The organism is Streptomyces sp. KM273126, assembly GCF_004337435.2.
Taxonomy (GTDB): Bacteria; Actinomycetota; Actinomycetes; order Streptomycetales; family Streptomycetaceae; genus Streptomyces; species Streptomyces acidicola.
In genome coordinates this window covers 2,699,366-2,755,133 of record NZ_SJXB02000001.1, presented here as the reverse complement: position 1 = coordinate 2,755,133, position 55,768 = coordinate 2,699,366, and the positions used below count along the sequence as shown (strand labels likewise).

At 71.2% G+C, this 55,768-nt stretch carries 53 protein-coding genes and 1 pseudogene (1 of these 54 only partly in view); 22 read left to right on the top strand and 32 right to left on the bottom strand.

Annotated features, from left to right (window positions below):
• Window positions 1–176: 176 nt before the first annotated feature.
• Window positions 177–380 (bottom strand): hypothetical protein, encoded by a 204-nt coding sequence (locus tag E0500_RS11865; RefSeq protein ID WP_131564140.1) that lies wholly within the window; start codon window positions 378–380, stop codon window positions 177–179.
• Window positions 381–620: 240 nt separating this feature from the next.
• Here E0500_RS11865 and E0500_RS11860 point away from each other — a divergent pair, with 240 nt between their 5' ends.
• A complete protein-coding gene (locus E0500_RS11860) occupies window positions 621–1,745 on the top strand; it encodes a DUF5937 family protein (RefSeq protein WP_131564141.1) in 1,125 nt (374 codons plus the stop codon).
• Between the two features lie 118 nt (window positions 1,746–1,863).
• Here E0500_RS11860 and E0500_RS11855 read toward each other — a convergent pair whose 3' ends face one another.
• From E0500_RS11855 to E0500_RS11845, 3 genes are all read right to left on the bottom strand, one after another.
• Window positions 1,864–2,496, bottom strand: coding sequence for an AAA family ATPase (locus E0500_RS11855; protein WP_131564142.1), 633 nt, complete (start codon window positions 2,494–2,496; stop codon window positions 1,864–1,866).
• Between the two features lie 83 nt (window positions 2,497–2,579).
• The gene (locus tag E0500_RS11850; protein ID WP_131564143.1) at window positions 2,580–3,251 is read right to left on the bottom strand and encodes a response regulator transcription factor; all 672 of its coding nucleotides are present in this window, start codon (window positions 3,249–3,251) and stop codon (window positions 2,580–2,582) included.
• Between the two features lie 186 nt (window positions 3,252–3,437).
• Window positions 3,438–4,637, bottom strand: a complete 1,200-nt coding sequence (locus E0500_RS11845; protein ID WP_131564144.1) for a sensor histidine kinase — start codon at window positions 4,635–4,637, stop codon at window positions 3,438–3,440.
• A 118-nt stretch (window positions 4,638–4,755) separates the two neighbouring features.
• Between E0500_RS11845 and E0500_RS11840 the strand changes: the two genes are divergently transcribed.
• Complete coding sequence (locus tag E0500_RS11840; RefSeq protein WP_131564146.1) at window positions 4,756–5,757, top strand: SAM-dependent methyltransferase; 1,002 nt, start codon at window positions 4,756–4,758, stop codon at window positions 5,755–5,757.
• Window positions 5,758–5,833: 76 nt separating this feature from the next.
• On the opposite strand, the gene E0500_RS11835 is transcribed toward E0500_RS11840, so the two are convergent.
• Window positions 5,834–6,985 carry an NADH-quinone oxidoreductase subunit D gene (locus E0500_RS11835; RefSeq protein ID WP_131564147.1) on the bottom strand — a complete coding sequence of 384 codons (1,152 nt, stop codon included), beginning with the start codon at window positions 6,983–6,985 and terminating at the stop codon, window positions 5,834–5,836.
• A 31-nt stretch (window positions 6,986–7,016) separates the two neighbouring features.
• Between E0500_RS11835 and E0500_RS11830 the strand changes: the two genes are divergently transcribed.
• Window positions 7,017–7,562: a PH domain-containing protein gene (locus E0500_RS11830; RefSeq protein WP_399119004.1), complete on the top strand. Its 546-nt coding sequence runs from the start codon at window positions 7,017–7,019 to the stop codon at window positions 7,560–7,562.
• 104 nt (window positions 7,563–7,666) lie between these two features.
• Window positions 7,667–8,950, top strand: coding sequence for a PH domain-containing protein (locus E0500_RS11825; protein WP_309505218.1), 1,284 nt, complete (start codon window positions 7,667–7,669; stop codon window positions 8,948–8,950).
• A gap of 182 nt (window positions 8,951–9,132) precedes the next feature.
• Here the strand turns inward: E0500_RS11825 and E0500_RS11820 are convergent, their stop codons facing one another.
• Entirely contained in the window at window positions 9,133–10,632 is a 1,500-nt protein-coding gene (locus E0500_RS11820; RefSeq protein ID WP_131564149.1) for a hypothetical protein, read from the bottom strand.
• 224 nt (window positions 10,633–10,856) lie between these two features.
• Window positions 10,857–11,981, bottom strand: a complete 1,125-nt coding sequence (locus tag E0500_RS11815; protein WP_131564150.1) for an esterase family protein — start codon at window positions 11,979–11,981, stop codon at window positions 10,857–10,859.
• 275 nt (window positions 11,982–12,256) lie between these two features.
• On the opposite strand from E0500_RS11815, the gene E0500_RS11810 reads away from it, so the two are divergent.
• Window positions 12,257–14,071 carry a phosphatidylglycerol lysyltransferase domain-containing protein gene (locus E0500_RS11810; protein WP_131564151.1) on the top strand — a complete coding sequence of 605 codons (1,815 nt, stop codon included), beginning with the start codon at window positions 12,257–12,259 and terminating at the stop codon, window positions 14,069–14,071.
• Window positions 14,072–14,189: 118 nt separating this feature from the next.
• On the opposite strand, the gene E0500_RS11805 is transcribed toward E0500_RS11810, so the two are convergent.
• The 11 genes from E0500_RS11805 to dacB form a co-directional block, all read right to left on the bottom strand.
• Window positions 14,190–14,681, bottom strand: a complete 492-nt coding sequence (locus E0500_RS11805; RefSeq protein WP_131564152.1) for a DUF3180 domain-containing protein — start codon at window positions 14,679–14,681, stop codon at window positions 14,190–14,192.
• Window positions 14,682–14,751: 70 nt separating this feature from the next.
• Window positions 14,752–15,363 carry a 2-amino-4-hydroxy-6-hydroxymethyldihydropteridine diphosphokinase gene (gene folK / locus E0500_RS11800; RefSeq protein WP_131564153.1) on the bottom strand — a complete coding sequence of 204 codons (612 nt, stop codon included), beginning with the start codon at window positions 15,361–15,363 and terminating at the stop codon, window positions 14,752–14,754.
• Window positions 15,360–15,719, bottom strand: a complete 360-nt coding sequence (gene folB, locus E0500_RS11795; protein WP_131564154.1) for a dihydroneopterin aldolase — start codon at window positions 15,717–15,719, stop codon at window positions 15,360–15,362. The genes folK and folB overlap by 4 nt, the downstream gene beginning before the upstream one ends.
• A 246-nt stretch (window positions 15,720–15,965) precedes the next feature.
• Window positions 15,966–16,469, bottom strand: coding sequence for a nuclear transport factor 2 family protein (locus E0500_RS11790; protein WP_131564155.1), 504 nt, complete (start codon window positions 16,467–16,469; stop codon window positions 15,966–15,968).
• The gene (gene folP, locus E0500_RS11785) at window positions 16,466–17,332 is read right to left on the bottom strand and encodes a dihydropteroate synthase (RefSeq protein ID WP_131564156.1); all 867 of its coding nucleotides are present in this window, start codon (window positions 17,330–17,332) and stop codon (window positions 16,466–16,468) included. Before folP ends, E0500_RS11790 begins: the two co-directional genes overlap by 4 nt.
• Window positions 17,333–17,414: 82 nt before the next feature.
• Window positions 17,415–18,020 carry a GTP cyclohydrolase I FolE gene (gene folE, locus E0500_RS11780; protein WP_131564157.1) on the bottom strand — a complete coding sequence of 202 codons (606 nt, stop codon included), beginning with the start codon at window positions 18,018–18,020 and terminating at the stop codon, window positions 17,415–17,417.
• A gap of 142 nt (window positions 18,021–18,162) precedes the next feature.
• On the bottom strand, window positions 18,163–20,190 hold the full coding sequence (gene ftsH / locus E0500_RS11775; RefSeq protein WP_131564163.1) for an ATP-dependent zinc metalloprotease FtsH: 2,028 nt from the start codon (window positions 20,188–20,190) through the stop codon (window positions 18,163–18,165).
• Window positions 20,191–20,389: 199 nt separating this feature from the next.
• Complete coding sequence (hpt, locus tag E0500_RS11770) at window positions 20,390–20,950, bottom strand: hypoxanthine phosphoribosyltransferase (protein WP_131564164.1); 561 nt, start codon at window positions 20,948–20,950, stop codon at window positions 20,390–20,392.
• 76 nt (window positions 20,951–21,026) lie between these two features.
• The gene (gene tilS, locus E0500_RS11765; RefSeq protein WP_131564158.1) at window positions 21,027–22,205 is read right to left on the bottom strand and encodes a tRNA lysidine(34) synthetase TilS; all 1,179 of its coding nucleotides are present in this window, start codon (window positions 22,203–22,205) and stop codon (window positions 21,027–21,029) included.
• A gap of 192 nt (window positions 22,206–22,397) precedes the next feature.
• The gene (locus E0500_RS11760; RefSeq protein WP_131564159.1) at window positions 22,398–23,522 is read right to left on the bottom strand and encodes a zinc-dependent metalloprotease; all 1,125 of its coding nucleotides are present in this window, start codon (window positions 23,520–23,522) and stop codon (window positions 22,398–22,400) included.
• Between the two features lie 299 nt (window positions 23,523–23,821).
• On the bottom strand, window positions 23,822–25,381 hold the full coding sequence (dacB, locus tag E0500_RS11755; protein ID WP_181586959.1) for a D-alanyl-D-alanine carboxypeptidase/D-alanyl-D-alanine-endopeptidase: 1,560 nt from the start codon (window positions 25,379–25,381) through the stop codon (window positions 23,822–23,824).
• Window positions 25,382–25,460: 79 nt separating this feature from the next.
• Between dacB and E0500_RS11750 the strand changes: the two genes are divergently transcribed.
• Together E0500_RS11750 and E0500_RS11745 are read left to right on the top strand one after the other, a co-directional pair.
• The gene (locus E0500_RS11750; RefSeq protein WP_131565071.1) at window positions 25,461–25,952 is read left to right on the top strand and encodes an inorganic diphosphatase; all 492 of its coding nucleotides are present in this window, start codon (window positions 25,461–25,463) and stop codon (window positions 25,950–25,952) included.
• Window positions 25,953–26,108: 156 nt separating this feature from the next.
• On the top strand, window positions 26,109–27,743 hold the full coding sequence (locus E0500_RS11745) for a threonine/serine exporter ThrE family protein (protein WP_131565079.1): 1,635 nt from the start codon (window positions 26,109–26,111) through the stop codon (window positions 27,741–27,743).
• A 116-nt stretch (window positions 27,744–27,859) separates the two neighbouring features.
• On the opposite strand, the gene E0500_RS11740 is transcribed toward E0500_RS11745, so the two are convergent.
• A complete protein-coding gene (locus E0500_RS11740) occupies window positions 27,860–28,813 on the bottom strand; it encodes a VTT domain-containing protein (RefSeq protein ID WP_131565069.1) in 954 nt (317 codons plus the stop codon).
• 145 nt (window positions 28,814–28,958) lie between these two features.
• Here E0500_RS11740 and E0500_RS11735 point away from each other — a divergent pair, with 145 nt between their 5' ends.
• A complete protein-coding gene (locus E0500_RS11735) occupies window positions 28,959–29,324 on the top strand; it encodes a YbjQ family protein (RefSeq protein WP_131565067.1) in 366 nt (121 codons plus the stop codon).
• A gap of 75 nt (window positions 29,325–29,399) precedes the next feature.
• Here the strand turns inward: E0500_RS11735 and E0500_RS11730 are convergent, their stop codons facing one another.
• Window positions 29,400–30,161 (bottom strand): MerR family transcriptional regulator, encoded by a 762-nt coding sequence (locus E0500_RS11730; RefSeq protein WP_131565065.1) that lies wholly within the window; start codon window positions 30,159–30,161, stop codon window positions 29,400–29,402.
• Between the two features lie 95 nt (window positions 30,162–30,256).
• On the opposite strand from E0500_RS11730, the gene E0500_RS11725 reads away from it, so the two are divergent.
• Window positions 30,257–31,681 carry a glutamate decarboxylase gene (locus tag E0500_RS11725; protein WP_131565063.1) on the top strand — a complete coding sequence of 475 codons (1,425 nt, stop codon included), beginning with the start codon at window positions 30,257–30,259 and terminating at the stop codon, window positions 31,679–31,681.
• Between the two features lie 67 nt (window positions 31,682–31,748).
• Here the strand turns inward: E0500_RS11725 and E0500_RS11720 are convergent, their stop codons facing one another.
• The 3 genes from E0500_RS11720 to E0500_RS11710 form a co-directional block, all read right to left on the bottom strand.
• Complete coding sequence (locus tag E0500_RS11720; RefSeq protein WP_131565061.1) at window positions 31,749–32,390, bottom strand: PadR family transcriptional regulator; 642 nt, start codon at window positions 32,388–32,390, stop codon at window positions 31,749–31,751.
• A 373-nt stretch (window positions 32,391–32,763) separates the two neighbouring features.
• The gene (locus tag E0500_RS11715; protein WP_131565059.1) at window positions 32,764–34,224 is read right to left on the bottom strand and encodes an aldehyde dehydrogenase family protein; all 1,461 of its coding nucleotides are present in this window, start codon (window positions 34,222–34,224) and stop codon (window positions 32,764–32,766) included.
• A gap of 156 nt (window positions 34,225–34,380) precedes the next feature.
• Window positions 34,381–35,205, bottom strand: coding sequence for a helix-turn-helix transcriptional regulator (locus tag E0500_RS11710; RefSeq protein ID WP_131565057.1), 825 nt, complete (start codon window positions 35,203–35,205; stop codon window positions 34,381–34,383).
• Between the two features lie 367 nt (window positions 35,206–35,572).
• On the opposite strand from E0500_RS11710, the gene E0500_RS11705 reads away from it, so the two are divergent.
• Complete coding sequence (locus E0500_RS11705; RefSeq protein WP_258572749.1) at window positions 35,573–36,142, top strand: ATP-binding protein; 570 nt, start codon at window positions 35,573–35,575, stop codon at window positions 36,140–36,142.
• A gap of 76 nt (window positions 36,143–36,218) precedes the next feature.
• Here E0500_RS11705 and E0500_RS11700 read toward each other — a convergent pair whose 3' ends face one another.
• Window positions 36,219–36,479 carry a DUF397 domain-containing protein gene (locus E0500_RS11700; RefSeq protein ID WP_131565054.1) on the bottom strand — a complete coding sequence of 87 codons (261 nt, stop codon included), beginning with the start codon at window positions 36,477–36,479 and terminating at the stop codon, window positions 36,219–36,221.
• Window positions 36,480–36,928: 449 nt separating this feature from the next.
• On the opposite strand from E0500_RS11700, the gene E0500_RS11695 reads away from it, so the two are divergent.
• The gene (locus E0500_RS11695; protein WP_131565052.1) at window positions 36,929–37,489 is read left to right on the top strand and encodes a hypothetical protein; all 561 of its coding nucleotides are present in this window, start codon (window positions 36,929–36,931) and stop codon (window positions 37,487–37,489) included.
• A gap of 216 nt (window positions 37,490–37,705) precedes the next feature.
• The gene (locus E0500_RS11690; RefSeq protein WP_131565050.1) at window positions 37,706–38,266 is read left to right on the top strand and encodes a DUF4232 domain-containing protein; all 561 of its coding nucleotides are present in this window, start codon (window positions 37,706–37,708) and stop codon (window positions 38,264–38,266) included.
• A gap of 53 nt (window positions 38,267–38,319) precedes the next feature.
• Here the strand turns inward: E0500_RS11690 and E0500_RS11685 are convergent, their stop codons facing one another.
• Window positions 38,320–39,465, bottom strand: coding sequence for a DUF2786 domain-containing protein (locus E0500_RS11685; RefSeq protein WP_309505031.1), 1,146 nt, complete (start codon window positions 39,463–39,465; stop codon window positions 38,320–38,322).
• Window positions 39,466–39,577: 112 nt separating this feature from the next.
• Here E0500_RS11685 and E0500_RS11680 point away from each other — a divergent pair, with 112 nt between their 5' ends.
• From E0500_RS11680 to E0500_RS11665, 4 genes and pseudogenes are all read left to right on the top strand, one after another.
• The gene (locus E0500_RS11680) at window positions 39,578–40,408 is read left to right on the top strand and encodes an ABC transporter ATP-binding protein (RefSeq protein ID WP_131565046.1); all 831 of its coding nucleotides are present in this window, start codon (window positions 39,578–39,580) and stop codon (window positions 40,406–40,408) included.
• Window positions 40,402–42,647, top strand: a pseudogene (locus E0500_RS44940) (FtsX-like permease family protein). Before E0500_RS11680 ends, E0500_RS44940 begins: the two are co-directional and overlap by 7 nt.
• Before the next feature lie 146 nt (window positions 42,648–42,793).
• Window positions 42,794–43,426 (top strand): LysE family translocator, encoded by a 633-nt coding sequence (locus E0500_RS11670; RefSeq protein ID WP_131565044.1) that lies wholly within the window; start codon window positions 42,794–42,796, stop codon window positions 43,424–43,426.
• A gap of 49 nt (window positions 43,427–43,475) precedes the next feature.
• Entirely contained in the window at window positions 43,476–44,213 is a 738-nt protein-coding gene (locus E0500_RS11665) for a Clp protease N-terminal domain-containing protein (protein WP_131565042.1), read from the top strand.
• A 198-nt stretch (window positions 44,214–44,411) separates the two neighbouring features.
• Here E0500_RS11665 and E0500_RS11660 read toward each other — a convergent pair whose 3' ends face one another.
• Window positions 44,412–44,735 carry a hypothetical protein gene (locus E0500_RS11660; RefSeq protein ID WP_131565040.1) on the bottom strand — a complete coding sequence of 108 codons (324 nt, stop codon included), beginning with the start codon at window positions 44,733–44,735 and terminating at the stop codon, window positions 44,412–44,414.
• Complete coding sequence (locus E0500_RS11655) at window positions 44,735–45,049, bottom strand: hypothetical protein (RefSeq protein WP_220140495.1); 315 nt, start codon at window positions 45,047–45,049, stop codon at window positions 44,735–44,737. The genes E0500_RS11660 and E0500_RS11655 overlap by 1 nt, the downstream gene beginning before the upstream one ends.
• A 142-nt stretch (window positions 45,050–45,191) precedes the next feature.
• On the opposite strand from E0500_RS11655, the gene E0500_RS11650 reads away from it, so the two are divergent.
• From E0500_RS11650 to E0500_RS11635, 4 genes are all read left to right on the top strand, one after another.
• On the top strand, window positions 45,192–45,458 hold the full coding sequence (locus tag E0500_RS11650) for a GntR family transcriptional regulator (protein WP_131565036.1): 267 nt from the start codon (window positions 45,192–45,194) through the stop codon (window positions 45,456–45,458).
• Between the two features lie 77 nt (window positions 45,459–45,535).
• Window positions 45,536–46,606: a MerR family transcriptional regulator gene (locus E0500_RS11645; RefSeq protein WP_131565034.1), complete on the top strand. Its 1,071-nt coding sequence runs from the start codon at window positions 45,536–45,538 to the stop codon at window positions 46,604–46,606.
• Window positions 46,607–46,644: 38 nt separating this feature from the next.
• Window positions 46,645–47,157, top strand: coding sequence for a hypothetical protein (locus tag E0500_RS11640; RefSeq protein WP_131565032.1), 513 nt, complete (start codon window positions 46,645–46,647; stop codon window positions 47,155–47,157).
• A gap of 64 nt (window positions 47,158–47,221) precedes the next feature.
• A complete protein-coding gene (locus tag E0500_RS11635; RefSeq protein WP_131565030.1) occupies window positions 47,222–48,913 on the top strand; it encodes a bifunctional 3'-5' exonuclease/DNA polymerase in 1,692 nt (563 codons plus the stop codon).
• Window positions 48,914–48,968: 55 nt separating this feature from the next.
• Here the strand turns inward: E0500_RS11635 and E0500_RS11630 are convergent, their stop codons facing one another.
• The 3 genes from E0500_RS11630 to E0500_RS11625 all read right to left on the bottom strand — a co-directional run bounded on the left by E0500_RS11630 (window position 48,969) and on the right by E0500_RS11625 (window position 53,525).
• Entirely contained in the window at window positions 48,969–51,605 is a 2,637-nt protein-coding gene (locus E0500_RS11630) for a BTAD domain-containing putative transcriptional regulator (RefSeq protein ID WP_309505030.1), read from the bottom strand.
• A 54-nt stretch (window positions 51,606–51,659) separates the two neighbouring features.
• On the bottom strand, window positions 51,660–52,235 hold the full coding sequence (locus E0500_RS44935) for a BTAD domain-containing putative transcriptional regulator (RefSeq protein WP_309505029.1): 576 nt from the start codon (window positions 52,233–52,235) through the stop codon (window positions 51,660–51,662).
• 396 nt (window positions 52,236–52,631) lie between these two features.
• Window positions 52,632–53,525 (bottom strand): glycosyltransferase family 2 protein, encoded by an 894-nt coding sequence (locus E0500_RS11625; RefSeq protein WP_131558713.1) that lies wholly within the window; start codon window positions 53,523–53,525, stop codon window positions 52,632–52,634.
• A gap of 406 nt (window positions 53,526–53,931) precedes the next feature.
• Between E0500_RS11625 and E0500_RS11620 the strand changes: the two genes are divergently transcribed.
• Entirely contained in the window at window positions 53,932–54,270 is a 339-nt protein-coding gene (locus E0500_RS11620) for a WXG100 family type VII secretion target (protein WP_165934843.1), read from the top strand.
• A 68-nt stretch (window positions 54,271–54,338) separates the two neighbouring features.
• On the top strand, window positions 54,339–55,079 hold the full coding sequence (locus E0500_RS11615) for a DUF418 domain-containing protein (RefSeq protein ID WP_131558699.1): 741 nt from the start codon (window positions 54,339–54,341) through the stop codon (window positions 55,077–55,079).
• On the opposite strand, the gene E0500_RS11610 is transcribed toward E0500_RS11615, so the two are convergent.
• Together E0500_RS11610 and E0500_RS11605 are read right to left on the bottom strand one after the other, a co-directional pair.
• Entirely contained in the window at window positions 55,051–55,362 is a 312-nt protein-coding gene (locus E0500_RS11610) for a hypothetical protein (RefSeq protein ID WP_131558697.1), read from the bottom strand. The two genes, E0500_RS11615 and E0500_RS11610, sit on opposite strands and share 29 nt — an antisense overlap.
• Window positions 55,363–55,432: 70 nt before the next feature.
• Window positions 55,433–55,768 carry the final stretch of an FtsX-like permease family protein gene (locus E0500_RS11605; protein WP_258572748.1) on the bottom strand. The gene runs 2,295 nt beyond the window's last position, so only the last 336 of its 2,631 coding nucleotides appear in the window; its start codon lies beyond the right edge, outside the window; its stop codon occupies window positions 55,433–55,435.

Here is a 55,768-nt window from a genome sequence, read left to right as displayed (position 1 = left end):
CGTGCGAAGCGCGGTTCGAGGGTGGGGAGCGTGCGATCGGCGTGCGGTGTCGCAGGTCATGTGGCGGAGCCACCTGTCCTGCGGCGCCGTGCGGCTGGGGGTCCCCCCACGCCCTTGAGGCAGTGGGGGAGTGCGTGCCGGGCGTCGGGGCGCAGGCGGGGAACTCGGAACAGGCCCTAGGGGCGCGTCCGCAGGAGCCGGGCCGCCGCGGACCGTATGCGTCCGCGGGCGGTTCCGCCCGCCACGGCCGCGCGGAACCGCCGGTGGTCGCGCAGTTCGCGCACGACCTCCCAGTCGTGGGCGCCCGGCGCGGGCGGGGCGGGCTCGCCGAGGCGCTGGGCGCGGTAGGTGTCGAGGATGTACTGCTCGGTGACGCTCACGGCGTACCGCCTTTCGGGACAGGGCGACGAGCGTGAGTCCCGCTCGTCCCGGGCAGGGTCGGGGTCCGGTACAGGCGCCGCCGAACGGGCGCCGGGGTGAGGTCTGTGGCCCGGGACACCGCGGTCGGGCAGGTGACCCGGTCCGCCCAGGCTGCGCCCCGCCCGCCGTGCGCGTCGCGCCGATTGACGGGCGTCGTCAATCGGCAGGGCGTTGTCAGTGGCGGGGTGCACCATGGCTGCATGAGCGTGAGCATCGACATCACAGGGCTCCCGACCGAGCGCGTCGTCTTCGGGACGTCGCCGCTGGCCGAGCTGGCCGTCGCGCTGCACGCGCTCGCCGAGCCGGGCCACCATCCCGGCATGCAGGGCTGGGTGACGGCCACCACGGCCGCGCTCAAGCCGGACCTGGCCGACCGCCTGACCCAGGCGGAGTTCCTGTGGCGGAACACGTTCTCGGACATCTTCATGCCGTTCGCCGCCCTGCCGGAGTGCGAGGGCCACCCGGGGGCGACGCTCTCCGAGGACCTGGACCTCCTGGACCGGCTGAGCGACGAGCGGTTCGTCGCGGCGGCCCTGGAGTTCACCTGCGGCTCCCAGTACGCGGCGGGGCTGCCCTCGCCCCTGGTCGACAAGGCACAGCACGACCTCGCGCTGGACCTGGCGGCGAGCCGCGGCCCGGAGCAGCTCGGCTTCACGCGCCGCCTGCTGGCCGACCCCCCGACCGTACGGGCGTGGGTGCGGCGCCTGCTGGAGGACTGCGACGAGGCGTTCTTCGCGGACACCTGGCGCCGGGTGCACGTCCATCTGGCCGCCGACGCCCGGCACAAGACCGAGATCCTGCGCCACAAGGGCCTGGAGGAGGCGCTGACGGCGGTCTCGGCCGCGCTCTCCCTGACCACGAGCGGAGGCGGTACGCGCATTGAGGCCGACAAGCTCTCGCACGGCACCACGACCGCCGTGGACCCCGAGGTCGGCCCGGGCGTCACCTTCGTGCCGTCGTACCACGGCTGGCCGCACCTGCTGGTGCTGCACGCCGTCGGCTGGCGCCCCGTCCTGCACTACCCGGTCGGGGGACCCGAGCCGACGAAATCCGCCTCGGTGGAGGTGCTCAAGCTGCGCCTCGAAGCCCTCGCCCACCCCATACGCCTGCGCCTGTGCCGGAACATAGCCAGGGCGCCGTACACGACCGGCGAGCTGGCACACGCCAACGACCTGAGCGCGCCCGAGGTGTCCCGGCATCTCGCCGTCCTGAAGAAGGCGGGTCTGATCACGACACGCCGCCGCGGCCGCTATGTGCTGCACCAGCTGGACGTCACGGTGGTGGCGCGGCTGGGGAGCGACTTCCTGGAGGGCATCCTCAGGTAGGGGATGAACAGGTCCCCAGGGCGGCTGGTCGGCTGGTCGGCTGGTCGGCTGGTCGGCTGGTCGGCTGGTCGGTCGAGTACCGGAAACGGGCGGTAACGCGAGAACCAGGAACGGCCGGTCAGTCGAAGCGGATGTGCTTCAGCCCGACCTTCGCCTGCCGCAGTCGCGTCCGCAGTGCGCTTTCCCTGTTCGGCCGGAGAGTCAGCCCGGCCAGGACGGCGATGCGGTCGGCCGTCTTCGGCACCGTCGAGTGGTCCGTCCACAGGTGTTCGGCGAACTCCGGCTCACGCAGGGCCTCCAAGCAGTGGTCGAGCTGCTCCACCGCCCAGGTCTCCCGGCGCAGTGAGCCGCGCTTTCCGGCGACGTATGGGAGGAGATGGCCAAGACCGCGTTCGCGCAGCCGCCGCAGGACGGTCTCGCGCTCGGCGAGCAGCGTGAAGTGGCGTACGTCGTGCCCGAGTTCGCGCAGCCGGTCGACGGTCTCCGCGAAGTAGGCGGGACTGGTCACCGTCATGGGGGCGATCACGACACCGTCGTGCTTGGTGAGTGCCAGATCGAGGACCTCGACGACGCCCTGCCGCCAGGACTCCAGATCCTGGAAGTTCCCGCGCAGTTCGGGCGGCAGCATGCGGCGCAGTCCGAAGCCGGCGTGCTCGGGATCGCAGATGACGCTGTCGGGCAGCCGTCGCTGGATCTCGTGTGCGGTCTGTGTCTTGCCGCCGCCGAAGGGGCCGTTGATCCACAGGAGCATGCGCGCACACTAGTGGGCGGTGGTCACGCGCGGGTCACATCCCCGCTTTCGCTCCCGCCTCCGTCCGCGTCCCGTACGGGCACTCAGCCCTGCCCTCCGGCCCGCACCAGCCCCGTCTCGTACGCCAGGACCACCACCTGTACCCGGTCGCGCAGTTCCAGCTTGGTGAGGATGCGGCCGACGTGGGTCTTCACCGTGGCCTCGGACAGGACCAGGCGGGCCGCGATCTCCCCGTTCGACAGGCCCTGGGCCACAAGCACCATGACCTCGCGCTCGCGGTCGGTGAGCCGCTCCAGCTCCTTGCGCTGGGGTCCCTTTCCGGAGCTCGGCAGCATCGGGGCGAACCGGTCGAGCAGACGCCTGGTCGTGGACGGAGCGACCACGGCGTCACCGCTGTGCACCGAGCGGATCGCGGCCAGCAGCTCGCCGGGGGGCACGTCCTTCAGCATGAAACCGGAGGCGCCCGCCTTCAGCCCGGAGAAGGCGTACTCGTCGAGGTCGAAGGTGGTCAGGATCAGCACCTTCGGCGGGTTGGGATCCGAGCAGATGCGGCGGGTCGCCTCCACGCCGTCCAGCTTCGGCATACGGACGTCCATGAGGACCACGTCCACCTCGGTGGACCGCAGCACCTGGAGGGCCTCCACGCCGTCGCCCGCCTCGGCCACGACCTCCATGTCCGGCTGGGCGGCGAGCACCATCCGGAAACCGGTGCGCAGCAGCACCTGGTCGTCGACGAGCATCACGCGGATCGCCATTGGGGTTCTCTTCCTTTCTGTCTTCCCTCACAGGTCGTCAGGGGTCTTGCCAAGAGTCCAACAATCCAGCAGTCCGAACAGTCCAGCAGTCCGACAGTCCAACAATTACGGGGTCATGCGAACAAGCGACCACAAGGGTCTTACAAAGGTGCTCTTACAGGTGTCAACGAGCGCCATGAACAGTCGTCAAGCGGGTTTGAGCGGCAGCAGCGCGCTGATGCGGAAGCCGCCGCCGGGGCGCGGTCCCGCGTCCAGGGTGCCGCCGACCATGCCCACGCGCTCACGCATGCCGATCAGGCCGTGTCCCTGGCCGTCGAAGCCACCGTCCTCGTACAGCTCGTGCGGGGCGCCCTTGCCGTCGTCCTCGACGAGCAGACCTAGGCCGTCGTCGAAGTAGACCAGGCGCACGCTCGCGCCCGCGTTCGGGCCGCCGTGCTTGCGCGTGTTGGTGAGGGCCTCCTGGACGATGCGGTACGCCGTGAGCTCCACGCCGCTGGGCAGGGGCCGCGGGGTGCCCTCGACCTTGAAGTCGACGGGCAGGCCCGAGCTGCGGCACTGCTCGATGAGGTCGTCGAGCTGTTCGACGTCGGGCTGCGGGACGTACTCGCCGCTCTCCTGGTGCTCACCGGTGCGCAGCACGCCCAGCAGGCGGCGCATCTCCGCGAGGGCCTGGCGTCCGGTGGAGGAGATCGTCTCCAGGGCCTTCTTCGCCTGGTCGGGGGCGGCGTCGAGGACGTACGCGGCGCCGTCCGCCTGGACCACCATCACGGACACGTTGTGGGCGACCACGTCGTGCAGCTCGCGGGCGATACGGGCGCGCTCCGCGGCCACGGCGACCTTGGACTGTGCCTCGCGCTCCTTCTCCAGGCGGGCGGCGCGCTCCTCCAGTTGCGCGAAGTAGGCGCGGCGGGTGCGCAGGGAGTCGCCGAGCACCCAGGCGAGGGCGAACGGGACGGTCTGGAAGATCGCTATCGCTATGTCGCCCAGGGGGCCCGTCTGTTCGGTGGGCCAGCGCAGCTGCGCCAGCGCGCCCGCGCTCAGACCGCCGACCAGGGCGAACCGGGAGGCCCAGCGGGCACCGGTCGCCGCCACCGTGTAGATGATCACGAGCATGGCGAAGTCAGCCGGTCCCGACGGCATGTCGGCGATCAGCTGCGCCACCCCCATCGCGGCGGCCAGCAGCAGCATCTGCTCGGGCATGCGGCGGCGCAGGGCCACCACCAGGCAGAGCAGAAGCGTGATCGGTATCCAGACGACCGGGAGGTCGCTGCGCTGTGCCCCCTTACCGACGGTTCCGCCCACCACGGAGATCCCGAGCAGGACGACGGCCCAGAAGCCGTCGAACCATGTCGGGTGCCTGCGGAGGAAGTCATAGAGGCGCTGCACGTAACCCAGCGTAGGGAAACGTGCGGTGTGCAGGAGTCAACCGGAGGGCCGATCCGCGACCGGCGCACGTACTCCCCAAGGTGGAGGCCCCGTGATGCGCGGCACTTAACCTGGCGCGGTGACAGGTGCGGCGGGCGGCGGGTGGCGCGGGTGGCGTGAGGCGACGGAAGAGGCGCTGTACGGGCCCTTGGGGTTCTATCGCCGGCCCGAGGGCCCCGCCGGACATTTCCGCACGTCAGTGCATGCTTCCCCGCTGTTCGCCGAGGCGGTGGCCCAGCTGCTGTGCCGGGTGGACGAGACACTCGGACACCCTTCCGAGGTGGCCTTCGTGGACATGGCGGCGGGCCGGGGCGAGCTGGTGACGGGCGTCCTGAAGGCCCTCCCTCCGGAAGTGGCTACCCGCGCGCGCGGGTACGCGGTCGAGCGCGCCGACCGGCCACGTGATCTTGATCACCGGATCGAGTGGCTCCAGGAGCCCCCGGAGGGCGTCACCGGACTGCTGTTCGCCAACGAGTGGCTCGACAACGTGCCCCTGGACATCGCCCAGGTGGACCCCGACGGCGTACGACGCCTCGTTCTCGTACGGCGGGACGGAACCGAACGGCTCGGGAACCCGGTGGAGGGTGCGGACGCCGAGTGGCTCGACCGGTGGTGGCCGCTGCCCGCCGGGGAGCCCTCCGAGGGACTGCGGGCCGAGATCGGGCGCCCCCGGGACGCCGCCTGGGCCTCGGCCGTGGCGAGCGTCGGCCGGGGGCTCGCCGTCGCCGTCGACTACGCCCACACCGCCGGGGCCCGGCCGCCGTTCGGGACGCTCACCGGGTTCAGGGAAGGGCGGGAGACCGCCCCCGTGCCGGACGGCTCGTGCGACATCACCGCCCATGTGGCGCTGGACGCGTGCGCCCTGCCCGGGGCCCGGCTGCTGACCCAGCGGGACGCCCTGCGCGCCCTCGGGGTCAGCGGAGGCCGCCCGCCGCTGTCCCTGGCGACCACCGACCCGGCGGCGTACGTGCGAGCCCTCGCGCGCGCGGGTGAGGCCGCCGAGCTCACGGCAGCCGGCGGGCTCGGCGACTTCGGCTGGCTGCTGCAGCCAGTTGGTTTTCCGGACGCGCAACTGCCCTAGCGGTTGGAATCCCGGATGCACAATCAACGGGTGAGTATCAACGAGTGAGTTTGAACTTCAAACTCACCCCGTCGCCCTACTTGTCGATGTCCCCGACCACGAAGAACAGGGACCCCAGGATCGCCACCATGTCCGCGACCAGCGTCCCCGGCAGCAGCTCCACCAGCGCCTGGATGTTGTTGTACGAGGCCGAGCGCAGCTTCAGCCGGTACGGGGTCTTCTCGCCCTTGCTGACGAGGTAGTAGCCGTTGATGCCGAGCGGGTTCTCGGTCCAGGCGTAGGTGTGGCCCTCGGGGGCCTTCAGGACCTTCGGGAGGCGCTGGTTGACGGGGCCGGGCGGCAGCTCGGCGAGCCGGTCAAGGCAGGCGTCCGCGAGGTCCAGTGAGTTGTGCGCCTGCCCGAGGAGGCACTCGAAGCGGGCCAGGCAGTCGCCCTCCTCGCGCGTGACGACCCGGAGTGTGTCCTGGAGTTCCCCGTACGCCAGGTACGGCTCGTCCCGCCGCAGGTCGAAGTCCACCCCGGAGGCGCGTGCGATCGGCCCGCTCACCCCGTACGCATGCACCGTCTGAGGCGTCAGGACGCCCACATCCCGCGTACGGCCCCGGAAGATCTCGTTGCCGAGCACCAGGTCGTCGAACACGTCCATGCGGGAGCGCACGTCGGCGATCACCTGGCGCGCGCGGGAGGTCCAGCCGGCCGGGAGGTCCTCCTTGAGGCCTCCGACGCGGTTGAACATGTAGTGCATGCGGCCGCCGGAGATCTCCTCCATGACGTTCTGGAGCTCCTCGCGCTCCCGGAACGCGTAGAAGACCGGGGTGATGCCACCGAGCTCCAGCGGGTACGAACCGAGGAACATCAGGTGGTTCAGGACCCGGTTCAGTTCCGCGAGCAGAGTGCGCATCCACACCGCGCGCTCCGGCACCTCCATGCCGAGCATGCGCTCCACGGCGAGGACCACGCCCAGCTCGTTCGAGAAGGCGGAGAGCCAGTCGTGGCGGTTGGCGAGCATGATGATCTGGCGGTAGTCCCGCGCCTCGAAGAGCTTCTCCGCGCCTCGGTGCATGTAGCCGATCACCGGCTCGGCGTGCATGATGCGTTCGCCGTCGAGAACGAGACGGAGGCGCAGCACACCGTGCGTGGACGGGTGCTGCGGTCCGATGTTGAGCACCATGTCGGTGCTCTCGGCGGCACCGCCGATGCCGACCGTGGTCTCCGTCGTAGGACTCATGGGAACAGTCTCTCGTACGTACGCTGACGGAATGGAGACGGGGACGTTGGACGAGGCAGGACAGGGCGGGGAGCGCGAGCCGCACGGCGGCGCCCGGGCGGTGGCGCCGGAGGCCGAGCCGGTGTGGACCGGGTTGCCGCGCGGTCTGCTGCGGATGCGGCGGCTGTTGCTGGTGGTGTGGCTGGGCCCGTTGACCATCGGTCTTGCGCTGCTGCCGGCCCTGCTCGCCGCGCCGGTCTGGGCGGTGTTCGCGCTGCTGCCGCTGGCCCTGCTGCTGTGGGGCTGGCCCATGCTGGGCCGCAACTGGCGGTCCTGGCGGTACGCCGAGCGCGCCGACGACCTGCTGATCAGCCGGGGCGTGCTGTGGCGTGAGGAGACCGTCGTGCCGTACGGGCGCATGCAGCTGGTCGAGGTCACGTCCGGGCCGGTCGAGCGGCACTTCGGGCTGGCGAGCGTGCAGCTCCACACGGCCGCGGCCGCCACGGACGCGCGCATCCCCGGGCTCGACCCGGCGGAGGCCGAGCGACTGCGCGACCGGCTGACGGAGCTCGGCGAGGCACGATCGGCGGGACTGTGAGTACGCCCGGCACCGGTCACGAGGTGCGCGAGGAGAGCCGGAAGAACCAGGGGAACCCGGAGAACCCGGAGAACCCGGAGAACCCGGAGAACCCGGAGAACCCGGTGATCGAACACCGGCTGCACCCCGTGACCCCGCTGCGGCGGGCCTGGGCGCCGGTCGCCGTGATCCTCGGATGGGCCATGCACGACCCGGACGGGGCGCAGCGGCAGCTGTCCCGGCTGACCACGACCACGCTGCTGATCGGGCTCGCGTTGTTCGTCCCGGCCGCAGCGCTGTACGGGTTCCTGACCTGGTGGTTCACCCACTTCGCGGTGACCGGCACGGAACTGCGCATCCGTACCGGCCTGGTGTTCCGCCGCACCGCGCACATCCGGCTGGAACGCATCCAGGCCATCGACGTCACCCGGCCGCTGCTGGCCCGGGTCGCGGGCGTCGCCAAGCTCAAACTCGACGTCGTCGGGACGGACAAGAAGGATGAACTGGCCTATCTGGGCGAGGCCCACGCCCGCGCCCTGCGGGCCGAACTCCTCGCCCGCGCGGCCGGTTTCGAGCCCGAGACCGCGCACGAGATCGGCGAGGCCCCGGTGCGGCAGCTGCTGCACGTCCCGGCGGGCGTGCTCGCGGTGTCGGTCGTCCTCAGCGGCGCCACCTGGGGAAGCCTCGTCGCCGCGCTCGTCGTTCCGCCGGTGCTGTGGGTCGTCACGGACAGCGTGTGGACGGTCCTCGCGACCGCGCTCCCGCTTCTGGGCGCGGCGGGCGCCAGCAGTGTGGGGCGGTTCATCGAGGAGTACGACTGGACGGTGGGCGAGTCGCCGGACGGGCTGCGGATCGACCACGGCCTCCTCGACCACGCCCACGAGACCGTACCTCCCGGCCGCGTGCAGGCCGTACGGATCGTGGAACCGTTGTTGTGGCGACGACGGGGCTGGGTGCGCGTGGAGCTGGACGTGGCGGGCTCGTCGAACTCGGTCCTGGTGCCGGTCGCTCCGCGCGCCGTGGCCGAGGACGTGATCGAGCGGGTACTGCCGGGGGTGACCGTGCCCCGGTCGCCGGCCCGTCCGCCTCGGCGCGCCGGGTGGTGCGTGCCGTTCTGGTGGCGCGGGTACGGGCTCACCGTCACCGACAGCGTGTTCGCGGCCCGGCACGGCCTGCTGCGGCGCAGCCTGACGCTCGTCCCGCACGCGAAGGTGCAGAGCGTACGGCTGACGCAGGGGCCGTGGGAGCGCCACAAGGGCCTGGCGAACGTGCACGTGGACACAGGTGCCAACAAGACGGTGACCGCCCGGCTCCGGGACGCGGACGAGGCGTCCCGCCTGCTGGCGGACCAGGCGGACCGGTCCCGCACGGGGCGCAGGGAGGCGCTGCCGGACCGGTGGATGGCGTGATGCCGTCTTGAGCCAGACGTATCCGGGTGGTGCGGGGGTGCCGCGGGGGCGGTTGTACTTGGCTTGATTTCGACTGCTCGGAAGGCGTTCGGGGCCGTCCAGAACGTGCGAGAGGCGGCCGCACAGTCGGTGCGGCCGCCCCTCCATCGGGCGAAGGCCCTCGACGAGTTTCTGTCAGGGCTTCAGGACACGGCGGTCCGCAGCCCCTCCATGTCGATGTGCTCCGTCTCGTCGTGGGCCGTCAGGTCGATGACCTGGCCGATGCCGCGCGCGTCCTCGTCCGCGGGCTTGAACCGGGCCTCGGACTCGGCCTTGTGCAGCGCGAGCGCCTCCTGGCCGACCACGTCCGCGAGGTCCTCGTTCTGTACGTCCTCGATGCCCTCCCCGTCCTTCTGCGTACCGAAGAAGTCGAAGCCGCCCTCGCCCGCCGGGCTCCGACGAGGGGTCGCCGCCGGTACGACGGCCACGGCGGTCGGGACCGTGAAGTGACCGGAGGGCTGGGCGGGCAGCGCGGGGTCGCCGGCCGAGGCGGCGGGCGCCGCAGCCGCGTCGGCGGGCTCGGCGGGCTCGGCGGGCTCGGCGGGCTCGGCGGCAGCCAACTCGGGGGCGTCGGATTCAGTGGCCTCGGGCTCAGCGGCCTCGGATTCAGTGGCCTCAGGCTCGGTGGCCACGCGCGCGTGGCCCTCGGCAGGCTCGGGCTGCGTCTCGGAGTGTGTCTCGGGGTGTGTCTCCGGGTGGTCGTCCTCCTCGGCGGCGTCGGCGGCCGGAGCCGCTTCGGCCGCCGCGGAACCGGCCTGGCGCGAACCGCCGTCCGGAGAGCCACCGTTCCCCGGGGCGGCCTTGCCGGAGCCACCCCTGCCGGAACCGCCCTTGCCGGAGCCGCTCTTCGTGGAGCCGCTCTTCGTGGGGTCGTTCTTGCGGGGCTCACCCTTGGGCGCACCGTCGCCCGCGAGCTGGGCCTTCTCGGCGGTCGCCGTCTTCGCGGAACCGTTCTGGACGATCCGGTCCAGCGCCGAGTTGGCGCGCAGGAAGAGCGAGGAACCGGCCGGCGTGAAGACCCCGGAAGCCGACGGCGCCGACGGCTTCGTCTCCGCGGCCTTCTCGTCGGCAGCGCCCGCGGCACCGTCGGTACCCTCGCTCACCTCGTCGGACGCGGCGGACTCGTCGGACGCGGCGGACTCGGCCGCACCCTCGCCCCCCGCCGGCAGCGCCTTCGCCGGGGCCGATGACGTCTCTATGGCGAGCCTGCGACGGCCTTCCAGGGCGGTGGCCCGCTCCGTCTCCGCGGTGGCGTACCGCCGCAGCAGCGCCGCGTGCTCGTTGCGCAGGCCCGCCAGCTCCGACCGCTTGGCGCGAAGCTTCTGTTCCAGCTTCTGGCGCAGCTCGCGCGACTCCTCAAGGTCGGCCTCCAGCTCGGCGACCTGCTCCTCGTGCCGCCACTCGTCGCCCGCCCGCGCGCGCGTGAGGTCCGCGACGCGTTTGCCCGCCTCCACGTCCCAGCGGCGCATGACGGCCGCGCCCACGGCGGCGGTCGCCGCGGCGAACGCGGCCGACACCCGGAGCACGGCGGCGTCCGTGAACACCCAGGGCCCGAGGGCGCAGACGAGCGAGACGCCTGCGATCGCCGACGGAGGCAGCAGCCTGTGCAGGGGCGGTGAATGGCGGTGACGTCCACGTGGCATGGCCAGAAACTTACCGCGCGTAGGGGGAGCATGGTGCCCCCGGAGGTAAAAACACAGCCACCCCGAATCCTTCACCAACCACAACAGGTGCCGATCGCATAAGGCTGTTCGCTCGCCGGGGAGGGTTCACCACGCCTCGGGCACCGGCCCACGAGTGGTTGCGTTCCGGAATTCCCTCGGCTCGCCTGTCACTGAGCCTCGGCTCACCGGCCACTGAGCTCGGCTCACCTGTCGCCGAGCCGCCCGCTGAGCCACTGCAACGCGGCCGGGATCTCCCGCCGCCACGTGTTGAAGTTGTGCCCACCGCTGTCGAGGATGATCGACGCGATCCGCGTCGGACGCTTCGACTTCACGAGGTCGATGAAGTCGAGCGTGGCCTGGTAGTTGGCCTCGCCGTGCCGGCTGCTGCTGACGAGCAGTGAGGTGTCCGGGGCGGGCCGGTGCTTCAGGTACCACATCAGGTCGGCCTCGTTCCGCAGCCGATTGTTCCCCTGGAAGAGGTCGCCCGTCGTCGGGTCGAGCGGGGCCTTGTAGGACGGTGACAGGCCCGCGCCGGCGGCGTACACGTTCGGATGGTGGACGGCGAGCTTCAGCGCGCAGTACCCGCCGGTGGAGTCGCCGACGACGCCCCAGCTGCCGGGTTTCCTGCCCACCCGGTAGTGGTGCCCCACGGCCTCCGGCAGGTCCTTGGCGAAGAACGACTCGGTCTGCGGACCGCCCGGTACGTTCACGCACTCGGTGTCACGCGGCGGCGCCACGGTCGGCCGCATCATGATCAGGATCATCGGCTGGGCCTCGCCGGTCTTGGCCAGCCGGTGGGCCGTCTGCGGATACTGCAGGCCCTCGATGAGCGCCTCGGCGGTGCCCGGATAGCCGGTGAGGACGACGACCGCCGGGAACGTGCGTGTGCGGTACTGCGGTTGGAAGTACTCCGGGGGCAGATACACGTACGCCGGGGACGCGATCTGTGTCGTACGGCCCACGATCCCGATCTTCTGGATCTGGCCGGCGATCCGGGGACGGCCGCTCCCCGGCACGTCCACCTGCAGGGTGTCGAGCACTTGGAGGGGCCCGCCCGGGCCGGCGCCGCCGTGGTCGATGACCACACCCTGTCCGTTCTCCTGGCCGAACAGGTCCGCCCAACTGGAGTAGAACCCGAAGGTCTGGTTCGCGGCGAGCCCGAAGGTGGTGAAGACCGCCACCTGGGTGGCCAGCAGGATGGCGATGCGCCCGCTGACGGGACGCCAGCCGCGGCGCGCCAGCCGCGGCCACCACAACACCGTGCCGACGAACAGCAGCACGGCGCACAGCACCGCCAAAACCAGCACCTTGTTGCTCGTCAGACCCATGGATTCATCCTGCCCGCGCTTTCCTGTGGGGGGTCGGCCACCGCGTCCGTACGGCGGATCGCGTACGGGGCCAGGCCTGCCCGCCTCTGCTCCCTTCATGGCGCTGTACCGCGGCCTTTTCCCGGCCTTTGCACCGTTTTACTGAAGGGGGGTGAACCTCTCCTGTCGAGACACCGTCCTAGAAGGCGTAATGTCACCGGATGCCGGAATGGCACCGGATTCAGGGCCTTCTCGCAGAACTTCGGGATGCGATGTCTGTCAGGATAGAGGGGCAAATGTCGGGCGAGGTTCCCAGTCGATCAACCCGGTTGCAGCGTGTACTGAACGGGCCTCGCCCCGAGGCCGTCCCCGCTGTGGTGGCCAGAGCCTGCACTCTCGTGGGACTCCTGGACATCGCGGCGGGCGTGTTCCCGCGCTTCCGGCACAGCCGCATGCACGCGCTCGCCGAGGTGCTGCCCGGCGCGCTCGGCCCGTTCGCGGCCGCCCTGTCGCTCAGCGCGGGCGTCCTGCTGCTGCTCCTCGCGCACGGGCTGCGACGCCGCAAACGCCGGGCGTGGCGGGCCGCCGTGGTGCTCCTGCCGGCGGGGGCGATCGCCCAGTTCTCCTACCGCCACTCGCTCGTCGGCGTCCTCATCTCGCTGCTCCTGCTCGCTCCGCTGGTGCGCCACCGCGCCGAGTTCTCGGCCCTGCCGGACCCGCGCAGCCGCTGGTACGCGCTCGGCAACTTCGTCCTGATGGGCGCCGGTTCCCTCCTCCTGGGCGTGGTCATCGTCAGCGTCCACACCAGGCACATCGTGGGCGACCCGAGCCTGTCCGACCGTCTGGAGCACGTGCTGTACGGCCTGTTCGGCTTCGAGGGGCCGGTCGACTACACGGGCACCACGTCGTGGACGGTGGGCTTCTCCCTCGGCGCTCTGGGCCTGTTGACGGCCATCACCACCATCTACCTGGCCCTCCGCCCGGAGCACCCGGCGGCACGCCTGACGGAGGACGACGAGGCACAACTGCGCGCCCTGCTGGACCGGCACGGCGGCCGCGACTCCCTCGGCCACTTCGCACTCCGCCGCGACAAGGCGGTCGTCTTCTCCCCCAGCGGCAAGGCGGCGGTGACGTACCGGGTCGTGCACGGCGTGATGCTCGCCAGCGGAGACCCGATCGGCGACGTGGAGGCCTGGCCGGGCGCGATCGAGCGCTTCATGGACGAGGCGAGGGCCCACTCCTGGACACCCGCCGTCATGGGCTGCTCCGAGACCGGCGCCGAGGTGTGGACCCGCGAGACCGGACTCGACGCCCTCGAACTGGGCGACGAAGCGGTGGTGGACGTCGCGGATTTCTCCCTCGCCGGACGCGCGATGCGCAACGTACGCCAGATGGTGAAGCGCATCGAGCGGGCCGGCTACGAGACCCGGGTACGCCGCGCCCATGACCTCGGCGAGGGCGAACTGGAGCGGGTACGCCGCGCCGCCGAGGACTGGCGCGGCACCGACACCGAACGCGGCTTCTCCATGGCCCTGGGCCGCATCGGGGACGCGGCCGACGGCGACTGCCTGATCGCCACCGCGCACAAGGCCGACGAGGAACCCGGCCCGTACGGCGACCTCAAGGCCGTGCTCCACTTCGTGCCCTGGGGCCCTGACGGCGCGTCACTGGACCTGATGCGCCGCGACCGCTCGGCCGACCCCGGCATGAACGAACTGCTGATCGTGGCGGCCCTTCAGTCGGCCCCCCGCTTCGGCATCCAGCGCATCTCCCTGAACTTCGCGATGTTCCGCTCGGCTCTGGCCCGCGGCGAGAAGATCGGCGCGGGCCCGGTGCTGCGCGCCTGGCGCGGCCTGCTGGTCTTCCTCTCCCGCTGGTTCCAGATCGAGTCGCTGTACAAGTTCAACGCCAAGTTCCGCCCGCGCTGGGAGCCCCGGTACGTCGTCTACGCCGCCTCGCGCGACCTGCCCCGTATCGGTCTGGCGGCCCTGCAGGCCGAGGGCTTCGTCAACCTAGCCCTTCCCTTGCCCCGGTTCCTGCGCCGCACATCGAGGGCGGCGCGCCCGTGCGCCCACGACATGGCGGAGAGACGGGGAGTACGGGCGGCCTGAGTGACTGTGGGACAGGCCCTCGGTCCCGAAGGCCATGAAGGGCCGGTGAGCCGGGGGCCGGGTGGCCGGAGAGCCGGGAGCCGGGTGGCCGGAGAGCCGGGAGCCGGGTGGCAGGTTCCTAAGCCGCCCGGGCGACGCCGCCGCCCCCATGGTTGTCGTCGTCCTCCGGGAGCTTGCACACGCGCTCCAGGAAGAAGGCGGCCGCTATCACCGCGATGCCCGCGAGGACGGAGAAGCCCGCGTAGATGGCCTGGTCGCGGCGGGCGGGGATCTCCAGGGACTCCAGGAGGAACACGCCCGTGCCGCCGTACATACCGGCGACCAGAGCCGCGACCAGGGCGCTCGCGTGGCCGAAGACGACCGCCCGGGCCGCGACCAGCGGGTCGACGCCCCGAGCGCCCGGACGGCGCTCGCGCTGGGCCTTGAGCCGGGCGCGCAGCGACAGCGCCGTGGCGAGAAGGACGGCGGCGATCAGGGCGAGCACGATGGGCGCGGCCAGCGGGACGCTGGGCAGCGAGCCCACCGCGTTCCACAGGCGGGCCCCCGCCCAGGACAGCACTCCGGCCACCACGAACACCGCGGCCAGCGTCCTGATGCGCAGCTCTTTCACGATGCCCCTTCGTCGAGCCAGACGGTCTGTGCGGGCCGGGGGACGATCCCGACCCGGTAGACCTTAACGACTACTCGGGCAGCTGAAGTTCCAGATCCGTGCGAGGGGCGACGCCCTCCCGGGTGACGTCCGCGAGGAGCTGGGCGACCGGGCCCCGGCCCGGCAGCTGGGCCTCGGGCTCCACGTCGTGCCAGGGCGCCAGGACGAACGCCCGCTCGTGCGCGCGCGGGTGGGGCAGCGTCAGCACCGGGTCGTCGGAGACCTCCTCGGCGTACGAGACGATGTCCACGTCGATCGTGCGCGGGCCCCACCGCTCGTCGCGGACGCGGTGGAAGGCCTCCTCGACCGCGTGCGCCCGCTCCAGGAGCGAGGACGGGGGCAGCGTCGTCTTCAGCACCACGACCGCGTTGAAGTACGTGGGCTGGCTGCCCGGCGCGACGCCCCACGGCTCCGTCTCGTACACCGGGGAGACCGCCTTGATCCGTACGCCCGGGGTGTCCTCCAGGGCGTCGATGGCGCCCTGGAGGGTCTCCAGGCGGTTGCCCAGGTTCGAGCCGAGGGAGAGCACGGCACGCCTGGGGTTCTGCAGGGTCGTGTCGGCGGCGTCCACCTTCTCGACGACCGAGGCGGGCACCGGCTGGACGGTCGGGTCGCTCTGACCCTCGGTGAAGAAGGCGGTCATACTCGGCTCCGGGTGATGGTGACGGTCACGTCGTCGAAGGGAACCGTGATCGGCGCCTGCGGTTTGTGGACACAGACCTCGACCTCCTGGACTCCCTCGTGCTTCAGACACACCTGGGCGATGCGCTCGGCCAGCGTCTCGATGAGGTCGACGGGCTCGCCCTCGACGACCGCCACGACCTCTTCGGCCACGATGCCGTAGTGCACGGTCTTCGCCAGGTCGTCGTCGGCCGCCGCCGGTCGGGTGTCCAGGCCCAGCGTCAGGTCCACGACGAAGGTCTGGCCCTCCTCGCGCTCCTTCTGGAACACCCCGTGGTGCCCGCGGGCCCTCAGGCCGCGCAGCGCGACACGATCCACGCGAATCACTCCTGCAGTCGTCGGTCACGGCGGTGCGTACCGCACGCGGTCGGCACACCAGCCACCCTCGAATCTACCTGCGGGCACTGACAGCGTTCGGCCGCGGTCAGCCCGGGCCCGCACCCGACGGGCACAGTTCACCGGGCGTTTTCCTGGGAGGACACGGCGGCCCGCAGGCCGGAAGCCCCGCATACCCCGCATCCTGTCAGTCGAATCCTCAGCGGCCCTCGACAGGCGCCTACCCACTCAGGTGGACGTGTCCTCGCCCTCGTCGCTGTCGGATTCGGTCAGCACGGGGGAGGCGTGGTGCGACCACAGCTTCCAGCCCTCCCCTGTGCGCCGGAACACGTTCGTGGCGACGACCAGCTGGCCCACGAGCGGGCCCAGCTCACCGCCCCCCTCCGGCGCCGGACCACCGCTGAGGATGTTCTCCGTGCAGGTCACCAGGGCCGTGTCGCCGGTGACGGACACATGGACGTCGGTGAGGAAGAACTGGATGTACTCCGTGTTCGCCATGATGAGCGCATACGACCTCAGCACCTCGCCGCGGCCGGTGAGGACCGGCCAGCCGGGATGGACGCAGGAGATCACGCCGGTGTCCGCGGGGTCGTGGTACGACTCGTCGACGCCCAGGTCCGCGGGGGTCAGCCACAGCGAGGAGACCTCCTCGAAGTCACCGCGCTCCATCGCCTCGTAGAAGGCCGTGTTGGCGAGTTCGACCTGCTCGACGTCCGTGTGGGGCGCGCTCACAGCTCCCGGGCTCCTTCTACGGCCCTGGCCACGCGGACGGCGTCGGCGGTGGCCCGCACCTCGTGGACGCGGACGGCCCAGGCGCCCTGGTGGGCGGCCAGGGCGGAGACGGCGGCGGTGGCGGCGTCGCGCTGCCGGGCCGGCGGCGGGGCGCCTTCGGGGCCGGCGAGAACCCGGCCGAGAAACCTCTTGCGGGAGGCGGCGACCAACAGGGGGTGGCCGAGACCGAGCAGCCGGTCGAGGCCGGCGAGGAGCGCGAGGTCGTGCTCGGCTTCCTTGGAGAAGCCGAGACCGGGGTCGACGACGATCCGGTCGGGGGCGACACCACCGTCCAGAACGGCCGCCACGCGCGCGTGCAGCTCGTCGACGACTTCGGAGACCACGTCCTCGTACACGCCCTTGATGTTGTCGCCCTCGTGGAAGCCGCGCCAGTGCATGACCACGAAGGGGGCGCCCGCGTCGGCGACGACCGGGATCATCGCGGGGTCGGCGAGGCCGCCGCTGACGTCGTTGACAAGAGCGGCGCCTGCCGCGAGGGCCTGCTCGGCGACGGAGGCGCGCATCGTGTCGACGGAGACGACGACGCCTTCGGACGCCAGGCCCCGCACGACCGGGATGACGCGCCTGAGTTCCTCCGCCTCGTCGACGCGGGTGGCACCCGGGCGGGTGGACTCGCCGCCGACGTCCACGAGGTCGGCGCCCTCGTCGACGAGGTGGAGCCCGTGCTTCACCGCGGCGGTGGTGTCGAACCAGCGGCCGCCGTCGGAGAACGAGTCCGGGGTGACGTTGACGACGCCCATGACCGCACACCGGTCCCACACGGGCAGTCCCGCCACGTGGCCGCGGCCGCTCTTCTTGCTCATGCGCCCAGCCTAGGCCCCGGGTGGGACGGCGGGTTCACCGATGGGGCTCACGGGAGGGTTGGGGAGCCCGTCTCCCACCGGCTCAGCGGGCCAGTATCAGGCTCATCGCCTCGGCACGGGTCGTGGCATCCCGGAGCTGGCCGCGGACCGCCGACGTGGTGGTCTTGGCACCCGGCTTGCGGATACCCCGCACGGACATGCACATGTGCTCGGCCTCGATGACCACGATCGCCCCGCGCGCCTCCAGGATGCGCATGAGCGAGTCGGCGATCTGCGTGGTGAGTCGTTCCTGCACCTGCGGCCGTCGGGCGAACACCTCAACGAGACGGGCCAGCTTCGACAACCCGGTGATCTTTCCGCTGTCGGCCGGGATGTAACCGACGTGGGCCACTCCGTGGAACGGCAGAAGATGATGCTCGCACAAAGATACGATTTCAATGTCCTTCACCAGGACCATCTCGTCGTGCCCCAGATCGAACGTCGTCGTCAGAACCTCCTCGGGCGTCTGCCTCAACCCCGCCAAAAGCTCCCGATACGCCCGGGCCACCCGCCCCGGCGTCTCCCTGAGGCCCTCCCGGTCCGGGTCCTCGCCGACCGCGATCAGCAGCTCCCGCACGGCGTTCTCGGCGCGTTTCTCGTCGAACTCGCCGATCGTGCCCTCACCGTCCAGCGTCACGGGGTCGGTCATCTGGTGCCTCGTTCCTGTGCCTTCGACGCGTACGGATCACGCGTCGCATATACGGGCATACGAAATTGCCGCGCCCCCCAGGCTAGAACCTGGGGGGCGCGGCAATCATTCCGGGCCTGGTAGGCCGAAAACCGTCGTGGGATCAGCTCTCCGAGCGGTCCTCCGGGGCGGTCTCCTTCGCGGGGACGGACTCCGCGGCGCCGGTGATCGCCGGCGTCGCGCCGTTCACCCCGTTCGTCAGCGCGAGCTCCTTCGGGGAGAGCACCGGCGGGCGGGTGGACGGGGTCCGGCGGGACGAGCCGGTCCACGCCGGGCGCGGCGGGCGCTTGACGATGGTGGCGAAGACCTCGGCGATCTCCTCCTTGCCCAGCGTCTCCTTCTCCAGCAGCGCGAGCACCAGGTTGTCGAGGACGTCGCGGTTCTCGACCAGGATCTCCCAGGCCTCGTTGTGCGCGGTCTCGATGAGCTTCTTGACCTCTTCGTCGACGAGCGCGGCGACCTCTTCCGAGTAGTCGCGCTGGTGAGCCATCTCACGTCCGAGGAACGGCTCGGTGTTGTCGCCGCCGAACTTGATCGCGCCGAGACGCTCGGTCATGCCGTACTGCGTGACCATCGCGCGGGCCGTGGCCGTGGCCTTCTCGATGTCGTTCGCGGCGCCCGTCGTCGGGTCGTGGAAGACCAGTTCCTCGGCCGCGCGGCCGCCCAGCATGTAGGCCAGCTGGTCCAGCATCTCGTTGCGCGTGGTCGAGTACTTGTCCTCGTCCGGGAGCACCATCGTGTAGCCGAGGGCGCGGCCGCGGGACAGGATCGTGATCTTGTGGACCGGGTCGGAGTTCGGTGAGGCCGCCGCGACCAGGGCGTGACCGCCCTCGTGGTACGCGGTGATCTTCTTCTCCTTGTCCGACATGATCCGGGTCCGCTTCTGCGGGCCCGCCACGACGCGGTCGATGGCCTCGTCCAGCATCTGGTTGTCGATCAGCTTCTTGTCGCTGCGGGCCGTGAGGAGCGCGGCCTCGTTCAGGACGTTGGACAGATCGGCACCCGTGAAGCCGGGCGTGCGGCGGGCGACCGCCGACAGGTCGACGTCCGGGGCGACCGGCTTGCCCTTCTGGTGGACCTTGAGGATCTCCAGACGGCCCTGCATGTCCGGGCGGTCGACCGCGATCTGGCGGTCGAAGCGGCCGGGGCGCAGGAGGGCCGGGTCGAGGATGTCCGGGCGGTTCGTGGCGGCGATCAGGATGACGCCGCCCTTCACGTCGAAGCCGTCCATCTCGACGAGCAGCTGGTTCAGGGTCTGCTCGCGCTCGTCGTGACCGCCGCCGAGGCCGGCGCCGCGGTGGCGGCCGACCGCGTCGATCTCGTCGACGAAGACGATCGCCGGGGCGTTCGCCTTGGCCTGCTCGAACAGGTCACGGACACGGGAGGCACCGACACCGACGAACATCTCGACGAAGTCGGAACCGGAGATCGAGTAGAAGGGGACGCCGGCCTCGCCCGCGACGGCGCGCGCGAGCAGCGTCTTGCCCGTACCGGGCGGGCCGTAGAGCAGCACGCCCTTGGGGATCTTCGCCCCGACCGCCTGGAACTTGGCGGGCTCCTGGAGGAACTCCTTGATCTCCTGGAGTTCCTCGACCGCCTCGTCCGAGCCCGCGACGTCCGAGAACGTCGTCTTGGGGGTGTCCTTGGTGATGAGCTTCGCCTTGGACTTCCCGAAGTTCATCACTCGGGAGCCGCCGCCCTGCATCTGGTTCATCAGGAACAGGAAGACGACCACGATGAGGACGAAGGGGAGCAGCGAGAGCAGGATCCCGACGAACGGGTTCTGCTTGGACGGCGACACGGTGTAGCCGTCCGGGATCCGCTTGGTCTGGTACTTGTCCTGCAGCGTGGTGGCAAGGCTGACGCCCTGGTCGCCGATGTAGCTCGCCTGGATCTTCGAGCTGTCCTCGACCTTCTGACCGTCCTTGAGCTCGACCTTGATGATCTGCTCGTCGCCGGTGGTGAGCTTGGCCGACTTGACCTTGTCCTGATTGATCGCCTGGACGACCTGGCCGGTGTCCACCGTCTTGTAGCCGCCGGACGAGCCGACGACCTGCATCAACACGACCACGGCAAGGACGGCCAGCACGATCCACATGACCGGCCCACGGAAGTATCGCTTCACGTCCATCCATACGGAGCGGTGCCGCCCCGTCCCTCCTGCCATAGTGAGTTTGATAAAGACTGTTCTTCGGACGGTACCCCAGCATTGTCACCCGAAGTCGCACGGGACGGCTGACAATCCCGTCTCTGCATGCTCCAACGGCGCGAGACCCGCTGGGGTTCCCGAGCGTCCCACAGGGGCCCGCAGCCCCCGTGACAAGGACTTTTCAGCCGCCGTAAACGTGAGGCGCGAGCGTACCCACGAACGGGAGATTGCGGTACTTCTCGGCGTAGTCGAGGCCGTATCCCACGACAAACTCGTTGGGAATGTCGAAGCCGACCCACTCGACGTCGATCGCGACCTTGGCCGCGTCCGGCTTGCGCAGCAGGGTGCACACCTTCAAGGAGGCGGGCTCGCGCGAGCCGAGGTTGGAGATCAGCCAGGAGAGGGTCAGGCCGGAGTCGATGATGTCCTCGACGATGAGGACGTCCCTGCCCTTGATGTCGGTGTCGAGGTCCTTGAGGATCCGCACCACGCCGGAGGACTGGGTGCCCGCGCCGTACGAGGACACCGCCATCCAGTCCATGGTGAGGGGGGTGGACAGCGCCCGGGCGAGGTCCGCCATGACCATGACGGCGCCCTTGAGGACTCCGACGATCAGCAGGTCCTTGCCCGCGTACTCCGCGTCGATCTTCGCGGCCAGCTCGGCCAGCTTCGCGTCGATCTCTTCCTTGGTGATGAGTACCTGCTGGAGGTCAGCACCCATGTCTTTCGCGTCCACCCGCATCACTTTCGGTCGTCCCACCGGCTGAACGGCCTCTCCCCGAAGGGGGACCCGACACCTCCCGAGAGGAGTGTGTTTTTCAGCCTTGCCGAATCACCAGTCTGCCACCCTGCCTCCGGGCGACTACCTTGCCCGGCAGGTTGATGGCTCCCTGTCCGCGCCAGCCGGTGATCAGCCGGTCGATCTCCTCGATGTGGCGGGCGAACAGCGAGCCGGCCGGAGCCCCGGCCTCGATGGCGGCGCGGCGCAGGATGCGGCGGCGGACGGCGCGGGGCAGGGCGTACAGCTTGGCGCACTCCAGGACGCCGGACGCGTCGCGTACGGAGGGCTCGGCCCGGCGGGCCCAGGCGTCGAGGGCGTCGGCGTCGTCACGCGACAGCTGGGCCGTGCGGGCCAGGGCTTCCACGACGCCCTTGCCGAGCGCCTTCTCCAGGGCGGGCAGGCCCTCGTGGCGCAGCCGGGAGCGGGTGTAGGCGGGGTCGGTGTTGTGGGGGTCGTCCCAGACGGGGAGGGACTGGACCATGCAGGCCTTGCGGGCGGTCTGCCGGTCGATGTGGAGGAAGGGGCGGCGGTAGCGGCCGCCGGCCCCCGAGACCGCGGCCATACCGGACAGGGAGCGGATGCCGGAGCCGCGGGCGAGGCCGAGCAGCACCGTCTCGGCCTGGTCGTCGCGGGTGTGGCCGAGCAGGACGGCGGCGGCGCCGTGGCGTTCGGCGACGGCGTCCAGCGCGGTGTAGCGCGCGTCTCGGGCGGCGGCCTCGGGGCCGCCGTCGCGGCCGACCGCCACGGCGACGGACTCGACGGGGTCGAGGCCGAGCTCGCGCAGCCGCAGGACGACCTCGGCGGCGCGCAGGTCGGAGCCGGGCTGCAGGGCGTGGTCGACGGTGACGCCGCCGGCGCGGACGCCGAGCCTGGGCGCTTCGAAGGCGAGGGCGGACGCGAGCGCCATGGAGTCGGCGCCACCCGAGCACGCCACGAGGACGAGCGGCGGGGACAGGGGCGGGGATACGGTCGGGGATACGAGGGTGTCCCGGCCCGAGCGCGGTCGCGAGCCGGCGTCGGCGGTGTCGCGAGTCATGGCGTCGGGACGCGCGGCGCGGGTGCGTGCCGGTGCGTCGGTGCCGTCGGAGGTCCCGCCGGCGCGGAGGGCGGGTACGGCGCGGACGGCGTCGGTGTCGGTGTGGTGTTCGGTCAGGAGGTCGTGGAGAACGCGGCGGACCGCCAGGCGTATCGCCGCGACCGCAGGATGGGGACCCATGTCCGGTGCCCTTCATGAAGTTGTCGGGGGGTGAGCCCGAAGTCGGTCACTCAGAGTGTGTAGATGGTGACAGAAACGGGCCGTTCCCCGAGCATTGCACGCCTGCCCTTCGCTCACGCTCCCTCGGACGAGTGATTGCGAGGGCGTTTGCCTGCCGTCGACCGAATTCGTGTCACGTCTTCCCCGTGAGCCTCACGCTTCCGACTTCCGGTGCACCCGCGCGACCCAGTCCGCCGGTTTGGCGATCTCCGCCTTGGTCGGCAGGGTGTTCGGGGAGGTCCACACGCGGTTGAATCCGTCCACGCCGACCTGTTCGACGACGGACCGTACGAACCGTTCGCCGTCCTTGTACTGCCTGAGTTTGGCGTCCAGACCCAGCAGCTTGCGCAGGGCGAGATCCAGACGCGAGGCGCCGCGGGCGCGTCGTTGCTGGAACTTCTCGCGGATCTCGCGCACCGACGGCACGACATCCGGGCCCACGCCGTCCATCACGAAGTCCGCGTGGCCCTCCAGCAGGGACATGACCGCGGTGAGGCGGCCGAGGATCTCGCGCTGCGCGGGCGTCTGGACGAGTTCCACGATGGACCGCGAGTCGTCGCCCTCCTCGCCCTCGGGGCGTCCGCCGGCGAGCGACTGTGCGGCCTCCCGGATGCGCTCCAGGACGGTCATGGGGTCCATCTCGGTCTCCCCCAGGAACGACTGGATCTCGCCCTCCAGGTGGTCACGCAGCCAGGGCACCGCCGTGAACTGCGTGCGGTGCGTCTCCTCGTGCAGACACACCCAGAGACGGAAGTCGTGGGGCTCCACGTCGAGTTCCCGCTCCACGTGGACGATGTTCGGCGCGACCAGCAGCAGCCGTCCGCCGCCGTTCGCACCCGCCGGGAGTTCGCGGGTCGCGGGGGCGAAGGTCTCGTACTGGCCGAGGACGCGGGAGGCGAGGAACGACAGCAGCATGCCGAGTTCCACGCCGGTGACCTTGCCGCCGACGGCGCCAAGGACCGCGCCGCCGGGGGTGCCGCTGCGGCGTTCCTGCATCTTGTCGAGCAGCGGTTTGAGGAGTTCCCGGAACCCGGCGACGTTCGCCCGGACCCAGCCCGGGCGGTCGACGACGAGGACGGGGGTGTCGTGGGCCGTCTCGGTGCCCATACGAGTGAAGCCCCGGACGTGTTCCTCCGAGGCCCTGGCGTGTCGGCGCAGCTCGGCGACGACGGCCCTGGCCTCGTCGCGGCTCACCTCGGGGCCCGGCCGCACGAGCCGGGTCGCGGTCGCCACCGCGAGATTCCAGTCGACCATCTCGGCACCACCGATGCGCGTCATGAATCAACCGTACGGGAGCGCTGCCGCTGGGGGCAGGCTGTGAGAGGTGGGTGGGGGGTGCTGGGGTTTTGTGTGTGCGGGTGGGTGTGGCTTGGCCGGGGGGTGGGTGGGGGTGCTGCCGGTTTGAAGCTGCGGGTCGTGTGTGGCTTGTCGCGCCCACGCGGCGGAGCCGCACGATGTCACCGCCCCGCGCCCCTTTGGGTGCGTGGGTGGTGCTGTCCATTGCGGCTGCGGGTCGCCTGTGGCTGGTCGCGCAGTTCCCCGCGCCCCTTGGGGCCTCCGGCTCCCTCCCCCTCCGTTCAGCGGCAGCCGCAAGTCGCCAGGGTCGAGGCCGTGTTGTCCAGGGCCTTTTGGGCGCCTGCGGGGTCCGCTGTTTCTGTTGCCATGAAGGCGAAGGCCAGGAGGCGGCCGTCGGTGTCGACGACTGTGCCTGCGAGGGTGTTCACGCCGGTCAGGGTGCCTGTTTTGGCCCGTACGACGCCGGTGCCGGGTACGTCGTCGGCGTAGCGGGTGCGCAGGGTGCCCGTGAAGCCGGCCACGGGGAGGCCGGTGAGGACCGGGCGGAGTGCGGGGTGGGCCGGGGAGGCCGCCTTGGCGAGGAGGGCGGTGAGGAAGCCTGCCGTCAGGCGGTCGTCGCGGTTCAGACCGCTGCCGTCGGCGAAGCGGGCGCCGTCCAGTGGGAGGCCGAGCCGGTCCAGTTCGGTGCGGATCGCCGTCTCGGCGCCCTCGAAGCTGGCCGGCTCGCCCGCGGCGAGTGCCGTCTGGCGGGCGAGGGCCTCGGCGATGTCGTTGTCGCTGTTGGTCAGCATGCGTTCGACCAGGGTGGACAGGGGCGGGGACTCGACCGTGGCGAGGGGGTCCGCCGTTCCGGAGGCCTTCACGGGAGCGGCGGACTTCGTCCTGACGCCCTGGTCCGCGAGCAGCTTCGCGAACGCGTCGGCCGCGTCCGCCGCCGGGTCCGTGCCGCGGTCCGCCGGGCCGCTGGAGGAGCCGTCGCGGCGGGCCTCGTCGACCATCAGGGCGCTGACGGGCGCGAGGTTGGGGTTCACCCCGATGGGGTGCAGGGCGGGGCCGCTGTACAGCGAGGTGTCGTACGAGAGCGCCACCTCGTCCACGCCGCGCTTCTTCAGAGCGGCGGCCGTGTCGGCGGCGAGGGTGCGCAGGGAGGCGTAACCGTTCGCCTCCTCGTGGGCCGTAAGGGTGGGGTCGCCGCCGCCGACCAGGACCACCTCCTTGGAGCCGGGGTTCAGCACGGTCCGCGTTGCGATGCGGTGGCCGGGGCCGGCCGCCGAGAGCGCGGCGGCGGCGGTGGCGATCTTCGTGGTGGAGGCGGGGGTGAGGGCGTCGTCCGCGCCGGAGCCGTAGAGCATCTCCCCGGTCGTGACGTCGACGACCGCTGCCGTACTGCGGGAGCCCAGCGCGGGGGCGCGCAGGAGGGGAGTGAGGACGTCGGCGAGCGCCTGCTTTGTGGGCGCGGGCATCGAGTTGCCGAGGCCCGTCAGTACGGGGGGCGCGCTCGGGGCCGCCTCGGGCGCCCCCGCGGCGTTACCGGAATCACGGGCGTGATCTGCGCCACCCTCGTGATCGCGCGATGCTGCCCAGTCCCGCTCGGCCGTACGCTGACCCGAGGAGTCCCAGGGACCGGCCGTGGCCACCGCCCCGGCCGACAGGGCCAGGCCGAACGTGGCCGCACCGGCGGTGAGCTGGAGGGTCGTGAGCTTCATGGAGCGCGTCGCGACGGCTCGTGTGCCCTGTACGACGGCTCGCCCGGCGCTTACGACGCGTGGTTTCGCGGCGCGTGCGATCCGCACCGCATACGGCCTCGCGGCTCGCCAGACCTTCGGCTCCGGCATTACCACCAGCCCCTTTCGCGACCACACACCTGCGTGAGGGACACTTAACCACCAGAACTATGTGTTGATCATGGAGGAGCCACCGGTGGAGTTCGACGTCACGATCGAGATCCCGAAGGGTTCGCGCAACAAGTACGAGGTGGACCACGAGACCGGTCGGATCCGCCTGGACCGGCGTCTCTTCACCTCGACCAGCTACCCGGCCGACTACGGCTTCGTCGAGAACACCCTCGGCGAGGACGGCGACCCGCTGGACGCGCTGGTCATCCTGGAGGAGCCGACCTTCCCGGGCTGCCTCATCAAGTGCCGCGCCATCGGCATGTTCCGTATGACGGACGAGGCCGGCGGCGACGACAAGCTGCTGTGCGTCCCGGCGTCCGACCCGCGCGTGGAGCACCTGCGGGACATCCACCACGTCTCCGAGTTCGACCGCCTGGAGATCCAGCACTTCTTCGAGGTCTACAAGGACCTGGAGCCCGGCAAGTCCGTCGAGGGCGCCAACTGGGTGGGCCGCACGGAGGCCGAGACGGAGATCGAGCGGTCGTACAAGCGCTTCGAGGAGCAGGGCGGGCACTGACGACGCCCGGGCTCTTCCCAACGGGCCGCCCGATCCCCGACGGGGAACGGGCGGCCCGTTGGTGTGTCAGCGGTCTGCCGGTACGCATACTGGGGCCGGAGAAGGGAAGGCGTTCGCGGGAGCGGCGCCGGAGATGTCGTGAGAAGGGGCGCGACGGTGACGTACGCGGAGGACCGTAAGCCGCGGTCGGATGCGGCACGGAGTGGGTTCGTGCAACCGACGGGGGGTGCGGCGGCCGACGGGGAGTCGGGGACCACATCCGAGTTCGCGATTCCCGTGGGGCTGGACGTGGCGCCCGTGGCCGCCGAGCCCGAGGGTTCGGCCTTCAGCCCGCCGAGCACCTACAGCTCCGGGCATGCCCCGCCCCACTTCACCCCGCCGTCCGGGATCCCCGTGATCAGGCTGACCAAGGAGCAGCCCTGGCAGGACCGGATGCGCACGATGCTGCGCATGCCGGTGGCCGACCGGCCGGCTCCCGAATCCGTGCACAAGGCGGAGGACGAGCCGGGGCCCGCCATCCCGCGCGTGCTCGACCTCACCCTCCGCATCGGGGAACTGCTGCTCGCGGGCGGTGAGGGCGCCGAGGACGTGGAGGCGGCGATGTTCGCCGTCTGCCGGTCGTACGGGCTCGACCGGTGCGAGCCGAACGTCACGTTCACACTGCTGTCGATCTCGTACCAGCCGTCCCTGGTGGACGACCCCGTGACCGCGTCACGGACCGTGCGCCGCCGGGCCACCGACTACACACGGCTCGCGGCCGTCTTCCGGCTGGTCGACGACCTGAGCGACCCGGAGACCGCGGTCTCCCTGGAGGAGGCGTACGGGCGGCTCGCGGAGATCCGGCGCAACCGGCACCCGTACCCCGGCTGGGTGCTGACCGGCTCCAGCGGGCTCCTCGCGGGCGCGGCCAGCGTCCTGGTCGGCGGTGATGTGATCGTGTTCGTCGCGGCCGCGCTGGGCGCGATGCTCGGCGACCGGCTGGCGTGGCTGTGCGCGGGACGCGGGCTGCCGGAGTTCTACCAGTTCACGGTGGCCGCGATGCCGCCCGCCGCGATCGGGATCGCGCTCACCCTCGCCGGCGTGGACGTGAAGGCGTCCGCGGTGATCACCGGTGGGCTGTTCGCGCTGCTGCCGGGACGCGCCCTGGTGGCGGGCGTGCAGGACGGACTGACCGGCTTCTACATCACCGCGTCCGCGCGGCTCCTGGAGGTCATGTACCTGTACGTCGGCATCGTCGTCGGCGTGCTGCTCGTGCTCTATTTCGGCGTCCAGTTGGGCGCCGAGCTGAGTCCGGACGGGGCGCCGTCGGGGACCGACGGGCGGCCCCTCTGGCAGACCGGCGCCGCCATGCTGCTCGCGCTCACGTTCGCGATACTGCTCCAGCAGGAACGTTCCACCGTGCTGCTGGTGACGCTCAACGGGGGCGTGGCGTGGGTGGTGTACGGCGCGATGCACTACGTGGGCGGGATCTCGCCGGTGGCCTCCACGGCCGTCGCGGCGGGGCTCGTGGGGCTGTTCGGGCAGTTGCTGTCCCGGTACCGGTTCGCCTCCGCGCTGCCGTACACGACGGCGGCGATCGGGCCCCTGTTGCCGGGTTCCGCCACGTATTTCGGGCTGCTCGCGTTCGCCCAGAACGACGTGGACCGGGGTCTCGTGGGCCTGACCAAGGCCGCGGCGCTGGCCATGGCCATCGCGATCGGGGTGAACCTCGGGTCGGAGATCTCGCGGTTGTTCCTGCGGGTCGGCTCCGCCGAGGGGCGGCGGGCGGCTAAGCGGACGCGGGGGTTCTGAACCGGGGGCGCCTGGTAGCTCGGTGCGTTTCGGTGCGTTTGGCGGCTGCGGGTTTGTTGTGGCTTGTCGCGCAGTTCCCCGCGCCCCTTAAAGGACGCGGGGTGCACCTTGGCCGTTCAGTTCTGTGGGTAGTTCTGGCCGTACGGGTACTGCTGCTGTTGCTGCGGGTACTGCTGGGGCTGCTGGCCCTGTTGCGGGTACTGCTGGCCCTGCTGTGCGTACGGCTGGTCCTGCTGGTAGCCGTACGGCTGCTGGGGCTGCTGATTGCCGTACGGCTGCTGGGGCTGCTGATTGCCGTACGGCTGCTGGGGCTGCTGGTTGGCATACGGCTGCTGGGGCTGGTGGTTGCCGTACGGCTGGGGCTCGGCCTGCGGCACTCGGCGCAACTGGGTCGTCGCGTCGTCCATCACCGGCGGGACCGGAGCCTGGTGCTGGGCGGGCGGCTGGTTCTTCTTGGCCTTACGGGCCTTCAGGAGCTCGATGATGATCGGGACGACCGAGAGGAAGACGATCAGGATCAGGATCGCCTCGATGTTCGTACGGACGAACTCGATGCTGCCGAGCCAGGAGCCCAGCAGGGTGACGCCGGCGCCCCAGAGGATGCCGCCGACGATGTTGTAGATCAGGAACGTGCGGTACCGCATGCCGCTGACGCCGGCGATGATCGGCGTGAACGTGCGCACGATGGGCACGAAGCGGGCCAGGACCAGGGACTTCGGGCCGTGCTTCTCGAAGAACTCGTGGGCCTTGGTGACGTTCTCCTGCTTGAACAGGCGTGAGTCCGGCCGCGTGAAGAGCGCGGGGCCCACCTTCTTGCCGAACATGTAGCCCACCTGGTCGCCCACGATCGCGGCGATGCAGATCAGCACGATGGCCAGCCACAGCGGGAAATCCAGCGTCTTCGACGTGATCAGCATGCCCGCCGTGAACAGCAGCGAGTCGCCGGGCAGGAAGAAGCCGATGAGCAGGCCCGACTCGGCGAACACGATCAGGAGCAGGCCCCAGATACCGAACGTGTCGAGCAGGTAGTTCGGATCCAACCAACTTGGTCCGAGAGCAAGCGTCGTCACGTTCCGGGCTCCTGTGGGATGAGGCGTAGTACGAGGCGTATTACGGCGTACAGCTGACCAAAGTTATCAACGGAAGGCGCCCTCGCCAGGTTCCACCGTCTCCTTCAGGATGCACTGTGCCCCCGTTGGGACAAAGCTGTGGGCCATGGGCATCGATGATTACGGCGGTGGCCAGCGTCCCCAGTCGGACGTCCTGGTCGTGACGACGAACGACGTACCCGGACACCGGGTCCAGCAGGTCATCGGCGAGGTCTTCGGGCTGACGGTCCGCTCCCGGCATGTGGGGAGCCAGATCGGCGCCGGTCTGAAGTCGTTGGTCGGCGGCGAACTCAAAGGGCTCACCAAGACGCTCGTTGAAACCCGCAACCAGGCCATGGAACGCCTCGTGGAGCAGGCACGCGCGCGTGGCGCCAACGCCGTACTCATGTTCCGCTTCGACGTCACGGATGCGGCCGACGTGGGCACGGAGGTGTGCGCGTACGGGACTGCGTGCGTGATCGCGCCGGAGTAGGCCGGGCACAGAAGAACGAGTGAACAACGAGTGAGTAAGGGGCGCCCTTCTATGTGGGCGCCCCTTACCTGCGTGTCAGGCTCCGTGCCGGGCCGCGTTCGCCGTGATGGCCTCCTTGAGGTGCTCGGCGAGGCCCGGGCGCATGGAGTCGTAGAACGCCTTGAAACGCTCGTCGGAGACATACATCTCGGCGAGACCGATGTGCATGTCGTACGGACAGTCGTAGAACCACCCACAGATGTGCTGCCGGTGCTCCTCGGCCATGTCCATGGCCGCCTTGCCGGCCGGCGGCTCGCCGGCGGCCATCAGGGCGGTGTAGCGCTCGCCCCAGTCGGCCACCTCGGCCTGCATGCGTTTCCAGTCGTCCTTGGTGTACGAGGCGGCGCGGCGCTGCGTCTCGGCGTATGCCTCGGTGCCGCCCCAGCGCTGCTCCGCCTCCTCGGCGTACTGTTCCGGGTCCTTGTCCCCGAAGACCTCGAACCTCTCCTCGGGGGTGAGATTGATTCCCATCTTGCGTGCCTCCATGGCCTGTTCCACGGCCGCGGCCATCTTCTGCAGCTTCTCGATCCGGGCGGTCAGCAGTTCGTGCTGCCGGCGCAGGTGCGCGCGCGGGTCCGTGTCCGGGTCGTCGAGCAGGGCGGCGACCTCGTCGAGCGGAAAGCCGAGCTCCCGGTAGAACAGGATCTGCTGCAGCCGGTCGAGGTCGGCGTCGCCGTAGCGCCGGTGGCCCGCGTGGCTGCGCTCGCTCGGGACGAGCAGGCCGATGTCGTCGTAGTGGTGCAGGGTGCGCACCGTGACCCCGGCGAAACCGGCGACCTGTCCCACGGAGTAGCTCATAGCCGTCCGCTCCCTTCTTTTCGGTACGCGCTTCAGCCTGGGCCCTCACGCCGCGTGAGGTGCAAGTCCGGCACCCTGGACTTACCGTCGGATGCATGCCCCTGCACCGAGGTGACCTCGCCAAGGACGGCGCGCGCGACCGGCGCACGCGGCGCGTGAACCCCTTCTACGGGGAGGCCAACCCGGTCAGCGGCATGACCGAGGCGCCGCCCACGCACCGGCTCCCGGACGCTCCGCTGGCCCCTTCCACGGCGTACCAGCTGGTCCACGACGAACTCATGCTCGACGGCAACGCGCGGCTGAACCTGGCCACCTTCGTCACCACCTGGATGGAGCCGCAGGCCGACGTCCTGCTGGCCGAGTGCCGGGACAAGAACATGATCGACAAGGACGAGTACCCGCAGACGGCCGAACTGGAGCGGCGGTGCGTGGCGATGCTCGCCGACCTGTGGCACGCACCCGATCCGGGGACGGTCGTGGGCTGTTCGACGACCGGGTCCAGCGAGGCGTGCATGCTCGCCGGGATGGCGCTCAAGCGGAGGTGGGCGCGGCGGAACGCCGACCGGTATCCCGCGAGGGACGTGCGCCCGAATCTCGTGATGGGCGTCAACGTGCAGGTGTGCTGGGACAAGTTCTGCACCTTCTGGGAGGTGGAGTCCCGTCAGGTGCCCATGGAGGGCGACCGGTTCCACCTCGACCCACAGGCCGCGGCCGAGTTGTGCGACGAGAACACGATCGGGGTCGTCGGCATCATGGGGTCGACCTTCGACGGGTCGTACGAGCCGGTCGCCGAGCTGTGCGCGGCGCTGGACCGGCTCCAGGAACGTACAGGCCTGGATGTGCCCGTCCATGTCGACGGCGCCTCGGGAGCCATGATCGCGCCCTTCCTCGACGAGGACCTGTTGTGGGACTTCCGGCTGCCGCGGGTGGTGTCCATCAACACGTCGGGGCACAAGTACGGGCTCGTCTATCCGGGCGTGGGGTGGGCGCTGTGGCGCTCGGCCGCCGAGCTGCCCGACGACCTCGTCTTCCGGGTCAACTACCTGGGCGGCGAGATGCCGACGTTCGCGCTCAACTTCTCGCGTCCGGGCGCCCAGGTGGTCGCGCAGTACTACACGTTCCTGCGGCTCGGCCGCGAGGGCTTCCGGGCGGTGCAGCAGACCACACGGGACGTGGCGCGGGGCCTCGCCGACCGTATCGGGTCGATGGACGACTTCCGGCTCCTCACCCGGGGCGACGAGCTGCCCGTGTTCGCCTTCACCACCGCGCCGGACGTGACCGCGTACGACGTCTTCGACGTGTCCCGGCGGCTGCGCGAGCACGGCTGGCTGGTGCCCGCGTACACCTTCCCGGCGAACCGCGAGGACCTGTCCGTGCTGCGGGTGGTCTGCCGCAACGGCTTCTCCTCCGACCTGGCCGAGCTGCTCCTGGAGGACCTGGGCCGCCTGCTGCCCGAACTGCGCCGCCAGCCGCACCCGCTGATCCGCGACAGGGAGGCGGCCACCGGCTTCCACCACTGAGGGACACATGGGGACCAAGGGGGGACGCCGAGGGGCACCGGGGGCGCGCACCACGCGGCCATCGGCCTCAGCGGTCGTCGCCGGGGTGCCGCTCCCCCGTCGCGTACGGGTTCTCCGCGCCCTCCGTCAGGACGCCGACGAACGGCTCGCCCTCACCCGCGAACGTGTACGCGCCGCCCTCGACACGGGCGATGAGTTCCCGGGTCCACTCGGCGCCCGTGTCGGCGGAGTGGACCCAGAAGTTCATGATCTCGCCGATGTGGCCGAGCGACTCGGGGCCCGCCTCCGGCGTGTAGTACTCGGTGACGGACTTCCGCCACTCCTCGATGGTCCGCACCCGCTCCGCCAGCAACCGCAGCACCTCGGCACGGTCGAGGTCGACCATGAAGCCGAGCGCGGCGGAGAGGACGTCCGGTTTCTGGTCGTACGCGGTGAGGGACTCCCGGAGCAGGGTGAAGTACTCCTGGTCGCCCGCCTCCGTCATCTCGTATTCGGTGCGGGGCGGTCCGCCGGCGGTGGAGGGCGCGATCTCGTGCGCGTGCAGCAGCCCCTGCTTCGCCATCTGTTTCAGGGCGTGGTAGATCGAGCCGGGCTTGGCGTTGGACCACTCGTGCGCGCCCCAGTACTCCAGATCGCTCCGCACCTGGTAGCCGTGGGCCCGCCCGTGCTGGCGCACCGCGCCGAGCACGAGGAGACGGATCGCTGACATGGGGCCAGCGTAGAACCGTTCCTGTGGACTGAGCAGGAGTGGGTCTACTCAGCCGCACGCCCCGAACGGTCTTGGGCGCTCCCCCTGTCCGTGGTCCGATCCCGGGAGGCCGGTTCCCTGACAGCCTGGCCAGATGGGTTCGGCCAGTGGCGGCGGGGAGGCCCCGAACCATCACTCCGGTGGAGCGGGGCCCCGCACGCCGGCGCCGTACCCGGCGTCCCAGACTGCACGATCACCGTAGCCCGAACAGCCCAGGACGCCGCGAGCCCGGAAGCCGACCATCGCACGATCGAGCTAAATCGCCCTTGTATGCGCTCCCCTGCGAGCAGTCAGCAACCCCGGGGCACCGCCCGGCCGGAGCCCTGTTCCGTCCTCAGAACGGGAAGAAACTCCGCCCGTGCTGGACCGAGATCCACTTCTGGGTGGTGAAGGCGTCGATGGTCGTGTCGCCGTTGAGGCGGCCGAGGCCGGAGGACTTCTCGCCGCCGAAGGGGACGAGCGGCTCGTCGTGGACGGTGCCGTCGTTCACGTGGAACATGCCGGTGTCGATCCGCTTGGCGAAGGAGACACCCCGCTCGATGTCGCCGGTGTGGACGGCGCCGCTGAGGCCGTACGGGGTGTCGTTGACGATGCGTACGGCGTCCTCCTCGCCGTCGAACGGGATGAGGAACGCGACCGGGCCGAAAACCTCCTGCCGCAGGAGGGGCGAGTCGATGGGGACGCCCTTGAGGACGGAGGGCTGGACCAGGTTGTCGGTGGTCGTGCCGTGCACCAGCGCCGTGGCGCCCTCGGCGATGGCCTGCTCGACGGTGCCCGAGACGGAGTCCGCCTGCGAGGAGTTGATGACCGGGCCGATGACGGTCTGCGGATCGCGCGGGTCGCCGACCTTCAGGGTCCTGACCTTGGCGACGAACTTCTCGGTGAACTCGGCCTCGACGGAGCGGTCCACCAGCACGCGGTTGGCGGCCATGCACACCTGGCCCTGGTGGACGTACCGGCTGAAGACGGCCGCGTCGACCGCGTAGTCGATGTCCGCGTCGTCGAGGACCACCAGGGCGCTGTTGCCGCCGAGTTCGAGGACCGAGCGCTTGAAGTGCGAGGCGCAGACGGTGGCGACGTGGCGGCCGACCTTGTCGGAGCCGGTGAAGGAGATGACCTTCGGGATCGGGTGCTCGATGAAGGCGTCGCCGATCTCCGCGATGTCGGTGACCACGACGTTGAGCAGACCGCCCGGCAGGCCCGCGTCCTCAAGGATCTTCGCGACCAGGGTGCCGCCCGTGATCGGGGTGTTCTGGTGCGGCTTGAGGACGACCGCGTTGCCGAGGGCGAGGGCGGGGGCCACGGACTTCAGCGACAGCAGGAACGGGAAGTTGAAGGGGCTGATCACGCCCACGACGCCCACCGGCACGCGGTAGAGGCGGTTCTCCTTGCCGTCGGTCGGCGAGGGGATGATGCGGCCCTCGGGACGCAGCGCCAGTTGGATCGACTCGCGCAGGAACTCCTTGACGAGGTGGAGTTCGAAGCCCGCCTTCAGGTGCGTACCGCCGAGCTCGGCGATGATCACCTCGGTGATCTCCTGCTCACGCTCCTCGACCAGGCGGAGGGCCTTCTCGAAGACGGCGCGGCGCGTGTAGGCGTTGGTCTCGGCCCAGGCCTTCTGGGCGGCGGCGGCCGCCTTGTAGGCCTCGTCCACCTCGTCGGCCGTGGCTATCGTGATCGATGCGAGCTTCTCGCCGTCGTACGGATTGAAGTCGATGATGTCCCAGGAGCCCGTGCCCTGGCGCCACTCACCACCGATGTACTGCTGAGCAAGATCGGTGAAGTAGGACGACATGTGATCCCTCAATCCCTTACAGCCGAGGCGGACAGCCCGATCACGCACGATCAGTTACGTCACGAAGTGATCACACGTCATCGTACTTCCGTTTCAAGGGAGTTGGAGAACAACTCGAAAGACCTTGTGAAGGCCCACAGCCTTCATGTGAAGGTTTCAGGACAGCTGGAGCAGTCCCCGGAGCAGATCGCGGCTCTCCTCCGGCGACGGGCTGTCGTGCTGGAGCTGCCGCAGCGCCGTCTCGTACTGGGTGACGTCCTCGCCCTTGTCCAGGTACAGCGCGCTGGTGAGCTGCTCCAGGTAGACGACGTCGGAGAGGTCGGACTCGGGGAAGCTGAGCACCGTGAAGGCGCCACTCTCGCCGGAGTGCCCGCCGAAGCTGAACGGCATGACCTGGAGCCGTACGTTCGGCCGCTCGGAGATGTCGATGAGGTGCTGGAGCTGACCGCGCATCACCTCGCGGTCGCCGTACGGCCGGCGCAGCGCGGCCTCGTCGAGGACGCAGTGGAACTCGGGGGCGTTCTGCGCGAACAGGTACTTCTGGCGCTCCATGCGCAGGGCCACACGCTTTTCGATCTCGGCGTCGCTGCCGTCCTTCATCCCGCGGGCGACGACGGCGTGTGCGTAGGCCTCGGTCTGCAACAGACCGTGGACGAACTGGACTTCGTAGGACCGGATGAGGTGGGCCGCGCCCTCCAGGCCGACGTAGGTGGGGAACCAGCTCGGGAGAACGTCCGAATAACTGTGCCACCAGCCCGCGACGTTGGCTTCCTTGGCGAGGGAGAGGAGGGACTCGCGCTCCTGATCGTCCGTGACGCCGTACAACGTCAGCAGGTCCTCGACGTCACGCGCCTTGAAGCTCACTCGCCCCAGCTCCATACGGCTGATTTTCGACTCCGACGCCCTGATGGAGTACCCGGCCTTCTCGCGGGTGATCCCCTGCGCCTCGCGCAACCGCCTGAGATGCGAGCCCAGCAGCATGCGTCTCACCACCGACCCACTTGATTCACCGGCGCCCACGTTCGTCCAGCCTCCCCAAGTCTCCAGAGGCCGAAGTCTGCCACTAAACCACTTCGATCCGCACTCGTGCGGTTACAGAAATGGAAAGTCTCAGAGCGCGGACCACGGGAAAGGATCGGTCAGGGTCCGCCGCGGGGGAAGAAGGCGACAGAAGAACGACGGAAGAAACAAGCAGGAAGCGGTACTTCCAGGTCCATTTCAGGCGCGTGCACGTGCATCTGCCCTTGCATCTGCCTTGCGCATCAGAAACCATGGTCCCGCGCCACCGCTGCATCGCAACGACCGCGAAGACCCGGGAGTGCCTCGCATGGGGATGAATGGATCAACCATGCTCGAACCCTTACGACAGGGACTTCCCCCGCTCGACCCCTCCACCGTGTCCAGCGCCGCGTCCTGCGCCCTGCCCGCCCGCTACGAAGCGGTGCGCGAGGCAAGACAGTTCACTCGCGGCACGCTGAACCAGTGGGATGTGGACGACCGCTTCGACGACGTCTGCCTGGTGGTCTCCGAACTCGTCACCAACGCGCTGCGGCACGGGCTTCCCGCGAACAACCCGCGCACGGCGAGCCAGGAACCGCCCGTGCGGCTGCACTTGATGCGGTGGACCGAGCGGCTGGTGTGCGCGGTGCGGGACCCGAGCCATGACACCCCGGTCGCCCGCGAGACGGAGGACTTCGCGGCGGAGTCGGGGCGGGGCCTGTTCCTCGTCGACTCCTTCGCCGACAGCTGGGGCTGGCACCCTTCCCCGAGCCCGCAACCGGGTGCGAGCAGGGGAGGCTCCAACGGTTCCAGCGGCTCCAACGGTTCCAACGGGAGCGCGTTCGGCGGCAAGGTGGTCTGGGCGCTGTTCCGGCTGCGCACGGAGCCACGGGACCCACTGGCGGACCTGGCCGAGTAACGAACCGCGGCGTTCTTCGATGTCGCGGTTCTACGCGCGTCGCGGACTGCGACCAGGTAGTAACCCTTGGTAACCTTCAGCCGCCGACCAGATGGTCGAACTCGCCGTCCTTGACGCCGAGAAGCATCGCCTCTATCTCGGCGCGCGTATAGACGAGTGCGGGCCCGTCAGGGAACCGCGAGTTCCGCACGGCCACGTCACCGCCGGGCAGGCGGGCGAACTCCACGCAGGAACCCTGCGAGTTGCTGTGCCGGCTCTTCTGCCAGGCCACCCCGTGCAGCTCCTTCGCTGCCATGCCGTTGTACACGTCGTCCACGCCGTACACGTCGCGGTCCACAGGTCGCTCCCCGGGTGGTGCATGGGCTGATGTGACCCCTGCTTCAGTGGTCAACTGCTCCGGATCATAGCTTCGTTCACGTGCTGATGCATGAGCGGTTGCACGGGCAGATGCACGTGCACGCGGGGTGTTCCTGCGGTTACACCTTCAACGGTCTGTCAACGGTCTGAAATGTTGTCCCCGCAATAGTTGTGACGTACGGCAGGGCAATCGTGTTCCATCCTCGGACAGGTTCATGGGCCGGATTCACTGCTGAGGGTGCGCAAGGCGTCCTGGTGAGGCCGGTGAGGTGAGTGTGCCCTGAGTGCCCGGGTGCCCCAGTGCCCCAGTGCCCCAGTGCCCCGATGGTGTTCTCCCTGTGAGCGCAGGGAGAACGGCCTGGAGGCGCCTGGTAGCTTGCGGCTGTCGTTGCAGCGACACCTCAGGCCCACATCCGTTGGGAGACTCCAGTGACTACGGCGACTTCTGCGACCACGGCGGCCCTTCCGCGTCGACGGGTGCGTATCGCCGCCGCGGCGGCCGGGCTGGCGGCCGCGCTCGTACTGACCGCGTGCGGCGGTGACGGGTCCGACGGCGACAACGGCGGCGACGGCGGCGACTCCACGGACAAGGCGTCGTCGGCGGCGCCCAGCGCGACCGAGACGTCGGACACGGGTGGCGGCTCCGGGAGCTCCGGGGCGCAGTCCGAGCTGGCGGGCAGCTGGGTGGCGACGACACAGGGCAAGGCCGTCGCGCTGATCGTGACGGGCGTGGATGCCTCGGTCTTCGACACCGGCGGGTCCGTCTGCAGCGGCTCGGCCAAGGAGGAGTCGGGCATGCAGATGATCCGCCTCACGTGCCCGGACGGCGGCGACGACCGCACCGTGGGCATGGTCGACTCCGTGAGCGCCGAGTCCCTCACCGTCACGTGGGAGAGCGGCGTCGGCAAGGAGACGTACCAGAAGGCCCCGGGCGGGAAACTGCCGTCGGAGCTGTCATCGGGGCTGCCGACGGCCGGCCTGGGTTCCTGAGCCGGGCCGGCCGGCCTGACGTCGTCGCCCCGCCCGGGACGTAAACCCCGCCTGGGGGACGTAAACGCCACCCGGGGGACGTGCACGCGGCACACCGCGTGATGATTCTCGAAACACCGACGCACCATTGCACTACCGCGGTGTCACGACACCCCAGTGTCACGACACCGCACTACCGCATCACCGCACCACCGTCACGAACCCCGGGGGAACCCCATGCGCACCACGCCCGTAGCCGTCACCGCCGCCCTCGTCGCGGCCCTCACGCTGACCGCCTGCAGCGGCGAGAGCGGCGACGACACCGCGAAGAGCTCCACGGACTCCACGAGCACCGCGGACTCCGCGAACGGCAAGTCCACCGCGTGCAAGGCCGACCAGTTCGGCATCGATTTCGGGCCCAGCAGCGCCGCCCCGGCCGCCGGTGACACGGGCACCATCCCGGTCACCCTGACCAACCAGGGCGCCTCCTGCACCCTGGACGGCATCCCCGACGCCGACGTGTACGCCGGCGGCACCTCCTGGGCCGTCAGCCCGGACAAGGCCGCGACGGCGACGAAGCTGACCATGGCCAAGGACCAGGCGGTGACGTTCACGATCACGTACGTACGCGGGGTCGCCGGCGATGCGAAGAAGGCCGCCGCCGTGGACACGGTGAAGTTCACGCTGCCCGGCGACAGCGCGCAGCAGAGCTACAAGTGGCCCGACGCGGAGGTGGCCGTGAAGTCCGGGGACCAGCTGGACATGACGGTGGGGCCGTTCCTGCCGGCGGGCGACTGAGGCACTCAGTAACCGGGGCACTCGGTAACTGAGGCTCTCAGCGAGGGCCGCGTTCAGGGGTTCAGTGGGGACCGTGCCCTGACCTGGGCGCGGTCCGCCGCCGCGGTGCCCTCCTGCCAACCCGCGGCGTCGCTCACCCCGCGCATGCGGGTGGTGGCCGTCTCCGGGAACAGGCGTGTGACCCGCTCGCGGACGGCCACGTCACGGGCGGCGAGGACGGGCAGCAGCTCCCCCCGCTCCCCCGCCCCGGCCGCCTGATCCCTCTGCTCCTCGGCGACCGCCGCCAGACGGTCACCCGTCCTGTGGGCGTACGCGGCGAGGAACGACTGCCGGAACGTCTTCGTACGCTTGCGTCCGCCCGCTCGCTGTGCCGCCTCCGCCTTCGTCATCGCGGTCGTCGCCTGCACGAGGAGCGAGGTGTAGAGCAGCTCGACCACCTCCAGGTCGGGCTCGAAGCCGACGACCGTGGAGAAGCCCAGAGCCTCGTTCCACACGGCCTGGCAGCGGTTCGCTGCGGCGACCGCGTCGAGGAGTACCGCCTTGGCGGTCTCGTACGGCGGATCGACGCCGATCCGGCAGGCGCCGGGGCTGTTCCCGTCGTGCTCCCTGGCCGCGAGCAGCGCCTCGTCGATGCTGTGCCGCGCCATCAGCTCCTGCGCCTTCGCGCTGAGCGCCTCCGCCTCCTCCGGGAACCCGGTGGCCTCCGCCTTGGCCAGGAGGCCGCGGATGCGGGAGAGCATGCGGGCGTCTCCGCGCGGCCGGTCCTGGGGCTTTCCCGGCGCGTCGAGCGGCTCCAGGGCGGGCAGGCGCAGGAGCAGGCGGTACAGCTCCAGTACGGCTGTCGCGTGCGAGAAGCGGTCGGTGCGCGGGGGTCCGGACTCTGCTGCCCCGACCCCGAGCTCGTCGAGCTGGGCAGCCCAGCGGGGGTTCGGGGGCTGCCGGTTCTCGTCGAGGATCAGGCGGGAGACGAGTCGTACGTGCACGTCGTCCAGCTCGTGCCGCACGATCCGTACGACGTCGGCGGGCTGCCAGCCGCGCCGCCAGGCCGTGGCGACGAACTCCCGGCCTCGGCGGGCGAGTTCGGGGTCTGCCGTGGGGTCGGCGGCGAGCAGGGAGGCGCCCGTGTCGAGGGCCGCGTCGCTGTCGGCGTAGAGGGCGGCCTCGAAAGCTCGTTCCACCGCGCTGCTGGTCGTACTCACCCGTCGATCGTGCCACGGGGGCGGCGCCGCCCGGCCGGGTAGGCCTGGCCCTACCTCCGAGACGCCCTCCAGTGGTCGTGTGCGCGGGGCGGGGGGACGGTTCGCTGGGGGCATGACCACGACAGACGTAGCAAGAGCATCGGCCGCTTCAGCAGCCCCGTCGGAGGCCCCGTCGGCGGCCGTACGCATCCGGTCCCTGCGCCGTTCGTACGGCGACGTCACCGCGCTCGACGGCGTCGACCTGGACTTCGCGGCCGGGACCTTCACCGCGGTGATGGGGCCGTCGGGGTCGGGGAAGTCGACGCTGCTCCAGTGCGCCGCCGGGCTGGACCGGCCGACCTCCGGCACGGTGGCGGTCGACGGCACCGACCTGGCCGGGCTGAGCGAGCGGCGGCTGACGTTGCTGCGGCGGGAGCGGATCGGGTTCGTCTTCCAGGCCTTCAACCTCCTGCCCTCCCTGACCGCCGCCCAGAACGTGGCCCTGCCCCTGCGCCTGGCCGGACGGCGCCCTTCGCGCGCGGCGGTGCGCCATGCGCTGGCCCGGGTCGGGCTGGCCGAACGTGCCGGGCACCGGCCGGCGCAGTTGTCCGGCGGGCAGCAGCAGCGGGTGGCCCTGGCGCGGGCGCTGATCACGCGCCCGGCTGTGCTGTTCGGGGACGAGCCGACGGGTGCGCTGGACACGACGACGAGCCGTGAAGTGCTCGTGCTGCTGCGGAGGTTGGTGGACCGGGAGGGGCAGACGACGGTCATGGTGACCCATGACCCGGTGGCGGCCGCGCACGCGGACCGGGTGGTGTTCCTGGTCGACGGGCGCCCGCACGGGGAACTGGCCGGGGCGTCGGCGGAGCGGGTGGCCGCGTACATGGCCGGACTGGAGCAGGTCGCGTCCGGTGGTGGGCGGGCTGTGGCTGTGGCTGTGGCTGCGGAGCGTGCGGCGTGCTGACTGTGGTGGTTTCGTCCCTGCGGACGCGGTGGACCTCGCTGTTCGGCTCGTTCGTCGCCGTGGCGCTCGGGGTCGGGGTGATGGCGGCGATGGGACTCGGCCTCGCCGAGACGTTCGACGCGCCCGAGCGGGAGCCGCGGCGCTTCGCGTCCTCGCCGGTCGTCGTGATGGGCCGGGACACGCTGACGGTGGAGGTGCGGCGGGGGCCGGACACGGCCCATGTGACGAAGAAGCTGGCGCATCCACACCCTGTGGACGCTCGTCTGGTCGCCGACCTGCGGGAACTGGGACGGGTCCGGACGGACGGGGCGACCCGGGACGCGGTGGGCGTTGACGCGGTGGGTGTGGACGCGCCGGTCGCGGCGGTGCGCGAGGTGGTCGGTGACCGGGCCCGCGTCCTCACGGGTGACGACCGCCGACAGGCCGATCCGTCGTTCGAGCAGGATGCGGAGGCGCTGGTGGCGGTCAACTCGCTGCTGGGCACGGCGGCCGGGGTCACCGCCTTCGTCTCCGTGTTCGTGACGGCGTCCGCCTTCGCCTTCGTGGTGGCGTTGCGGAGGCGGGAGTTCGGGCTGCTGCGGATGGCGGGCGCGACGCCGGGGCAGGTGCGGCGGGTGCTGCTCGGTGAGGCGCTGGCGGTCGGGGTCGTGGCGTCGGCGGCGGGCTGCGCGTTGGGGGCGTGGGGAGCGCCGCTGCTGGTCCGGGAGTTGGTGGACGGCGGGGTCGCGCCGTCGTGGTTCGCGCTCCGGGGTGGGGTGACCTGGCCGTACCACGTCGCCTTCTGGACCGGTGTGTCGGTGGCCCTCTCCGGCGCTTGGGCGGCGGCATGGCGCGCCGGGCGGACCGGTCCGGTCGCGGCGCTGCGCGAGGCGTCCGTGGACACGGGGGCGCTGCCGTGGTTCCGGCGGGCGGTCGGTGTCGTCCTGCTGGCCGGCGGGCTCGGCCTGCTGGCCTGGAAGGCGGGGACGGATCCGGCCGACCTGCTGAAGCGCAAGACGTACACGACCCAGCCGATGCTCCTGATCACGGCGGTGGCCGCGCTGGCTCCCCTGCTCGTCCGGCCGGCCGTGCGCCTGCTGGTGCTGCCGCTGCGGCCGGTACGGGGTTCCGGCGCGACCGGGCTCCTGGTGCGCGAGAACGCGGCCGCGTCGGTACGGCGGACCGCTGCCGTGGCCGCGCCGGTGCTGGTGACGGTCGCGCTGGCGGGTTCGCTGCTGGGGTCGGCGTCGACGGTGGCGGCGGCCAAGAGCGCGGAGGCACGGGAGCGGACGCGGGCGGATGTCGTGGTCACGGGTGAGGACCTCGGGGCCGTGCAGCACTTTCGGGACTTGCGGGGCTTGCGGGGCTTGAGCGCTCGGCAGTTGGCGGGATCGGCCGTCTCCCCGTCGGCCTCGACAGCCGTGTACGTCCGGGAGGAGGGCGCCGCGCTCGTCCGGTCCGACGCGCGGGCCGTGTCCGATGTGGCGGCGTTCGCGGCGGTGTCGCGGCTGCCGGTGGCCGCCGGGGACGTACGCGACCTCGACGACCGCTCGATCGTGGTGAACGAGGAGTGGGAACGGCACGAGGTGGGCGCGTGGGTACGGGTGTGGCTCGGCGACGGGCGGCCGGCGCGGTTGCGGATCGTCGCCGTACTCGCGCAGGGCACCGGCGACAACGGCGCGTACGTGACGACGGCGAACGCGCCCGGGGTTCGGGTGGACCGGCTGGAGGTGCGGGCGGGGCGCGGTGCGGACCGGTCGGCGATCGTGGCTGCCCTGCGGTCCGGGGCCGGTGCGGAGAGTGGCGTGCCGGGAGGCGGGGTCCAGGTGCTGTCGGCCGACGAGTGGCTGGCCACCACCCGGCCGGGCACCGGCGCGCAGACCAGGCTGGGGCTCTTCGTCGTCCTGGGCATCGCCCTCGTGTACGCCGGGATCGCGCTCGCCGGAACGCTGTTGATGGCCACGTCGGCCCGGGACACCGAACTGCGGGCCCTGCGGCTGGCGGGTGCCACCCGGGGACAGGTGCTCGGCGCGGTCGTGGGCGAGACGCTCCTGGCGGTCGCCGTGGGAGCGGGGCTGGGGCTGGCCGTCACGGCGGTGAACCTGGCCGGGCTGGGTTCGGCGCTCGCGCGCTTGTCGGCGCCGGTGGCGGTGGATGTGCCGTGGGGGTGATCGGCGGGTGTGCGGGGGCGTGCGCGGTGATCGCGGGAGTGACGGCGGGGGTTGCGACGGTCGTACGGATGCGGGCGGCGAAGGCGTGAGGCCGCGTCAGCCCCGCGTGCTCCCCTTCACCCGCACCGTCTCGTCAGCGGCACCTGCGCCTCACCTGCGCCGTCCCCTCACCCGCGGCGTCCCGTTCCGCGAAACTCGGTCGACGCCTCCTCGCACGGTGCCAAGCATGAGGCGCATGGTCGACACATCTCTCTACTTGGCGTTCCTGGTCGCCGCCTTCGCCCTGTGCGTCACCCCCGGCCCCGACATCATGTTCATCGTGGCCGTGGGCGGGCGCGGCGGCCCGGCCGCGGGCGTGATGGCCGCGGCGGGAGTGGCGAGCGCCATGCTGGTGCACACGGTCGCGGCGACCCTCGGTCTCTCGGCGCTGTTCACTACGCTGCCCGTCCTCTACTACGTCCTGCGGTGGCTCGGTGCCGCGTACCTGCTCTACCTCGCCGTGAAGGCGTTCCGGGACCGCTCCGTGATCGGTGAGGAGAGCGCCCGCACCGGCTCGGGCGGCATGCGGCGGGCGTTCTGGCAGGGCGCCGTCACCAACCTGCTGAACCCCAAGGTGATCCTCTTCAACGTGGCGTTCCTGCCGCAGTTCGTGGACCCGTCGCTCGGGCACGTGCCCGGCCAGTTCCTGCTGCTCGGGGTGACGCTGGTGGTGATGGGCTTCCTCTGGGACGGCGCGGTGGGCCTGCTCTCCGGGCGGCTCTCCCTGGTGCTGCGGCGGAGCCGGCGGGTGGCCCGCGCGCTGAACGTCTTCACCGGGACGGTGTTCACCGGGCTGGCCGTGCGGTTGGCGGTGACGTCGCCGAAGTAGGTGTCAACTCGCGGTTGACGCCGATCAGGTGTCAACCTAAGGTTGACGCATGGCATCGAACTCTTCCAGCACCGCATCCGTACGCCTCGACGACCTCATCGAGGCCATCAAGAAGGTCCACCCGGAGCCCCTCGACCAGCTCCAGGACGCCGTGATCGCCGCGGACCACCTCGGGGACGTGGCGGACCACCTCATCGGTCACTTCGTGGACCAGGCCCGGCGTTCGGGCGCGTCCTGGACCGACATCGGCAAGAGCATGGGGGTCACCCGGCAGGCGGCCCAGAAGCGCTTCGTACCGAAGGCCGAGGCGGACCTCGACCTCAGCCAGGGCTTCAGCCGCTACACGCCGCGCGCCCGCCACGTGGTCATGGCCGCGCACGAGGAGGCCAAGACGGCGGGCAACGCGGAGGGCGTCCCCGCGCACCTCGTCCTCGGGCTCCTCCGCGAGCCCGAGGGGCTCGGGGCGAAGGCGATCACGGCGCAGGGGGTCACCCTGGACGCCGTACGCTCCGCCGCGACCGCCGCGCTGCCGCCGGCCTCCGACACGGCCCCCGAGCTCGTGCCCTACAACCCCGACGCCAAGAAGGTCCTCGAACTCACCTTCCGCGAGGCCCTGCGCCTGGGCCACAACTACATCGGCACCGAACACATCCTGCTCGCGCTCCTGGAGTTCGAGAACGGGGACGGGGTGCTGAGCGGGCTGGGGGTGCGGAAGGACGCGGTGGAGGAGAACGTGGTGGAGGCACTGGAGGCGCTGCAGGTGTTCAAGGAGGACGGGGACGCCTGACCGGCTGGTTTCCCCGTCCCCCGCCGCCCCCTGCCACGGAGGGGTGAATGACGCTGTTGGCGAATCATCCGGTGACGGGGCACCCCGCGCCGAGTGCAACAGTTTTCGGGAAACTGTCGCACTCGGCGCACCACCTGCCTGGCGGCTCGCGGCCCTTGGCGGCCTGTGGCCCCTTCTGCCAGCTGGTCGCCGTTGTGATCAGCTCAGCTGCTTCAGCCGCCGTCCCCGGCTGTCCGCGACCCGGAGAGCGTCACGAAGCGCTCCCGTCAAACACTCCGCGAGGAACCGGAGTTCGCCACGCGGGGCGTCCGGGAGGATGCCGTCGGCGTGTGCGAGGAGTTCCCTTCCCATGCCGAGCTGGATGGACTCCGTGGTGTCGGCCAGGCGGGACACGGGCCCGCCGTTCTCGTCGGTGATCAGGTAGCAGGTTTTTCCTTCGGTGCCGGACCAGGGCAACAGGCGGAGTTCGGGCGGCGATTGAGACGCCCCCTTCGGCTCCGGCACCTCGGCTTCCGCCCCCATCAGGCGACCTCCAGCCCATGGACCCAGTACGGCCCGGGCATGTCCAGTCCCAACGCGGCCATGGCCAACTCCCGCCGCCGCTGGCGCTGTTCATGGGCGATCACATATGGACGTACGGCTCTGGTCGCGGCGCCGTCAAGCGGCTTGCTGTCATCCAGGCCGTACGGGCTTCGGTGGGCGGGAAGGGGAGTCACTCGTGCCGGGGGCAGGGTGACCGGTGTGGGGCGGCTCGGGGGTTTGGCGTGTGGATCGCGCCCGGTGAGCAGGAGGCTCACCCAGACGATGACGCGGCCGATAAGGTCGGTCACTGTCATCAGCTCCTCTCAGGTTCAGCTGGTGGCCGTGCCCCCGGACGGCTTGCTCCCGTCGCGGGGGTCTTCACGTTACACGGCATCCGCGGTCTACCGCAGTCTAGTGCGGTCGCGCGGTTTACCGCAGAGTTTTAGCGTCAACCGCATGAGCTCAGAGCTTGACCGCACCCGACCCGTCTGGCGCCAGGTCGCCGCTGCCATCGCCTCCCGCATCGCCGACGGCGAGTACCCGGTGGGTGCCCGCGTGCCTTCGGTTGTCGAACTGTCCACCGAGTTCGGCATTGCGACGTCCACTGCGCAGAAGGCACTGGCTCACCTCAAGACCGAGGGGCTCATCCGTGCCGAGGTCGGCCTCGGCTCCTTCGTCGCCGAGCGCCCCGAGGAGCGCGCCGACGATGTCGAGGCCCAGTAGTTGTCGCGGGCCATGGGGTTGTTGGCACGCCCGGTCCGTGTTGACCTTCGAGTTGGTCGAAGCCCGACGATGGCGGGGTGCCGAACTCTGAGCTGATGCCGATCGGGGTCTTCGCCCAACGCAGTGGTCTGACCTCAAGCGCGTTGCGGTTCTACGCCGATTCCGGGCTGCTTCCTCCCGCCGAGGTCGACCCGGTCTCGGGATACCGCTATTACGGCGCCGACCAGGTGGCGCGGGCAACCGCGCTTCGTCGGCTCCGTGAGATCGCCATGCCGCTTGCCGCTGTCGTGGCGGTCCTCGACGCCGAGCCCGATGAAGCGTCCCGGCTGATCGACAAGCACGTCGCGAAGGTCCTCGGGGACGCGGTGGCGGTGCAGCAGAAAGCCGTTCTGATCAAGTCATCGTTCGCCGACGTACCAACTCTGCCGATTGCCGCGCTGAAGGGACCCGTGCTTGCTGACGCGATCGGGCAGGTCCTGACCGCGACCGCACGTGATCCGGGGATGCCGGTACTCGGTGGACTGCGCGTCGAGGCGACCCGTGAAGCGGTCACGCTGACCGCGACCGACCGTTACCGGCTGTCGACACGAACCCTGGTTCCTGTCGAACCGGCGGCCACGACATGGGCTGCCACGGTCGACGGGGACGAACTGCGGGCCGCGGTCGCCGAGATCCGCCGCAGCGTGCTGGTGCGCGTCGAAGCGACGCCGCACGGCATCTGGCTACGGCTGAAGGGCCGAGAAGACCAGCACTGTCGGCTGCTGTCGGAGGAGTTCCCCGACCACCGGCTCATGCTCGCGTCGCTGCCCGAGGTCACGACCCGTGTGACGGTGTCGAAGGATCTGCTCCTGCGAGTTCTGGAAGAACGTTCAGGAGGGCGCATCTCTCTGCGTATGACCCACCACGGCATGAACGTCCTGGCGGCCGATGACGAGCACCCCGGGTCCCCGCTGCCGGCCACTGTGACGGGGCCGGATCTCCGGATCTCCTTCGAGCTGACCACGCTCTATCCAGCCGTCAGCACCGCCATCGGCCCCGACGTGATGCTCGACCTGCGAGGACCCGACCTGCCCGTCACGATCCGCTCGGCCGACCGCGGCGATCTCACCACCCTGGCCATGCCCATCAAGCCCGACCACTCCGCCTGAACAAGACGACCCTGAACAAGACGACGAGGACCACTGCCATGACTGCCGCCGCTCCCACCCATCCCGACCCGACCATGGAAGCCATCGGCCAAGCTGTCACCGAGGGACGAGCCGGCGACAGTGACTCCGCTCGCCAGAAACTCCTCGGCCTTTGGTCCACGATCGGTGTCACCGGCGACCCGCTGCACCGCTGCACTCTCGCGCACCACCTGGCAGACCTCTACGAAGACCCCGCCCAGGCGCTGGCCTGGGACGTGCGGGCCCTGGATGCCGCCGACGCCGTGACCGAGCAGCGGGTGCAGGAGCATCACGCCGGCCTTCACATCGCCGGCTTCTACCCGTCCCTGCATCTCAACCTGGCTGACAACTACCGCCGGCTCGGGGCCTTCGACGCCGCCACCGAGCACCTCAACGCGGCCAGAGAACATGCGCCCCACCTCCCTCAGGACGCTTACGGTGCCCTTCTTCGCACCGCCATCGAGCAGGTGGCAGAAGCCATCACCCAGCGGGACACCACCAAGCGGGCCTCCGCCCCGGGCCCCACCGCATGACGCACAAGAACGCGCCCCTCACCATCGAGGGCCACTGTCAGACCCCCCTGTCACACTCGCACCCATGACCGACCGGTGGGCTCTCGGAGTCGCTGAGGAAGGTGGCGTGGAGGTCGCCCCCCTCGGTCCGGACGGGCTGCCCACAGGACCCGTACAGCACGAGCAGGACCTCGCCACCGCCGTGCGGAGCCGGCCGCAGGTCACCCGGTGGGTGTGGCGGGCGACCGCCGAGGTGTATCCGCAGTTGCTCGCCGCGGGGGTGCGAGTGGAGCGGTGCTACGACATCGAGGTCGCCGAGAACCTGCTGCTCGGTCACGAGGGCCGGCACGGTGAACCCCGTTCGGCGGCCGCCGCGCTCGCCCGCCTGCGCCGGGCCCCGGTCCCGGCGGATCCGCCCCAGCGCGCCGCCGAGCCCGGCTCGCAGACCCCGCTCTTCGAGCCCCGCCCCGTCCACGTGCCCCTGGCCGACCTCATCGAGGTGTACGCGGAGCAGCTGCGTCGCCACGACGCCACCGCCCACCCCGACCGTATGCACCTGCTCACCGCCGCCGAGTCGGCCGGCACCCTGATCGCCGCCGAGATGAACCGCGCAGGCCTGCCCTGGAGCGCCGACGTGCACCGCGAGGTCCTGCACGAGCTCCTCGGCGAGCGGTACGCGGGCGGCGGCGAGCCGAGACGGCTGGCCGAGCTCGCCGAGGAGGTGTCCGAGGCCTTCGGGCGGCGCGTGCGGCCCGATCTGCCCGCCGACGTCGTCAAGGCCTTCGCCCGGGCCGGGGTGAAGGTCAAGTCCACGCGGCGGTGGGAGATCGAGACCGTCGACCACCCGGCCGTGAAGCCCCTGCTGGAGTACAAGCGGCTGTACCGCATCTGGGTCGCCCACGGCTGGTCCTGGCTCCAGGACTGGGTGCGGGACGGCCGGTTCCGGCCCGAGTTCCTCTCCGGCGGGACCGTCACCGGGCGGTGGGTCACCAACGGCGGGGGCGCTCTCCAGATCCCCAAGGTCGTCCGGCGGGCCTGCGTCGCCGACCCGGGCTGGCGGCTCGTCGTGGCCGACGCCGACCAGATGGAGCCACGGGTGCTGGCCGCCATCTCGCGTGATCCCGGTCTGATGGAGGTTGCCGGTCGGGGAAGCGATCTTTATCAGGCCGTTTCCGATCGGGCCTTCTCCGGTGATCGCGCACAGGCCAAGCTCGCCGTGCTCGGTGCCGTGTACGGGCAGACCTCCGGGGACGGGCTGAAGAACCTCGCCGCGCTCCGCCGCCGCTTCCCCAGGGCCGTCGCGTACGTCGACGACGCGGCCCGCGCCGGCGAGGAGGGCCGACTCGTACGGACCTGGCTGGGGCGTACGTGCCCTCCGGCCGCCGGAGCCTCCGAGGCAGCGGAGGAGGCGGGCATCCCGCAGGACGAGCCGATGGAGGCCCCGGCCACCGACCAGGGGTGGACCCCCGGCTACGCCTCCGCCAACTCCCGCGCCCGCGGCCGCTTCGCGCGCAACTTCGTCGTCCAGGGCAGCGCCGCCGACTGGGCCCTGCTCCTGCTCGCCGCCCTCCGCCGCACCCTCGCCGGCATGGCTGCCGAGCTGGTCTTCTTCCAGCATGACGAGGTGATCGTGCACTGTCCGGAGGAGGAGGCCGACGCCGTGGTCGCGGCGATCCGGGAGGCGTCCGAGCTGGCGGGGCGGCTGACGTTCGGCCAGACGCCCGTGCGGTTCCCGTTCACGACGGCGGTGGTGGCGTGCTACGCGGATGCGAAGTGACCGAGGAAGTGAGCGAGGAAGTGAGAGGCCGGGATGCCTCTCGGTTCGTCCCTCGTCAGCCAGCAGCGTCCGCTTCCATAGCGTCCGCGTCAGCCAGTAGCGTCCGCAGTTCCCCCACCACCGGCGAGTCCGTTCCGTCCAGTACCTCCAGCGCCGACTCCCACTCCCCGCGCGCCTCCTCGGTCCGCCCCTCCCGCGCCAGGAGCAGGCCCCGCCGGTGCCGGGCCAGACCGGTCATGTACTGGTCCGCCCGCCGCTCGGCGAGCCCGAGCAGCCGGGTGCACTCACGGGTCGCGCGTTCGGTGTGGTCCAGCGCGTGCAGGGCGCGGACGAGGCCGAGCCGGGTCTGGGACTCGCCGCCCCAGTCCTCGTCGTCACCGAGGATCTCCAGGCTCTGCTCGAAGCTGCGCACGGCGTGGTCCGGTTCGCCGAGTCTGAGCTGGGCGTATCCGATGTTGCAGTGCGCGGTGCTCCGTAGCAGGACGCTGTCGGCCACGTCGCCGAGCGCGAGGCTGCGCTGGTGGTGGACGATCGCGGCCCGTGCGTCGGTGTGCCAGTACAGGTTGCCGAGGTGGCTGAAGGTCACGGCCTGGCCGTACGGATCGCCCAGTTGCCGTGACAGCTCCAGGCTCTGCCGCAGCGCCTCCTCGCTCTCCTCGTACCGGCCGAGGCTCTCCAGCAGCAGACCGCGGTTGTTGAGGCAGCGCCGGACGCAGGACGTGGCGTCGAGTCCACGCCAGAGCCCCAGTCCCTCGTCGTTGAGCGCGAGCGCCTCCGTGAGCCGGCCCGACATGTAGTGCAGCCCGGCCCGGTCGGTGAGCGCGAACGCCTCCGCCGCGTCGTCCCCGACCGACCGCGCCACGTCCAGCGCGATCCGGCCCAGCGTGTCCAGTTCGGCGAGGTGGCCGCTGCGTTGCAGGTACGGGAAGAGGTGGCGCACCAGCGCGGGGACGAGCGGCGAGGGCGTCGTTCCGGTCGGGTCCGGGCGGGCGCAGCGCTCCACGAGGGCGACGATGCCCGGCAGTTCGCTCTCGCCCCAGGCGAAGGCCGCTTCGGCGGAGGGGAAGGGGCGGGTGTCCACCGGGTCCGTCTCCCCGCCGGTCGGCCGCAGCCGCTCCTGACGTTCGTAGCCGGGCGGCAACAGCGCGACGAGGCTCTGCCGGGCCCGGTCGGCGTACCAGCGCAGGGCGGCTCCGATGGTGTGGGCGGCGGGCGGGGTCCTGGCGGCCCGGTCGCCGCCTTCACCGCCTCTACCGCTCCCGCCGCCTCTACCGCTCCCGCCGCCTTCACCGGCTCTACCACTCTCGCTGCCTTCGCTGCCCTCGCCGCCTTCACCGCCCTCCCCGTCTGCGTGGGCCAGTTCGCGGGCGAAGTCTCGTACCAGGTCGTGGGGGGCGTACCGGCCGTACGACGTCTCCTCCAGCAGGGCGACGTCCACGAGGCGGTCGAGGGCGGCCTCTGCGCGGTGTTCGTCGGTGTCGGTGAGGCGGGCGAGGAGGGGTGCGCCGTACGAGGGGAGGTCGAGCGCGCCGATGCGGTGCAGGGCGAGCGCGGCGTCGCGGTCGACCTCGCGGTCGGAGGCGCGCAGGGCGTCGTGGGCGACGGCGAGGGAGCGGCGGACGCTCAGGTCGTCGTACTCCAGGTGGCGCAACCGCCCCGCCGTGGCGGCGAGCTGACCGGCGAGCGCGTCCGGGGTGAGTGCGCGGCGCGCGGCGAGGCGGGCGGCGACCACGCGCAGGGCGAGCGGGAGGCGGCCGGTGAGTTCGACGAGCGGGTGGCTGCCGTCGAGCCCGTCCCGGCCGGAGACCGCGCGCAGCAGCGCCGCGCTGTCCTCGCCCGACAGGGGCGCGAGCGGGAAGCGGTGGGCGCCGTCGAGGGCGGTGAGCGGCGAACGGCTCGTCACGATCACCGCGCAGCCGGCGCCCGCGGGCAGCAGCGGCCGTACCTGCGCGGCGTGTGCGGCGTCGTCGAGGACCATCAGGGTGCGGGTCGGCGCGAGGGTGGAGCGCAGGAGCGCGGCGGCCGCGTCGGGCTGGTCGGGGATGCGGCGCGGCTCGGTGCCGAGGTCGCGCAGGAGTGAGGCGAGGGCCTGGCCGGGTGTGAGCGGGGTCATGCCGGGCGTGGCGCCGTGCAGGTGGACGTAGAGCTGGCCGTCGGGGAAGCGTTCCGCCAGTTCATGGGCCACGTGCAGGGCGACGGCGCTCTTGCCGACGCCGGCCATGCCGGTGAGGACGGCGACCGTGGAGAGGTGTCCGTCGGGGGCCGCGCCCGGGTCCAGGAGGCGGCTCAGGGCCGTGAGGGTCTCGGCGCGGCCGGTGAAGTGGGCCGGTGCGGGCGGGAGCTGGGCAGGTCGCGGTGGCCCCGCCGGGGCGGGGCGGGGCGCGTCGGGCGTGCCGGCGGGCGGCGCCTCGGCGACCTCCTCCTGGAGGACCTCCAGGTGGGCGTCGCGCACCGCCGGGCCCGGTTCCACGCCGAGTTCCTCGATCAGGCGCAGGCGCAGGTCACGGTGGACGGCCAGGGCCTCGGCCTGGCGGCCGGTGCGGTGCAGGACGAGCATGAGCAGCCGGTGGAACGCCTCCCGCAGCGGATGTTCGGCGACAAGCGCGGCCAACTCGGGGGCGAGCGCGGCGAGTCGGGCGTGCCCTTGGCCGGCCGTGGCCGCCTCTCGCCCAGCCCCGCCTCCACCGGTCACCGCTCCCCGGCCTCCGCTCCCCGGTCACCGCTCCCCCGGCCTCCGCTCTCCCGGTCACCGCTCCCCGGTCACCGCTCCCTCGGCGCGCGCTCCCCCGCCGACATGCCCCGCGAGGCCCAATTCCGCCTCGTACCGCCACTCAAGGACCAGCAGCCGCGCCTCCTCCAGCCGCTGGGCGAGGGCCTGTCCGCCGAAGTCCTCCTCCGTCGGCCCGCCGAGCGGGGCACCCCGCCACAGGGCGAGCGCTGCCGTGGCCTCTCGCAGCGTCCGCCCCCAGTCCCGTTCGGCTTGCGCGGAGCGGGCGGCCGCCACGTGTCCCTCGAAGACACGGACGTCCAGTTCGCCCTCGCCGACCCGCAGCAGATACCCCGGCGGAACGGCCCGCAGCCGCTCCGGGTCGTCCAGCAGCCGCCGCAGCCGGGTCACATGGTTCTGCAGGGAGGCCTGCGCGGACGGCGGTGGCGCCCCGCCCCACAGCGCGTCCTTGAGCGCCTCGACCGAGACGACCCGGCCGGGCTCCAGCAGCAGGGCGACGAACAGGGCGCGCATCTTGCCGCTGCCGATGGGCCGTACGGCGCCGTCGGCGTCGTACAGGACCGGCGGCCCCAGCAGCCCGAACCGTGGCCTCACCTGCGGTCCGAACCGCAGCCCGTCCCGCATAGCACCGCCCGCTGCCTTCCCGCACGGCCTCGACGCGCCGCGCCTCACGACGGCTTCGCGCCGCCCGTTGGCCACATGTTAGCGATCCGTTGGCGCCGCCTGATGTGATCACTACATCGGTTCCGGCCCCGACGGTGCACGCGTACAACGCGTAACTCGGGGGAGTGTCGCCGCTGGCGGCTGGAGCCGGAATCACGCGGGGCCCGGTCGCCGAGGGGGAGCGACCGGGGCCTTCGTGCGTGTCCGCCTGGCCGAATGCCGAATCCGAATGCCGAATCCGAATGCTGAATACCGACGCCCAACGGTCAACGCCCAGCGCCCGGCGCCCGACGCCCAACCCCCAACGCCTGGGAGACGGGTGGTCGTCTAGATCACGGGTGGCCGTCCCAGCCGTGCAAGCCGCCACACCGTGCGCCACCGCATGGGCCGCCGTTCGCCGCCGGACTCCCGCCAGCCCTCCGCGAAACCGCCGAACCACGCGCGCAGGCCGCCCCACGACCGGACGCGTACGAGCGTCAGCAGCACCCACACGCCGAGGTGGACGGGGATGAGGGGGAGCGGCAGCCTGCGGCGGGTGAGCCAGACGCGGTTGCGGGCGTTCACGCGGTAGTAGATGGCGTGCCGGGCGGGCGAGGTCTTCGGGTGCTGGAGCAGCAGTTCGGGGGCGTACAGGACGGTCCACCCGGCGTCGACGGCCCGCCAGGCCAGGTCGGTCTCCTCGTGCGCGAAGAAGAACTCGGCGGGCCAGTCCCCGACTTCGGCGAGCATGGCCAGGGACAGCGCGTGCCCTCCGCCGAGGAACCCGGTGACGGGGCCGCCCCGCAGCGGGTCCTTCGCCCCGATCCTCGGGACGTGGCGGCGCTGGGTCTCCCCGGTCTCGTCGGCGATCCGGAACCCGACGATGCCGAGCCGCGGATCGCGGGCGTACAGGTTCCGTACGCCGCGCAGCACGTCCGCGTCGACGAGCAGGCCGTCGTCGTCCAGTTCTACGACGACGTCGACGTCCCCGAACTCCCTGAGCCGCCGGAGGGCGACGTTGCGGCCGCCCGGGCAGCCGAGGTTGTCCTCCGTCTCGATGAGGGTGACCTCGCCCGGCAGACCGAGGCGTTCGGCGAAGTCGGGCAGCGGGCAGCCGTTGCCGACGATCACGATCCGCTCGGGCGCGAGGTCCTGTTTTGCCACGGACATGAGCAGTGCGTCGACCTCGGCGGGCCGGTTCCCCATGGTCACGACGGCGACGGCAATCCGGGGCTGCACCAGCTCCACCAGTTCCACCTCGTCTCGTTCGACTGTCCATCGCCCGGCCGCCGCTCACCGCCGGGCGCCACCGTCCAGTACGTCCCTGAGGACGGCACTGTTCGTTCCGCCACTGTTCGTTCCGTCACCGACCAGCCGTCACCGACCAGCCGTCACCGATCGGCCGTCACTGATGGGCTGTCAGCGGCACGACGCACCACGATGCCAGCCGCGCACCGCGCCGGCCGTCAACGAAGAGGGCGATTCACGCCGGTTGGTTCACTTTGTTCCGCAACCGCGTGGCAGGCATCACCACAGGCGGGCCGCGAGGTATCGGGCGCCGACCGCCGGCCACGCCACCGCGGCGGCGCCCACGAGCGGGCGCTCCGTGGCCCATCCGGCGCCAACGGGGGAAACGGGGGAGACACACATGAGCAGTCCGCCGGGGTACGGGGTCCGTACCGAGGAGGTCGGCGGTTCCGCGGGCAAGCTGGACAAGGCGGCGGACGAGCTGGACTCGATCAAGTCGACCATCCCGCAGGAGCAGTGCTCGTCCCCCGACGCGTTCGGCGGTGAGGAGGCCGCCCCCGCCTACGACGCCTTCGCCGGAGCGTGGCAGCGGGAGGCGACGGTGCTGCGGGACACGCTGCGGGAGATCTCCCGCAAGCTGAACACAACGACCCGCAACTACGGCGCGGCCGAGCAGGGCGTCGCGGAGACGCTGCGCCGTGCGGCGCCCTCCCACGTGGGCCTGTCCGACTTCAACTGACGTACGGCCCAGGGACTTCCGGACCGCTGACGGTGGTAGTGCGCTGACGCACCCGGCCGGTCCGTGGAGTGCGACAGTTTCCGGAAAACTGTCGCACTCCACGCGCAGGTGCTCCGACGCGTCGCCGGAGGATCGGCCGTTCGGCCGACCCGCCGCGGGCCCCGCGTCGCTTGGCCTCGCCGCGTGGAGAAGGCGCCCGACGTGAAGAACGCGCCCGACGTGGGGAATGCGACCGGCGTGGAGAATGCGACCGGCGTGGAGAACGGGAGCGGCGTGGAGAACGGGAGCGGCGTAAAGGACGCGACCGGCGCGAAGAACGCGCTCCACCCGACGATCGCGGACCTCGCGAAGACCAAGCCGCTCCCCCGGCCCGTACGAAGGCTTCTCACCGCCGCGCTGTACGCGGTGCCGGCCCCTACGCCTCGCAGATCTCGGCGGCGGCCGGTCTCCTCGCCGCACTCTCCTGCACCACTGCGATGCTGCTCGTGCTGCGCACCGCCCTGGGACGCCCGCTGTCGGCGGCCCTCGAACCGCTGGGCAGGATGGCGCTGACCAACTACCTCACCGCCACGCTCGTCGTGGTCGCCGCCGCCGGTCCGCTGGGCCTGCGGTACTCCGCCCGCTGGACCACGGCCATGGTCCTGGCGGTGGCCGTCCTCGCCGTGCAGGCCGTCTTCAGCCGCTGGTGGCTCGCCCGGTTCCGGTACGGGCCGCCGGAGTTGGGGCCTGCGTTGCGTGACCTGGTGGAACGTGGTGCCGCTGCGCCGTCCGCAGTGACCGTCACATCGTTTCGAGACTGGCGAAGATGAGGGCCGCGACGCCGATCACGACCGCGAAGTACGAGCCGCCGGCGGCGAGCAGGGCCCTGCCGGTGCCGAACCTGGAGCGCGTCACCACGTACGCCAGGCCGGCGGCGACCAGGCCCACCACCGCTCCGTACAAGGCGAACAGCCAGCCGATCCCAAGGGCCAGGAACGTCGCGGCGGCGACCAGCAGTGCGGGGCGCGCACCGACGTCGCGGCGTACCAGGGCGTACGCGGCGCCCGCGCCGACCAGGCCGCCGAAGAGAGGCGCAAGCAGCACGATGTCCATTGATGTCTCCTGTCCAGTCCTGTTTCGGTTCCTTCAGCCGGGTCCGCTCGGCCCCGCTCGGCCCCTGGTTTCATTCGGTGCTGCCGAGTGCGGTCATCGGGGTGACGCGGGTCGCGCGGCGGGCGGGCAGGAGGCCGGCGAGCGCGGTGAGGGCTGCCAGGCCGGTGAAGACCACCAGCAGTTGACCTGCGGGCAGACGCAGGGGCGCGCTGGTGATGACGATGCGCATGAGCAGCCAGGCGTAGGGGACGCCGAGGGCCAGGCCGAGGACGCCGCCGAGGATGCCGTACAGACCGGCTTCCAGGGTGATGGTCCGGCGCAGTGCGCCGCCGCCCAGTCCCAGGGCGCGCAGCAGTCCGAACTCACGGGTGCGTTCGATCGCGGTCAGGCTGGTGGTGGCGGTGAC

What these genes read in the sequence shown, in the direction of transcription:
- E0500_RS11860 (WP_131564141.1), top strand. Translation starts at nt 621, where the DNA reads ATGAGCGTGAGCATCGACATCACAGGGCTCCCGACCGAGCGCGTCGTC.
- E0500_RS11855 (WP_131564142.1), bottom strand. Translation starts at nt 2,496, where the DNA reads ATGCTCCTGTGGATCAACGGCCCCTTCGGCGGCGGCAAGACACAGACC.
- E0500_RS11850 (WP_131564143.1), bottom strand. Translation starts at nt 3,251, where the DNA reads ATGGCGATCCGCGTGATGCTCGTCGACGACCAGGTGCTGCTGCGCACC.
- E0500_RS11835 (WP_131564147.1), bottom strand. Translation starts at nt 6,985, where the DNA reads ATGAGTCCTACGACGGAGACCACGGTCGGCATCGGCGGTGCCGCCGAG.
- E0500_RS11830 (WP_399119004.1), top strand. Translation starts at nt 7,017, where the DNA reads ATGGAGACGGGGACGTTGGACGAGGCAGGACAGGGCGGGGAGCGCGAG.
- E0500_RS11820 (WP_131564149.1), bottom strand. Translation starts at nt 10,632, where the DNA reads ATGCCACGTGGACGTCACCGCCATTCACCGCCCCTGCACAGGCTGCTG.
- E0500_RS11815 (WP_131564150.1), bottom strand. Translation starts at nt 11,981, where the DNA reads ATGGGTCTGACGAGCAACAAGGTGCTGGTTTTGGCGGTGCTGTGCGCC.
- E0500_RS11810 (WP_131564151.1), top strand. Translation starts at nt 12,257, where the DNA reads ATGTCGGGCGAGGTTCCCAGTCGATCAACCCGGTTGCAGCGTGTACTG.
- folK (WP_131564153.1), bottom strand. Translation starts at nt 15,363, where the DNA reads ATGACCGCCTTCTTCACCGAGGGTCAGAGCGACCCGACCGTCCAGCCG.
- folP (WP_131564156.1), bottom strand. Translation starts at nt 17,332, where the DNA reads ATGAGCAAGAAGAGCGGCCGCGGCCACGTGGCGGGACTGCCCGTGTGG.
- folE (WP_131564157.1), bottom strand. Translation starts at nt 18,020, where the DNA reads ATGACCGACCCCGTGACGCTGGACGGTGAGGGCACGATCGGCGAGTTC.
- ftsH (WP_131564163.1), bottom strand. Translation starts at nt 20,190, where the DNA reads ATGGACGTGAAGCGATACTTCCGTGGGCCGGTCATGTGGATCGTGCTG.
- hpt (WP_131564164.1), bottom strand. Translation starts at nt 20,950, where the DNA reads ATGCGGGTGGACGCGAAAGACATGGGTGCTGACCTCCAGCAGGTACTC.
- tilS (WP_131564158.1), bottom strand. Translation starts at nt 22,205, where the DNA reads ATGGGTCCCCATCCTGCGGTCGCGGCGATACGCCTGGCGGTCCGCCGC.
- E0500_RS11760 (WP_131564159.1), bottom strand. Translation starts at nt 23,522, where the DNA reads ATGACGCGCATCGGTGGTGCCGAGATGGTCGACTGGAATCTCGCGGTG.
- E0500_RS11735 (WP_131565067.1), top strand. Translation starts at nt 28,959, where the DNA reads ATGGGCATCGATGATTACGGCGGTGGCCAGCGTCCCCAGTCGGACGTC.
- E0500_RS11730 (WP_131565065.1), bottom strand. Translation starts at nt 30,161, where the DNA reads ATGAGCTACTCCGTGGGACAGGTCGCCGGTTTCGCCGGGGTCACGGTG.
- E0500_RS11725 (WP_131565063.1), top strand. Translation starts at nt 30,257, where the DNA reads ATGCCCCTGCACCGAGGTGACCTCGCCAAGGACGGCGCGCGCGACCGG.
- E0500_RS11720 (WP_131565061.1), bottom strand. Translation starts at nt 32,390, where the DNA reads ATGTCAGCGATCCGTCTCCTCGTGCTCGGCGCGGTGCGCCAGCACGGG.
- E0500_RS11715 (WP_131565059.1), bottom strand. Translation starts at nt 34,224, where the DNA reads ATGTCGTCCTACTTCACCGATCTTGCTCAGCAGTACATCGGTGGTGAG.
- E0500_RS11710 (WP_131565057.1), bottom strand. Translation starts at nt 35,205, where the DNA reads ATGCTGCTGGGCTCGCATCTCAGGCGGTTGCGCGAGGCGCAGGGGATC.
- E0500_RS11705 (WP_258572749.1), top strand. Translation starts at nt 35,573, where the DNA reads ATGCTCGAACCCTTACGACAGGGACTTCCCCCGCTCGACCCCTCCACC.
- E0500_RS11690 (WP_131565050.1), top strand. Translation starts at nt 37,706, where the DNA reads ATGCGCACCACGCCCGTAGCCGTCACCGCCGCCCTCGTCGCGGCCCTC.
- E0500_RS11680 (WP_131565046.1), top strand. Translation starts at nt 39,578, where the DNA reads ATGACCACGACAGACGTAGCAAGAGCATCGGCCGCTTCAGCAGCCCCG.
- E0500_RS11670 (WP_131565044.1), top strand. Translation starts at nt 42,794, where the DNA reads ATGGTCGACACATCTCTCTACTTGGCGTTCCTGGTCGCCGCCTTCGCC.
- E0500_RS11665 (WP_131565042.1), top strand. Translation starts at nt 43,476, where the DNA reads ATGGCATCGAACTCTTCCAGCACCGCATCCGTACGCCTCGACGACCTC.
- E0500_RS11660 (WP_131565040.1), bottom strand. Translation starts at nt 44,735, where the DNA reads ATGGGGGCGGAAGCCGAGGTGCCGGAGCCGAAGGGGGCGTCTCAATCG.
- E0500_RS11655 (WP_220140495.1), bottom strand. Translation starts at nt 45,049, where the DNA reads ATGACAGTGACCGACCTTATCGGCCGCGTCATCGTCTGGGTGAGCCTC.
- E0500_RS11650 (WP_131565036.1), top strand. Translation starts at nt 45,192, where the DNA reads ATGAGCTCAGAGCTTGACCGCACCCGACCCGTCTGGCGCCAGGTCGCC.
- E0500_RS11640 (WP_131565032.1), top strand. Translation starts at nt 46,645, where the DNA reads ATGACTGCCGCCGCTCCCACCCATCCCGACCCGACCATGGAAGCCATC.
- E0500_RS11635 (WP_131565030.1), top strand. Translation starts at nt 47,222, where the DNA reads ATGACCGACCGGTGGGCTCTCGGAGTCGCTGAGGAAGGTGGCGTGGAG.
- E0500_RS11620 (WP_165934843.1), top strand. Translation starts at nt 53,932, where the DNA reads ATGAGCAGTCCGCCGGGGTACGGGGTCCGTACCGAGGAGGTCGGCGGT.
- E0500_RS11610 (WP_131558697.1), bottom strand. Translation starts at nt 55,362, where the DNA reads ATGGACATCGTGCTGCTTGCGCCTCTCTTCGGCGGCCTGGTCGGCGCG.